Source organism: Sphingomonas sp. AX6, from assembly GCF_902506605.1.
Taxonomy (GTDB): Bacteria; Pseudomonadota; Alphaproteobacteria; order Sphingomonadales; family Sphingomonadaceae; genus Sphingomonas.
Map to the genome: position 1 here is coordinate 2945482 of NZ_LR733979.1, position 54060 is coordinate 2999541.

Consider the following 54060-nt stretch of genomic DNA (forward strand, 5'->3'; position numbering starts at 1 on the left):
ACACCGCGCCCAAGGCTCATCAATCCTGCCAGTGACGCGCGTGGCGGTGTCACGCCGCGCGTGCCTTGCGCCAACCGATGCTTCAACTCGCTCTCGATCGACGGCGGCAAATGGTGAAACAGCGTCAGATGCGCGTCGAGATGATTGCGCTCGAACGGAAAATGCGCGCGGCGAAGGCCGGTCAGGAACGCGGCATCCTCCGCCCCGAACAGCGCCGACACGATGATAGGCGCTCCCGCGAGGGGGATCGGCGCCTTCTCCATCAAATCTCGACCTGGCTGCCCAGCTCGACCACGCGGTTGGTGGGCAGGCGGAAAAACTCCATCGCGCTTTCCGCATTGCGCAGCATCCACGCGAACAGCTTTTCGCGCCACAGCGCCATTTGCGGGCGTTCGGCGGCGATCAGCGTCTGACGCGACAGAAAGAAGCTGGTCTCGATCATCTTGAAGTCCGCGCCGCACTCGTGAACCTGTTTGAGCGCGGTGGGCACGTCGGCATCCTGCATGAAACCAAAGCGCAGGATCATGCGGTGGAACCCCTGCCCCAGCGGTTCGAGTTCGACCCGCTCGCCGTCGGGCACATAGGGCACGTCGCTGATCTTGACCGTCAGCAGAATAATCCGCTCGTGCAGCACCTTGTTATGCTTGAGGTTATGGAGCAGCGCGTGCGGTACGCCCTCCGGGGTCGACGTCATGAACACCGCCGTTCCCGGCACCCGCGTCGCCGATGTCGCGGCGGACTGGATGAATACCTTGATCGGCATCGCGGCCTCTCGCATCCGCTCGATCATCAGTGCCCGGCCACGCGACCAGGTGGTCAGCAGCGTGAAGATCACCAGACCGACCACCAGGGGGAACCAGCCACCATCGGGCACCTTGGTCATGTTCGCAGCGAAATAGGCAATGTCGACGATAAAGAAGACGGTCAGCAGCGGCACCGCATAATACCATTTCCAGCGCCACAGATAGAAGAGCGCGACCGTCAACAGACAGGTGTCGATCAACATCGCCCCCGTCACGGCAATCCCATAGGCCGCGGTCAGGTTGGACGAGGACTGGAAGGTCAGCACCAGCAGGATGACCATGATCATCAGCGCCCAGTTGACGAACGGAATATAGATCTGGCCTGCGGTCGATGCGCTGGTATGTTCAATGCGAAGCCGCGGCATGAAGCCCAACTGGATCGCCTGTTGGGTGACCGAAAACGCGCCGGAAATCACCGCCTGGCTGGCGATGATCGCCGCCGATGTCGCGATCACCAGCAGGATGATCTGGAACCAGTCGGGCGCGAGCAGGAAGAACGGGTTCTGAAGCGCCAGCACCCCGTCGCGCATCAACAGCGCGCCCTGCCCCATATAATTGCACATCAGCGCCGGGATCACGAACCACAGCCAGGACAGCTTGATCGGCTTGCGCCCGAAATGCCCCATATCTGCATAGAGCGCCTCAGCCCCCGTCACCGCCAGCACGACGGATCCCAGCGCCAGAAACGCAGGGAGAGGGTCGATGATGAAGAAGTTAATCGCGTACCAAGGATTGAGCGACCACAGGATCGACGGGGTCTGCAGGAAGCTGATGATGCCCAGCGTCGCGATCGTCGCGAAATAGAGCATCATGATGGGACCGAAGAACGCCCCGACCTTGCCCGTGCCGTTGCGCTGGATCGAAAACAGAAACACCATGATCGCCACCGCGATCGGCACGATCCACCCCGCAAAAGCGGGCGCCGCAACCGAAATCCCCTCAACCGCGCCCAGCACCGACACGGCAGGCGTAATCATCGAATCGCCGTAGAACAAAGCGGTCGCGAACACGCCCAGAAAGATGATCCCGCGCGTCCAGCGCTTGTTGCGGGTCTTGCCCGAAATCAGCGCGAGCAACGCCAGACTGCCGCCTTCGCCCTTATTGTCGAGCCTCATGATGATGGTCACGTATTTCAGCGTCACCACGATCATCATCGACCAGAACATCAGGCTGACGACACCCATGATATGTTCGGTGTCGAGCGCTAGCGGATGGTGCCCGGCAAAGGTTTCGCGAAACGCATAAAGCGGACTGGTGCCGATATCGCCGAACACCACGCCGATCGCACCGATCGCAAGTTTCCACATACCCTGAGCGCGGCCATGGGCGTCGAGATGCGGGGAATCGGCGTGCGTGCCCGCTGCGGGCGACGCGGCGTCCGGGGCTTGCTCGTTTGATGTCACAGGCGCGGGTTTGCAACCTGGAGGGAAATCGAGGACTTGGCCATGCGACCGACTGCCTGCCTTTTACGATAAGCGCGGGCCGTTAGCATGCACGCATATTGCCCGCAATGCATCCCCGTCGAACCGCCATATCGCTGGAAAACGCGCGACATGTTCGGCTATGGGGCAGTGAACGAATCTTGCTCGGAGAGGTAATAATGCGAGTCGGCGTCCCCAAGGAAATCAAGAACCACGAATATCGTGTGGGCCTGACCCCACCATCGGTCGAGGAACTGGTGCGGCACGGCCATGACGTGTTCGTCGAAACCAATGCCGGCATGGGCATCGATTTCACCGACAAGGACTATCAGGACGCGGGCGCGACCATCCTGAACACCGCTGCCGAAGTGTTCGCGCAGTCGGACATGATCGTGAAGGTCAAGGAACCCCAGCAAAGCGAAATCGCGATGCTGGAGCCGCGCCACACGCTGTTCACCTATCTCCACCTCGCTGCCGATCAGCCGCAGACCGACGGTCTGATGAAATCGGGCGCGACCTGCATCGCCTATGAAACCGTCACCAGCGATTCGCGTCAGTTGCCGCTGTTGAAGCCGATGAGCGAAGTCGCGGGCCGCATGTCGGTTCAGGTCGGCGCGCATTATCTGGAAAAGGAACAGGGCGGACGCGGCGTCTTGTTGGGCGGCGTCCCCGGCGTGGCCCCTGCCCGCGTCGCGATTCTCGGCGGCGGCGTCTCGGGCGTCAACGCAGCGCAGATGGCGACCGGCCTACGCGCCGACGTCACCATCTATGATATCTCGAACGAACGTCTGGCCGAACTCGACATGCATTTCGGCAGCCAGATCAAGACCGCCTATGCCAGCCGCGCGGCCATCGCCGCTGCGGTTGCAAAGGCGCATCTGGTGATCGGCGCGGTGCTGGTCCCCGGCGCCGCCGCGCCCAAACTGGTCACGCGCGAGATGCTCAAGACGATGAAGCGCGGTTCGGTGCTGGTCGATATCGCGATCGACCAGGGTGGTTGTTTCGAAACCTCACGCGCGACGACGCATGACGACCCCGTTTATGAGGAAGAAGGCGTCATCCATTATTGCGTCGCCAACATGCCCGGCGCGGTCGCGCGCACATCGGCGTTCGCGCTCAACAATGCGACTTTACCGTTCGTGCTGAAACTGGCGAACCAGGGTGCGGAAGCCGCGATGCGCGCGGACAAGCATCTGGCGAACGGGCTGAATGTTTCGGACGGCAAGATTAGGCATGAGGCAGTGGCCGAAGCGTTCGGTTATACGTTCGAAGCCTGGCAGTAAGGCCAAGCGCCGCCTATCCCCGTTCGTGCTGAGCTTGTCGAAGCACTGTCTTTTTCTTCGGGCCGCAGGGTGGAAAAGGAAGAAGGACAATGCTTCGACAGGCTCAGCACAAACGGCTTTGGTGATTACCCCGCCCGGTCCCGCAGCGCGATGATCTGGTCGAGCAACGCAAGCCGCATCGCGACAGCGTCCTTCAACCGCCCTTCGGGCGTCAGCGCATAGGCCTTGGTCCAGCGCGCGCGCGCGCCGTCCAGATCGCCGGTGCGAACATGCGCCAGTCCGTCGAAGAACCACGGCCCCGGCTGGGTCGGATCGATCAGGATCGCGCGATCGAAGGCCAGTCGCGCAGCGGGCGAGAGTGTCTTTCCGCCGTCATGCGCGACGATCGCGTCGCCGAGGCCCGTCCACGCTCCCTGACTCGCCGGATTGGTGCGCACCGCCGCCAGCATCACCGATACCGAACTGCCCGTCGCGCCGCCGCGACGCAGACCGTCGCTGGCGACGAAACTGGCCGCCTCCGGCCCGAACCGCCCGAAAAACGCCTGGCGCAATTCCACGATCTGCGGATCGACGGGTTGCCCGGCGGCGCGGCGCTCGACCGGACTGCCCGGCATCTGCGGCTCGCCCTGCCACGCATAGCCCGCCGCCCCCAACATCAGCGCCGCCGCCCCGAACATCCACAGCGGGCGCGGGAAACGCAGCAACCACATCGCCGCCGCCGCCGCCAGTCCGGCAGCCACCAGCATCGCCCAACCGATCATGGCCTGCGCCTCCGAAAGCTTTTGCGCGCGATCAGGATGCCGAGTGCGAGTAGCGCCAGCGGTGCGAGCCATAACGGCGCAGACAGTGCCGACATGGGCGGATCATAGGTGATCTGGTCGCCATAGCGGTCGATCAGCCATTGCCGCACCTGACCCGCACTCTCGCCACCCTCGATCCGTTCGCGGATCAGCGCGCGCATGTCGCCCGCCATATCCGCGTCGCTGTCCGCAACCGACTGGCCTTCGCACGTCAGGCAGCGGATTTGCGCCATCAATCCCTTAGCCTCGGCCTCGCGCACGGGATCGGAGAGCTGGGTGTCGGCATAGCGTGCGGGCGCGGTGGTCTGGGCTGAGGCGGGGGACGTAACCGCCATGATGACCGAGGCGAAGGCCAGTCCCACCAAACGCGTCACCCCGGACTTGTTCCGGGGTCCACCAGGCGGCCGACGCAACCGCGAAAGGCTCCAACCGCGCGCAAGCGGCTTAGTGGACCCCGGAATAAATCCGGGGTGACGGGGAGTGTGTGGCCCGGTCACTCCGCCGCCTCCAGCGCCGCGAGAATCTCCGGCACATCCTCGGCTCGGATATCGCCGATATGCTGCATCACGATCCGTCCATGCCCGTCGATCACGAACGTCTCGGGCACGCCTGCCGACCCCAGATTGAGTTGCACGCGCCGTTCCGCATCGTCGCCGATCGCGCGATACGGATCGCCGTGCCGCGCCAGGAACGCGGCGACCGCATCGGGCTCGTCGCGGATCGCGATCGCATCGATCGTCGCACCCGCGTCCTTCAGCGCCATCAGATGCGGCGCCTCTGCAATGCAAGGTACGCACCAGCTAGCAAAGATGTTCAGCAGTCGTGGTCGCCCGGTCGCGAATGCCGGTGTCGCCAGACCCGGCTTGCCCTCGATCATCGGGTCGAGCGCAAATTCAGGGAGCGGCTGGCCGATCAGCTTCGATTTCACCGAGCGGTCGGCAGGCGCGACCAAGGCGCTGGCGACCAGGATCGCGACACCGACGAACACCGCGAACGGCACCCACAGGATCAGCGAGCGCTTCACTTGCGATACCCAGTGACTTCGGGCTTGGGCACGCGTTTGCCCCGTACGCGCCCGATCAGCGAGATCAGGCCGCCCAGCGCGATCAACAGCGCCCCGTACCAGATCAACGTCACGAACGGTTTCCACCACAGGCGAAGCTGCCAGCGTCCTTCATCGGCGCGCTGACCGATCACCGCGTAAAGCTGACCGTCCCAATGCGTCGACAGTGCCGCCTCGCTGGTTTCGGTCGGCGGCGACGCAAAGAAACGCTGTTGCGGATTGAGCGCGACGGCACGCCCGCCGTCGCCCTTGCGCGCGACCAGCACGGCCTCGACGCCCGTCCAGTTATTGCCGACAGTCGGGCGCACGCCTGCGAACGTCATGTCGAAAGGCCCGACAGCATAGCTCTGGCCGGGACGGGCGGCGACCAGCACTTCCTTGCTGAATGCCGTTTCGCTCGCCATCCCGGCAATCGAGACCGCGACCCCGAAATGGGCGATGACCATGCCGTACAGGTGGAGCGGCGTGCGGCGCAGGTTGCGCCCAGCCAGCGGCGCCAGGCTGGCGATGCCGAGCGCAGCGGCGAGCGCCAGCCCCAGCGTCGGAAATACCCCGGCATCGGGGGCCAGCACCAGCACCGCCCCACCGCCGATAACGAACGCCGCGATCGGCCATTTCAGCCGCCCGATCAAGGCGCGCGTCTCATCCCGGCGCCAGCGCAACAACGGCCCGGCGGCGGCCACCACGAACAACGCCAGCGCGATCGGCACCGTCGTCTTGTTGAACACCGGCGGGCCGACCGAAATCTGCTGCCCCATCCACTGCGCAAAGATGGGATAAAGCGTCCCGATCAGGACGATGCCCAGGATCACGCTGAGCAGCAGGTTGTTCACCACCAGCGCGCCTTCGCGGCTGACCGGCTCGAACAACTTGCCCTGTTTCACCGCGCCGATCCGCGCAGCGAACAGCGCCAGCGCGCCGCCGATGTAGAATGCAAGCAGCAAGAGAATGAAAGTGCCCCGCGTCGGATCGACGGCAAAGGCGTGGACGCTAGTCAGGATTCCCGACCGCACCAGGAACGTGCCCAGCATCGACATCGCGAACGCCACCAGCGCCAGCACGATCGTCCAAGCGCGAAGCCCGTCGCGGGTCGCCAGTACCGTCACCGAATGGAGCAACGCGGTCGCCGCCAGCCAGGGCATCAGCGACGCATTCTCGACCGGGTCCCAGAACCACCAGCCGCCCCAGCCCAGTTCGTAATAGGCCCAGTAGCTGCCCGCCGCGATGCCGATGGTCAGGAAAATCCAGGCGAGCAGCACCCAGGGCCGCATCGCGCGCGCAAATGTCGGACCGACATCGCGGGTGACGAGCGCGCCCACCGCAAACGAGAACGCTACCGACAGCCCGACATAGCCGACGTAAAGCGGCGGCGGGTGGAACGCCAAACCCGGATCCTGCAACAGCGGATTGAGCCCCAGCCCTTCCGGCGCCGCGGGAAGCACGCGCGCGAACGGGTTCGAGGAAAACAGCAGGAACGCATAGAAGCCAATGGCGATCAGCGCCTGCGCCGCTAGCGTCGCGATCAGTGTGTCCTGCCGCAAGCGCCGTTCGAACATCGCGATTGCCGCGCCTGACAGCGCCAGGATCGTGATCCACAAGAGCATCGAGCCCTCGTGATTGCCCCACGTCCCCGTGATCTTGTAAAGCATGGGCTTGAGCGAATGGCTGTGCTGCACGACCAGTGCGACCGACATGTCCGACCGCACGAACAGTGCGATCAGCGCGCCGAACGACGCGATGGCGAGCAGGCCCTGCACGATCGCCACGGGCCGGATCGCGGCGAAGAGTTGCTGTGCCGCTTCCCCTCGACTGTCCGACCCCGACGGCGCGCGGGACAGGCTCAACCCCAGCGCCGCCATCGCAAGCTGCAACACTGCCAACGCGGCAGCCAGCCACAGCGCCGCCAGACCGAATTCGGCGATCATTGCTCCAGCGACTCGGTCTTGTGCATTGCGCCTGCAATTTCGGGCGGCATGTAGCGCTCGTCATGCTTGGCCAGGATATTGTCGGCGACGAAGCTGCCATCGGGCTGAAAGCGCCCCTCCGCGACGACGCCCGATCCCTCGCGGAACAAGTCGGGGGTGATCCCTGCAAAGCGCACCGGCACCGTCGCGCCGCCATCGGTCACGTCGAATGCGATCGACACGCCATCGGCGGCGCGATCGATCGATCCCTCGACCACCATGCCGCCCAGCCGCACGCCACGATCGAGCGGTGGCGCGCTGCGTTGGACGTCGGAGGGCGCATAGAAGAACGCGGCCTGATCCTGCAGCGCCGACAGCGCGAGCACCGCCGCGCCGATCACTGCGGCCAGCGCGGCCAGGCCCAGCCATAATCGCTGATGCTTGGCCTTCATCGGCGCAGGCCTTCCGCCGCGCGCTCTGCCCGACGCATCGCCAGATAAGCGATCAGCGACATGCCGCCCGTCGCGCCGATGACGATCGCATAGGCCGCCGCGATGAAGTTCCAGTGGTTCATGCCGCCGCCATCCGCCGCATCCGCGCTTCCACGCGGTTATCGGCGATCATCGCCCGCATCCGCATTAATACCAGCGCGCCGAACAGCGCGGAAAACCCCGCGATGCTCCACCAGAGTGGCCACAGCATCGACGCATCGATGCTCGACCCGGTCAGCCCGATGCTCTGCCCTTGGTGCAGCGTGTTCCACCACACCACCGAATAGCGCACGATCGGCAGCAGCACGGTGCCCGCAATGCCGAACAGCGCGACCACCCGCCCGTCGCCGCCGCGCTCGCTGTCGGCGCGCGCGAGCGCGATCCAGGCGAGATAGACGAAGAACAGGATCAGCATCGACGTCAGCCGCCCGTCCCATTCCCACCACGTGCCCCAGGTCGGACGTCCCCAGATCGATCCGGTGATCAGACACAAGGCCGCGAACAACGCACCCACCGGCGCGATCGCGCGCGCTGCAACGAACGCCAGCGGATGTTTCCAGACCAGATAGGCAAAGCAGGCGATCGCCAGGCTCGACCAGCCGCCCAGCCCCAGCCACGCGGCGGGAACATGGACATAAAGGATACGGAAACTGTCGCCTTGGAGGTAATCAGGCGGCACCTGTGTCAGCCCGCCCCAAAACGCGACGGCCAGCGCCATCACCCCTCCCCAGAACAGGATGGGCGTCATCGGGCGCGCGATCTTCAGGAAGCGCGTGGGATTGGCAAGGGCGTGAATCACGGTATCTGGCGCACGCTTTAGGCTGAAATCTTGCGGGTTTCCACCTCCGACTTATAGCAATGCGGTTCGGCTATTTACCCCGATAGCATCCCGTCGCTCCCCGAACGCCGGAGCCGTCTCCTGCCGAAGCAGCAGGGGCGATCCCCATCAGGCCATGTAAATTCCAACGCACCGTTCGTTTCGAGCGAAGTCGAGAAACGCATTCGAAGCGCTTGCGGTACGTTTCTCGACTTCGCTCGAAACGAATGGATGTCCGAAGGATACAGCGGTGAATGCACCCAATTTCGTTGATCTGCGTTAGGGCCTTGACGACGAAACGTGCCGTTTCACCGCCGAAATGTGGCATGTTCCACCATAACAAAGGGTTAGCGCCATTTCGCCGCAGAACGCCGTCTTGGCCGTCTTCATCGCCGTCTATATCGGCATGGCGACGGGCGGCATTCCGCGGTTGAAGGTCGATCGCGCATGGATCGCGGTCGCGGGTGCGACATTGTTGATCCTGATCGGCGCGCTGTCGGTGGAAACCGCCGCGCCGCTCGTCGAAATCGACGCGATCGTGCTGCTGTTGGGGCTGATGATTCTGTCGGCTCAATTCGACCTGGCCGGATTTTACGGGCGCTGCGCAGAGTTCGTGGTCAGGACCGGCGACAAGCCCGCCCGCTTGCTCGCGTATATCGTCGCGCTTGGCGGGTTTCTCTCGGCGATCCTGGTGAACGATATCGTCGTCTTTGCGCTGACGCCGGTGCTGTGCGCGGGCGTGCGCGCCAAGGGCCTCGATCCCCGTCCTTTCCTGCTCGCACTTGCGGGTGCGGCCAATGCGGGATCGGCCGCGACGCTAATCGGCAACCCGCAGAACATCCTGATCGGGCAAGCGGGAAGCCTCGATTTCTTCCGCTTCATCCTGGTCTGCGGTCCGCCCGCGATCATGGCATGCGGCGTCGTCTGGTTGGTCATCTGGGCAATGTGGCGCAAGCGCTGGGTGCTGGCGGGCGGCTCGGGCGGCGCGCTTCCCCCTGTCGCGTTCGACCGGGGCGCGATGACGAAGGCGCTGGTCGCCACCGCCGCGCTTCTCATCCTTTTTGCCACCCCGATCCCGCGCGAAGCAGCAGCCCTCACCATCGCGGTCGCGTTGATGGTCAGCCGCCGCTTCGCCAGCCGCGATCTGGTCGCGCGCGTCGACTGGAACCTGCTGCTGCTGTTCGCCGGCCTGTTCGTCGTTACCGGCGCGTTCAGCGAAGCGGGATGGAGCACGAGCACCGGTGCCTGGATGCAATCGCTGGGCTTCGCACCCGACCGCGCGATGCCGTTGGCGGTCGCATCGCTGGTCGGGTCGAACCTGATCGGCAACGTGCCGTTCGTGGTCGTGCTGCTCCAGGTCGCGCCCAATATGTCCGCCGACACACTCCATGCGCTGGCGTTGCTCTCCACGCTGGCGGGCAATCTGCTGATCGTCGGCAGCGTCGTGAACCTGATCGTCGCCGAAAGCGCGCGCCAGCAGGGGGTGCGGCTTGGGTTCATGGACTTTGCGCGCGTCGGCATTCCGGTGGCGCTCATTTCGATGACGCTGGCGACCGCGTGGCTGGTCGCGGGCGGATGGCTGGTGTGGTGAGGATGAGGAGAGATTGATGGCGAGCGTGGCACCGGCCGATATCGACGACCGCAACCCCAGCCCCCAGTCGAAGCGCGGGCTCGACTGGATGAACTTCTTCCTGGCGGATGTGCGCGACGGAGTCGGGCCGTTCCTCGCCATCTATCTGCTCGCCAGTCACCAATGGAGCGCATCGGCGATCGGCGTCGTCATGGGCGCGATGGGCGTCGCCACCGGCCTGGCGCAGATCCCCGCGGGCCAATGGATGGACCGCGCCGAAAACAAGCGACTGCTGCTGATCCTCGCCTGTATCGCGGTCGCCATCGCGACGCCGATGATGACCATCGTCACGACGTTTCCGGTGGTTCTTACTTGCCAGATCATCGTGGGTGCCGCCGCCGCGTTCATCATCCCCGGCATCGCCTCGATCACCCTGGGCGTGGTCGGGCCGAAGCGCTTCGCACCGCGCACCGGGCGCAACGAGGCGTTCAACCATGCGGGCAACATCGTCGCCGCGTTGATCGCAGGGGGCGTCGGCCACTATCTCGCGCGCGAATATATCTTCTGGGTCGTGGCGCTGTGGAGCATCTTCTCCGCGCTATCGATCCTGATGGTCCGCCGATCCGAGATCGACCCGCGCATCGCGCGCGGTGCGGTGACCGACACCGGCGAACTCCATGTCAGCAGCTTTACCCAAGTGCTGTCGGACCGCCGCATCCTCGTCTTTTCTTCGTCGTCCTGCTGTTCCATTTCGGCAATGCCGCGATGCTGCCACTGGTCGGGCAGGAACTGACCGCCAATGCGGGCGGATCGGGTGCCGCGTTATGGATGAGCGCGTGCATCATCCTGGCCCAGGCAGTGATGATCCCGGTATCGACCTTTGCAGGGAAATATGCCGATCTGTGGGGACGAAAACCCGTGTTCCTGATCGGCCTGATCGCGCTCCCGATCCGCGGCATTCTCTACGGCTTTTCGGATGAGCCCTGGTATCTGCTCGCGGTGCAGGCACTGGACGGCGTCGGTGCGGGCATCTTCGGCGTCATCTGGATGCTGATCGTCGCCGATCTGACCAAGGGGACAGGGCGTTACGCGGTGACGCTGGGGGTCATCAATGTCGGTCACATGATCGGGTTATTCCTCAGCCAGACACTGGCCGGCATGATCGTCGACGCGACCGACAGCTATCGCTGGGGCTTCTGGTTCCTGGCGGGCATCGCGACGCTGGCGCTGCTGCTGTTCCAGTTCGGCATGAAGGAGACGAGGCATGCGTCTCCAGGCTGATCAACGTTCGATCAGATTGTCGAAATCATCCTCGGTAATCGGCTGTTCGAATTCCACCCCCGCCTCGAATTCGTCGACGCGCATCACGCGCGCGATTCGCGGGCCGACTTCGGGCAGGGTCAGCCAGATTTCCTGCCCGCGCTTCAGCGGCGAATAGGTGATCAGCCGCGCCCCGTGCAGCGACAGGTCCGTCACGCGGCACAATGCCCGGTCCAGCCCCCCGCGCCCGACCCGCGCGTCGAACGACACCGGCGCGCGGCGCGACTTGCGATGCGTCGATGGGTAAGCAGGTTCGAACTCCGCCGAAAAGGACGGGACCGAAAACGAACGAGGCTGCGCGTAACTCATACGCACAGCCTACGATTCGATGGCTAACAGCGCGTTAACGATGTCGGGTGTGTGAAGACCTCAGTCTTCTTTTTTACGGAGCGAAATGCCGCCGCCGAACCGCTTGTTGAAGCGGGCGACCTGACCACCCGCATCGAGCAGACGCTGGTTGCCGCCGGTCCATGCCGGATGCGCCAGCGGATCGATTTCCAACGTCATCGTGTCGCCTTCCTTGCCCCAGGTGGACTTGGTTTCGTACACGGTGCCGTCGGTCATCTGGACCTTGATCATGTGATAATCGGGGTGGGTATCTGCTTTCACGTCATATGCTCCTGGCGCGGCTGGTTCCGACCAGCCTGGAAATAGGAAGGCGCGCGCCTAGCAGAGCAGGCGCGGTGGTGCAAGATTTGCCCACAAACTCGTCATGCCAGCGCAGGCTGGCATATCAGGCGGCGCTTGCGATACGGCTTGATACCCCAGCTTGCGCTGGGGTGACGATCTAGGCCGCAGGCGGATCGGCGATCATCGCGGTGAATTCGCATTCCGCCGCCAGTTCGCCGTCGATTTTCGCCTTGCCCGCGAATTTGCAGACGCGCGATCGTTTCTGGACGAATTCGACCTCCAGGCTCATCAGCACGCCGGGCTCAACCGGCTTCCTGAACTTCACGCCGTCGATCGACATGAAATAAACGAGCTTGCCCGTGCCCGCTAGACCCAGGCTCTCAACCGCGAGCACGCCCGCGGCCTGCGCCAACGCCTCGACGATCAGGACGCCGGGCATGATCGGGCGACCGGGGAAATGACCCTGAAAGAACTGCTCGTTGATCGTCACCGCCTTGATGGCGCGGATCGACCGGTCGGGGATCAGTTCCTCGACCCGGTCGACCAGCAGCATCGGGTAACGATGCGGAAGCGCCGCCATGACCCGCCCAATGTCGAGCGGGCCGATGTTCGTCGCTTCCGTGTCGCTCATTTCCGTCATCCGGGCTTAGCGGCCGGTGGGTGCCGGAGCGGCAGGTGCCGCGGCGGCGGGCGCTGCGCCCTGCTGCTGCTGATTCGGCTGCCAGCCTGCCGGCGGCGTCGTCGTGACGCTGGGGACCAGGCGGTTGAGTTCGGTCGTAATCAGCGCAGTCACATCGGTCGCCTGATTGGCATAAAGCAGCGCTTCGGGACGCATCAACAACTGAAGCTTGCGCGCAGTGATGACCGCATTGACCGCCGGGCTGACCTGACGGTTGATCTGTTCGAATGCATAGGCACGAGCGAGCTGAGCGGGCTGGGTCAGGCGTGCGATTTCGGCCTGTGCCGCCTGTTCCTTCGCCTGGATCGCGGCGGCCTGGGTCTGCAACTGCTGCTGGTTTGCATTGGGCTGCTGGCTGGCGGTCTGAAGCTGCTGGACCAGCGGGCGCAGTTCGTTCTGCACGGCGGTGGTGCGCGCCTGCGCCTGATCGAGCGCTGCCTTGTGCGTCGTTTGGATCTGCGTGATTGCGGTCTTCCACGCATTGCTGTTCTGGATCGCGGCTTCGGGATCGGCAACGGCGACTCCGGCGATCTGGGCAGTGGCCGGAACGGCAGTCGCGGCAACGATCGGGGTTGCGGCAACGGCCGCCAGCATGAGCGATTTGAGGATGGTCATCAGAATGCAGTTCCTACGTTGAAAGTGAATAGCTTGGTATCGTCGCCCTCTTCCTTGAGCAGCGCGTGCGCGACGTCGATGCGCAGCGGGCCGAAGGGCGAGTTCCAGTTGACGCCGACGCCGACCGAAAGACGGGGCTTTGCCGAATCGCCGACATAGCGCTCGAAGAAGGGTGCCGTACTGTTGGTCGCGATCGTGTTGGTCGACGTGCCCGTGCACGCGCCGCCCAGCGTCGAAGAGAAGCCGATCGGGCATGTCGTCGCCAACCCGGCATTTTCGCCACCGGTGGGCACGAAGTAAAGTTGGCGACCCTCGGCATCGGTGATGTTCGTTACCAGCGGCAGCAACGAGGGCGAACCATCGGCGTTAAACAGCGGATTGCCGCTTCCATCGACCGCCTGCGGGAATTGCTGGCCGACCACCGGACGTTTCAGACCGAACAGAGCGCCGGCCTGTAGGAAGATCGACGGACGCAGCCCCAATTCGCGCGCGCCTTCACCCAGCGGAATTTCGAGCTCGAGCTTGCCGAGATAATAGGCTTTCCCACCCAGCGCGTCGTCGATGATCTGCTCGCGGTCGGTAACCAGCAACTGGTCGCCGGTCGCGACCGTGCCGTTGAAGCCGATCCGTTGCACGCGCGGGCCGACGCCGCGAATGTCGAAGCCGCGGAACTGCGGTTCGCCGAGGAAGAAGCGATCGGTGATCCGGACCGAATCGGTATTGGGACCGCGATCTTCCTCAAGCGAGTGGATGTACCCGCCCTCGCCGGTCGCCGACAGGATGAAGCCGCTGCCGATGCTCCAATATTTGCGGGCATCGGCGCGGGCACGGATAAAGCGCGTGTCGCCACCCAGTCCGGCGAATTCCAGGCCCAGTTGCAACCGCTCGCCACGCGTCGGGCGCAGGCTGGAATTTAGCGAGTTATAGCTGAGGTTCAGGCCCACTGCCGAAGTCAGGCGGTTGCCGATCGCATCGCACAAATACCGCCCGGCCTTCAGGGGGTCGCAGACCCCGTTGGTAAAGAACTGCGCTTCGTCCAGCGAAACATCGTCCTGCGTCAGGCGGTAATTGCCCGACAGCGACCAATATTCGGTCAGCGGCACCGCTGCAACGAGCTGTGCGCCGGTCGACACATTTTCATAGGTCTGGTTGCGTTCCTGACCAATGAAGTTGAACGAGTTGAAATCGCGGCGGAACACCGTCGCGCCCAGGGCGACGTTCTGATTGAACAGATAGGGCTCGGTAAAGCCCAGCTCGACCGACTTGCTGTAGGTCGAATAATCGACCTGCGCGCGCAAGTCCTGGCCCTTGCCACGGAAGTTGCGCTGGCGGATCGCCGCCTGGACCAGGAAGCGCTCAAGGCTGGAGAAGCCTGCCGACAGCGACAATTCGCCGGTTGCGCGTTCTTCGACATTGGCGTTCAGGATGACGCGGTCGGGGGCCGATCCCTGAACCTGTTCGATCTCGAATTTTTCGCCGAAATAGCCGAGCGAATTGATGCGGTCCTGCGAACGACGCACCAGCACGGTGTTGAACGCGTCGCCCTCAGCCACGCGCATTTCGCGGCGGACGACCTTGTCCTGCGTCTGGGTGTTGCCGGTGATGTTGACGCGCTCGACATAGGTCCGCTGCGCTTCGTTGATCACGAAATTGATCGCCATGATCTTGTTTTCGCGGTCGGGGCGGAATTGGGGATTCACATCGGCAAAGGCGTAGCCGAACAATCCGGCGGTCTCGCTCAACGCCTCGATCGAATCCTCGACCTGCTTGGCGTTGTACCAGTCATTCTCCTTGAACGGCAGGTTGGCCGCGAGTTGTTCGTTGTCGAAATCGCGAATTGCCGAATCGACGGTGACGGGGCCGAATTTGTACCGCTCGCCTTCCTCGACCACATAGGTGATGATGAAATCTTCACGGTCGGGGGTCAGCTCGGCGACGGCGGACACCACCCGGAAATCGGCATAGCCCTGAGTCAGGTAGAATTGGCGCAGCAACTGCTGGTCGTATGCCAGGCGGTCCTGGTCATAGGTCGTGTTCGACGACAGGATGCGGAACCAGCGCGATTGCTTGGTCGCCATCTCGCCGCGCAGGTCGTCGTCGGAGAATTGCTCGTTACCGATGATGTTGATCTGGCGAACGCTCGATTTCGGGCCTTCGCTGATTTCGAACACCACATCGACGCGGTTCTGGTCGAGCGTGACCATCTGCGGATCGACCGAAGCGGCAAAGCGCCCTTGGCGGCGGTACAGCTCGACGATCCGCGCCACATCGGCGCGCACCGCGGTGCGGGTGAAGATCTGGCGCGGGGCGAGCTTTACCTCGGGCTGGATCTTGTCGGTCTTCAACCGGCGATTGCCCTCGAAGATCACGCGGTTGATGACCGGATTCTCGGTCACGCGGATGATGATGTCACCCGTCTCGACGCCCTCGATCTGCACATCGGCCAGGAAATCGCTGGCGAGCAGGTCGCGCAGCGCCTGATCGATGGTTTCGTTGGTGTAGGTGCCGCCAGCGCGAAGCTGGGTATAGGCGATGATCGTTTCCGCCTCGATCCGCTGGTTGCCCGCGACGCGAATCGATTTGATCGTGCGCTGGACCTGCGGGGCGGCGATCAACGGCGCAGGCGCCGCCGGATTTGCCCGCTGCGGGGCGGGTGCCTGTTGCTGCGCCGGGGCCTGCTGCGGCGCAGGCGCTGGCTGCGGTGTCGTCGTCGGCGTCTGTTGCTGCGGCGCGGGCGCGGCAGCCGGGGGCGGCGCGGTCTGCGCCTGGGCCACGCCGGACAGCACGGTGGTCGCCATCAGCGCCACGGCTGCCTTCGAGCCGATCTTGGAAAGCTTGTTCGCCGTCACATTCCACCCCAATCGAGGAAAAAATCAAATACTGGTGCCAGAAGGCCGTACGCCCCTGCCCCAACCACGTCAGCCGATCAACCCGGCCAGATTATCCCACAGCCCGAACGAGCCGAGATCGTTGACCGTGACCAGCAGCATCAGTGCGAGCAACGCGGCCAGTCCGCCGCGAAAGGCCCAGTCGAGCACCTTCGGATCGACCGGCTTCCGCCGAACCGCTTCGATCGCATAGAAGAACAAGTGGCCACCATCCAGCATCGGAACTGGCAACAGGTTGATGAACCCCAAATTAATCGAGACCAAAGCGATCAACGTGATGAACGCGGGCCAGCCCAATGTCATCGTCTCGCCAGACACCTTGGCAATCCTGAGCGGCCCGCCCAGTTCGTCGAGCGGACGCCGCCCCGTGATGATCTGACCGATGGTCGCGACCATCATCTGGACGATGTCCACGGTACGCTCGACACCGACGACCGGTGCGCGAAGCAGGCTGACCGGTTCGAATACCGCCGACGCATTGCCGATGCCAACCAGCCCGGTGCGATATTCGTTGCCGAACCGGTCGACTTCGCGCTGGATGGCGATCGTCAAATCGGCGGTCTGCGTCGCCCCTGCGCGGTCATAAGTGACGCGCACCCGTTCGTCCGGGCGAATCTGGGCATAGTTGCGGATATCGTCGAACGTTTCGATCCGGGTGCCGCCCATCGCGACGATCCGGTCGCCGGGCTGCAACCCCGCACCCGCCGCGGCACCGCCTGCAACTACGGTTTCCACCATCGGCGGCGTCCGGCTTTCGCCGTAGACAAGCGCGAAGCCACCAAGGATCAGGATGGCGAGCAGGAAATTGGTGATCGGCCCGGCTGCAACGATGATCGCGCGTTGCCATAGCTTCTTGGCCTGGAAGGTTTGCGCGCGCTCTTCGGGCGGAAGCGACAGCCATTGTGCATCTGGCTGGCTGGCGGGATTCATGTCGCCTGCGAAGCGGACATAGCCGCCCAGCGGCATCCAACCGAATTTCCACCGCGTGCCGCGCTTGTCGGTGAAGCCGGCGATTTCGCGGCCGAAGCCGATCGAAAACGCTTCCGCCTTCACGCCGAACCAGCGTCCGGCGAGATAATGTCCCATTTCGTGAATGAACACGAGCGGACCGATCACCAGCGCAAACGCCAGGATCGTCAGCAGAAACCCAGGGCTTTCGATCAATCCAAGCCGTCCTCAAACCGGGCCTTCAAACGCAGGCCTGTACACGTTCGCCCGCGATTCGTCGCGCTTCGGCATCGATCGCCAATACGGCATCGAGGCTGTCGGGCGCCAGCGGGTCGTAACGCCCAAGCGTATCGGCGACGATTGCGGCAATTTCGAGGAAGCCGACACGACCCTTCAGAAAGGCTTCGACCGCAACTTCATTGGCCGCATTCAAGATCGCCGGTCGCGCGCCGCCTGCGCGCAAAGCTTCCTTCGCCAGGCCGATTGCGGGAAACCGCACCGCGTCCGCCGCTTCGAAATCAAGCCGCGCGACTTTCGCCAGGTCCAGTCGCTCGCATGGCGTCTCCATTCGCTCTGGCCATGCCAGTGCATAGGCAATGGGCGTACGCATATCGGGCGACCCCATCTGCGCGAGCACCGATCCATCGATATATTCGACCATCGAATGTACCACCGACTGGCGGTGGACGATGATGTCGAATTGATCGGCGGCGACCGGAAAGAGATGAAAGGCTTCGATCAGTTCGAGCCCCTTGTTCATCATCGTCGCCGAATCGACGGAGATCTTGGCGCCCATCGACCAGTTGGGGTGCGCCACCGCCTGCTCCGGTGTAATCCCGCGCATCTCGTCCAGGGTTCGCTCGCGAAACGGACCACCACTCGCGGTCAGGATGATCCGCGCGACGCCTTTCGGCGCGGTGCGGTCAAGGCACTGGAACACCGCATTATGTTCGGAATCGACGGGCAACAGCGTGACCCCATGCGCTTCGACCGCGCGCGTCATCACCTCGCCCGCAGAAACCAGCGCTTCCTTGTTCGCAAGCGCCAGCGTGCCACCACTCTCGATCGCGGCCATCACGGGCTTCAACCCCGCACAGCCGACGATCGCCGCCATCGTCCAGTCCGCCCCCATCCGCGCGGCGTCGCACACCGCATCGGCACCCGCTGCGGCCTCGATGCCCGTGTCGGCAAGCGCGGCTTTCAGCGCTTCGTAACGGGTCGCATCGGCGACGACGGCGCGTTTGGCACCGACACGCTTTGCCGCAGCCGCCAGACCGTCCACGTCGCTGTTGGCGGTGAGCGCCAGCACCTCGAATCCGTCGCGATTGCGTTCGATTAGGTCGAGCGTCGAGGTGCCGATCGACCCCGTCGCACCAAGGATGGTGATCCGCTTCATGCGATGTTCGGCAATTCGATCAGGAACGCGATCACCGGGGCTACCGGCACCAGCCCGTCGAGCCGGTCGAGCACGCCGCCATGCCCCGGCAGGATCGACCCGGAGTCCTTGACCCCCGCCCGGCGTTTCAGCCCGCTTTCGTACAGGTCGCCCAGTTGTGCGAGCACCGCCAGCGCGGGCGTTGCGATGACGAAACTCATTGGAATGCCCCAGCGCATCATCACGGAGCTATAGACGGTCGCGAGCAGCACACCGCCGATCAGCCCGGCCCAGGTCTTGTTGGGGCTGAGTGCGGGGGCAAGCTTGGGTCCACCGATCGTCCGCCCGGCAAAGAACGCGCCGATATCGGTCGCCCACACCAGTCCCATTGCCCATAATGTGATGACGAACCCGTTCGGCTGGTCGCGCAACAGGATCAGCGCCAGCGCAGGAAGTCCGACATAGAGGATACCGCGCAGCAGCGACGTGCGCCGGGTGATGATGACGATGAAGAACGCCGCGCCCGCGATCAGCCCCAATGCGAAGAAGCCCGGCCCCGCCGCCAGCGGCGACAGGATCGCCAGTGGCACCGAAATCGCGAACATCGACAGGCGTTTCTGCTGGGCATCGACCTTATGCAGATCGGCCCATTCCGCCATCATGAACAACGAGATTACCGAGACGAGTACCCAGAATGCCAGCTCGCCGAACCACAGCGCGGCGGTCGCGATCGCGATCATGCCGATGCTGGCAAAGATGCGCAGCCGAACGTCGGACGCCGATTTCGGTCCGTCACGGGGGGGCAATGGCGGCGTATCGGTCATAGCCCGCCGAACCGGCGCTGGCGGCGTCCGTAATCGGCAATCGCGTCACGGATCACCGCTTCATCGACATCGGGCCATAACGTGTCGATGAACATCAGTTCGGCATAGGCCGATTGCCACAGGAGGAAATTCGACAGCCGCACTTCGCCCGAAGTGCGGATCATCAGGTCGAGCGGCGGCAGGTCGCGGGTCGTCAAATGCGCTTCGATCGCGGCCTCGTCGATCGCATCGGCAGCCAACTCCCCCCCGGCAACCTTCACCGCCAGTGCCCGCGTCGCCGCAACCAATTCCGCCTGCGCCCCATAGTTGAGCGCGATCACCAGTATCGGCCCGGTATTGGTCGCCGTCCTCTCAATCGCGTCGTCGATCATCGCGACGATGTCGGATTTGAGCACGCGGTAATCGCCGATCACCCGCAGCCGCACATTTTCGGCGATCAGGTCGTTGACCTCCGACGACAGGAAATGCCGCAGCAATCCCATCAGGTCGGTGACTTCATCCTCGGGTCGCCGCCAATTCTCCGACGAAAAGGCATAGAGCGTCAGCACCTCGATCCCCAGGTCGCGCGCGGCGCGCGTCGCCTTGCGAACCGCCTCGACGCCCTTTTTATGCCCGGCAATGCGCGGCAACCGCCGAGCTTTTGCCCAGCGTCCGTTGCCGTCCATGATGATGGCGACGTGGCGAGGGATGGTGGCGGTTTCCGTCACGGCCAAAGGTTCGCTCGCCACGCTCAACCTACTCCGTTCGCACTGAGCCTATCGACCCCAAGGGCAGCGCGCTCAGCACGAAGGGGAAAATGGGATTGCCCCGAAATCACTGACCCAGGATTTCCTTTTCCTTCGACGTCGCGGTCGCGTCGATATCGGCGATGGTCGCGTCGGTCAGCTTCTGGACTTCGGTTTCGAGTTTCTTGCGCTCGTCCTCCGAAATCTCGCCCTTCTTCTCGTCGGTCTTCAGGCTGTCCATACCGTCGCGGCGCACGTTACGCGCGGCGATGCGCGCTTTCTCGGCATATTGGCCGGCAAGCTTGGCCAGTTCCTTGCGGCGCTCCTCGGTCAGGTCGGGGATCGGCAGGCGGATATTCTGCCCGTCGACGATCGGGTTCAGACCCAATCCTGCCGAACGGATCGCCTTGTCTACCGGGCCGACATTGGATTTGTCCCACACCTGCACCGACAGCATCCGCGGCTCGGGCGCCGACACGGTCGCGACCTGATTCAGCGGCATGTTCGCACCGTAGACTTCGACCGTGACAGGATCGAGCAGGCTGACAGACGCGCGTCCGGTGCGCAGCCCGCCCAGATCGCCCTTAAGCGATTCGACCGAACCCGCCATGCGGCGTTCCAGATCGGCCTTGTTATAAGCGGCCATGATGCAATCCTCTCTTCATTCCAGAAACTTACGCGTCGTTCTTGACGATCGTCGATGTGCCTTCGCCGCGCAAAACCGCGGTCAGATTGCCTTCGTCGCGGATGTTGAACACCACGATCGGGATGTCGTTGTCGCGGCACAGCGCCACCGCGCTCGCATCCATCACCTTCAAATCGTCGGCGAGCACGCGGTTGAAGCTCAGGGCGTCATAACGCGTTGCCGTCGACACCTTTTTCGGATCGGCGTTATAAACGCCGTCGACGCTGGTGCCCTTGAATAGCGCGTCGCAATTCATTTCCGCCGCGCGCAACGCAGCGGTGGTATCGGTGGTGAAGAACGGCAGGCCGGTGCCCGCTGCGAACAGCACGACGCGGCCCTTCTGCATATGCCGCTCGGCCTTGCGCCGGATATAGGGTTCGCAGACGCTGGCCATCGGGATCGCCGACTGGACGCGGGTTTCGACGCCCGCTTTCTCCAGCGCGTTCTGCATCGCGAGCGCGTTCATCACGGTCGCGAGCATGCCCATGTAATCGGCGCTCGCCCGATCGAAGCCCTGCGCGGCGCCAGCCAGCCCGCGGAAGATATTGCCGCCGCCGACGACCATGCAGATCTCAAGCCCCGCTTCCTTCGCCGCCTTCACTTCGCGCGCCACGCGCTCACAGGTCGCCGGGTCGATGCCGAACTGGCCCGACCCCATCAGGACTTCGCCCGAGAGTTTCAGAAGGATGCGTTTGAATTTCGTAGCGGGCATGGATTCACTTGTGTTGCGGGCGGGGGATAAGGCGCGCGGACCTTAGAAGCGGTGCGCTGCGATGCCAAGCGGGGATGCGCGTAGCCATCCGCGACAAAGCCACGGCAGCACGCCCCACCCCCAAACCGTTGGTGTCGAGTAGGGGTCGAGCGAAGTCGAGAACCCGTATCGAGACAGGCTCTCCTGTGACCCTCCTCCCTCGATACGCCTTCTCGACAAGCTCGAAGGCTACTCGGGACAAACGGTTTTGGGCGAGAGCGTACATAGAAAGGGCGGCCCCTCGGAGCCGCCCTTCCCTGTTCTCACGAACCAATCCGATCCCGGATCAGTTCTTGATCCCCGCGGTCGCCGCCACTTCGGCTGCGAAATCGCTTTCTTCCTTCTCGATGCCTTCGCCGAGCTGGAAGCGGACATAGTCCTTGAGCACGATGGTCGTGCCTGCGTCCTTCGCCGCCTTGGCGACGACGTCCGCGACCGGCGTCTTGCCATCCATCACGATCGGCTGGCTGAGCAGCGCGTTTTCCTTGGCGAACTTCTTCACCGATCCCTCGACCATCTTGGCGATGATGTCGGCGGGCTTGCCGCTTTCTGCTGCCTTTTCGGTCGCGATCTGGCGCTCGCGCTCCAGCACGTCCTGGTCGAGGCCCGATTCGTCGAGTGCCAGCGGGAAAGCGGCCGCGATGTGCATCGCGATCTGCTTGCCGAGCGGTTCGAGCACATCGACACCCGCATCGGATTCGAGCGCGACGAGCACGCCGATCTTGCCGAGGCCCGGTGCCGCTGCGTTATGGACGTACGGGATCACCGCGCCCTTCGTCACTGCCAGGCGCTTCGCACGGCGCAGCGACTGGTTCTCGCCGATCGTCGCGATGTTGTTGGTCAGCGTCTCATCCACCGACTTGCCCGACGGCATCGCTGCGGTCTTGAGCGTGTCGATATCGTCGCCCGATTCCAGCGCGATCGCGGTGACGTCGCGAACGAACGCCTGGAACTGGTCGTTCTTGGCGACGAAATCGGTTTCGGAGTTCACTTCGACTGCCGCACCCTTGGTGCCTGCAACCGCGACGCCGACCAGACCTTCGGCCGCGGTGCGGCTCGACTTCTTCTGCGCAGCCGCCAGACCCTTGGTCCGCAGCCAGTCCATCGCCGCTTCCATGTCGCCGCCATTTTCGGTCAGCGCCTTTTTGCAGTCCATCATGCCGGCGCCTGAACGCTCGCGCAGTTCCTTCACCGCTGCTGCCGTGATCTCGGCCATGTTCGTTTCCTTCGTTTGTGGAGCCCGTGGGGCTCGAAAGCTTGAATATATAAAACCGCTCGCCCTGAGCCTGTCGAAGGGCTGTCCTTCCTGTTTGTGACAAGAGAAGGACAGTGCTTCGGCAAGCTCAGCACGAACGGTTGATAGGCTTGTCGAAGCCCAGAGCTATGCCGACGCCTTACGCGTCGATCTGGCGCTCGCCCTCGGCTGCCGTTTCCGGCTCGGTCGAAGCCGCAGGCGCTTCCGGCTCGGCGGCAGTGGGTGCTGCTTCCGCTGCGGCAGGCGTTGCTTCGGCGGCAGCGGGTGCTGCCTCGGCTTCAACGGCAGCAGGCGCTTCCGGCTCGCTCAGCGCTTCTTCCTTGGGCGGCTCGACCATGGCGCCGATGTCCTTGCCGGACTTCTGCATGGCTTCCTGGCCACCGCGAGTCGCGGCGATCGCCACGGCTTCGCAGTAGAGGCGGATCGCGCGCGCCGCGTCGTCATTCGCCGGAACCGGGAATGCGATGCCATCGGGCGAAACGTTCGAATCGAGGATCGCGACGACGGGGATACCCAGCGTGTTGGCTTCCTTGATCGCCAGCTCTTCCTTGTTCGCATCGATCACGAACATGATGTCGGGAATGCCGTTCAGGTCGCGGATACCGCCCAGCGACAGCTCCAGCTTGTCGCGCTCGCGGGTCAGGTTCAGCACTTCCTTCTTGGTCAGGCCTTGCGTGTCGCCCGACAGCTGCTCTTCGAGCGTCTTTAAGCGCTTGATCGAACCCGAGATCGTCTTCCAGTTGGTGAGCATCCCGCCCAGCCAACGATGGTTGACGAAATGCTGGCCCGACCGGCGCGCTGCCTCGGCGACGGGGTCCTGCGCCTGGCGCTTGGTGCCAACGAACAGGACCTTGCCACCGCCTGCGACTGACGCACTGATGAATTCGAGTGCGCGCGCGAACAGCGGAACGGTCTGCGACAGGTCCATGATGTGGACGCCGTTGCGATCGCCAAAGATGTAGGGCTTCATCTTCGGGTTCCAGCGATGCTTCTGGTGGCCGAAGTGGGCGCCAGCTTCAATGAGCTGGTGCATAGAGACGACAGGTGCCGCCATAGGATCAGTTCCTTTTCCGGTTAAACCTCTGGGAAGCGGGAACCGAGGTCGGACTTCGAAAGCCCATATCGGCACCGGGTTATGTTGCTTCCCATGCGGGATTGAGGATGCGCCATTAGCCGAGTGTCCTCGACGAATCAACCGTTGACATGGGGAACAGAGATGGAACATACCATGTTCAACAGCGGTTCGCGGAACCAGATGGTTACCCGACTGTTACCGGCCCGACTCTCCGGGGCGGGAATCGATGGAGCCGAACATGGCAATCACGGTCGCAATTCTGGTTTTCGCAGGCGCGCTGGCGTTCACACTGTGGACGATCCACGCCACCTTGGCCGATAAAAGCGACGTCATCCTCGCCCTGCTGCGCGGGCAGCCCGACCCACGTTTCGTGACCCAGCCCGCCGTTCGTATCAGCCTTCGTCCTGCTCCGGTGCGGGTGCGTTACGCGGCACAGCAGTCTGCGGATTGGCGCGCTGCCGCTTGATCCGGCCATAAGAGCGGACCGAAAACGGGATCGATAGCAAATACAGGATTGCGATCACCGATAGTGCAGGCCAGGGCGCAGAAATCACCGCCGCCGCGACCGCCGCGACGATTACGATCGCCTCGAACCGTATGTTCTGCCGCAGCTTCACAGACGATGGCGAATAAGTAGCGATGCTGGACACCAACAGGACGGCGCACAGCAACAGCCACGGGCCGACCAGATAGGGTGACTGGAACACGGGTTCGCCGGTCCAGATCCACAGATAAAGCGGCAGGAACGCCAGGATCGCGCCTGCGGGTGCCGGAACCCCGGTCAGGAATCCCGCCGATTTATGCGGCTGTTCCGCCAGATCGATCCGCGCATTGAACCGCGCCAGGCGAAGCGCTGCAAACACTGCATAGACGAGCGCGATCGCCCAGCCCCAGCGCGGCACCGTCACCAGCGACCAGAGATAGACGATCAGCGCAGGTGCAACCCCGAACGCCAGACTGTCCGAAAGCGAATCGAGTTCCGCGCCGAATTTGCTTTCCCCGCGCAATGCCCGCGCGACGCGCCCGTCGAGTCCATCGAGCAACCCTGCGATCATGATCATCACGATCGCGCGTTCCCATTCGCCCGAAATCGCAAAGCGAATGCCCGACAGGCCAAAACACATCGCCGCCGCGGTGATCGCATTGGGCGCGAGCGCGCGCAGCGGGATTCCGCGAGCTTGCCGGGGTGCACGCATTATTGGGCGACACCGGTGGCGGGCGTTGCGCCGCGACGCCCGATCACGGTCTCACCCGCAATCGCGCGCTGTCCCAGCGCGACTTGCGGCGCGACATCGTCGGGCAGCCATACATCGACGCGGCTGCCGAAACGGATCAGGCCGAACCGCTGCCCTGCGACCACCATGTCACCGGGCTTCACGAAGGTCAGGATGCGACGTGCAAGCAGCCCTGCGATCTGGGTAACACCGATGCGCTCGCCGCGAACCCCCTCGATCACCATGTGCTGGCGCTCATTTTCCTCGCTCGCCTTGTCGAGTTCGGCGTTCAGGAACTTGCCCGAAATATAGACGACATCGCGCACGGTGCCGGGGATCGGCGCGCGATTGATGTGAACGTCGAACACCGACATGAAGATCGAAACCCGCACTAGCGACTTGTCGCCCAGCGCATTGTCGCCTGCCAACTCCGGCGGCAACGGCACGCGCTCGATCATCGAAACCAGCCCGTCGGCGGGCGATACGATCAAATCATCGCCCTGAGGCGTGGTCCGCACCGGATCGCGAAAGAATGCCGCGACCCAGAGCGTAAACCCAGCCAGCGGCCAGAACAGGAACCATCCGCCGAGCCAAAGCCCGAGCAGCGTCACCGCGCCGGAAATGGCCAGATATTTGCGCCCTTCGGGATGAACGCTTGGAAATCGCCACTTCGCGGTCACGGTGCCGACCGGCGGCTTTTCGAGTGATGTCATGGTCGCGGTCTAACTACGGGGTTCACGCAATACAATGCCGCTTTGGTCGAAGCGTTCCGCCATGGCTCGCCCTGCCCCGGTTGATCCCGGCCCCGCCTGCCCCTAGGACGCCTGCCAACCCCTCCTCACAGACAAGCGAGAGATAGATGGCGAAGATCAAGGTAAAGAATCCGGTCGTCGAGATCGACGGCGACGAAATGACCCGGATCATCTGGGAATGGATCCGCGAACGGCTGATCCTCCCCTATCTCGACATCGACCTCAAATATTACGACCTCGGCGTCGAAAAGCGCGACGAAACCAACGACCAGATCACGATCGACAGCGCCAACGCGATCCGCGAACATGGCGTCGGGGTGAAGTGCGCGACGATCACCCCCGACGAACAGCGGGTCGAGGAATTCGGCCTGAAAAAGATGTGGCGCTCGCCCAACGGCACGATCCGCAACATTCTGGGCGGCGTCGTCTTCCGCGAACCGATCGTCATCAACAATGTGCCACGCCTGATCCCCGGCTGGACCAAGCCGATCGTCGTCGGCCGTCACGCGTTCGGCGACCAGTATAAGGCGACCGATTTCAAGGTTCCTGGTGCCGGCAAGCTGACCATGAAATGGGAAGGCACCGACGGCCAGACGATCGAACATGAAGTGTTCGATTTCCCCGCATCGGGCGTCGCGATGGGCATGTACAATCTCGACGAATCGATCCGCGACTTTGCCCGCGCATCGCTGAACTATGGTCTCGGCCGCAACTGGCCGGTGTACCTGTCGACCAAGAACACGATCCTCAAGGCCTATGACGGTCGCTTCAAGGATATTTTCCAGGAAGTGTTCGAAGCGGAATTTGCGCCGCAGTTCAAGGATGCGGGCATCGTCTACGAACATCGCCTGATCGACGACATGGTCGCCAGCGCGCTGAAATGGCACGGCGAATTCGTCTGGGCCTGCAAGAACTACGACGGTGACGTGCAGTCGGATCAGGTCGCACAGGGCTTCGGCTCGCTGGGCCTAATGACTTCGGTCCTGATGACTCCCGATGGGAAGACGATCGAAGCGGAAGCGGCGCACGGCACTGTCACGCGCCACTATCGCCAGCATCAGCAGGGCAAAGCCACCTCGACCAACCCGATCGCATCGATCTTCGCATGGACCGGCGGCCTAAAATATCGCGGCAAGTTCGACGAAACGCCCGACGTCGTGCGCTTCGCCGAAACGCTGGAAGCGGTCTGCATCAAGACCGTCGAAAGCGGTGCAATGACCAAGGATCTCGCGATCCTGATCGGCCCGGACCAGCCCTGGATGACGACCGAGCAGTTCTTCGAAGCAATCCGCGCCAACCTCGAAACCGAAATGGGTAGCTGGCAGTAAGCTATTCGTTCAGGTTACTAGAAAGCCGCCGGAAGCATTCGCTTTCGGCGGCTTTTTGTTTGACCCCGAATACCTGCAAGCCCGTCATTCCCGCGGAGGCGGGAATCCATAAGCCATGTCGGATATTATGGGTTCCCGCCTTCGCGGGAATGACGTTGATAAATTTGGCTACTGACGTGGCGGCGCGTTACCGCGCCGAATAAATCGGGTGACCGCGCCCCGCGCGGTCACTTCGTCCGATTTATTCCCATTCGATCGTCCCCGGCGGCTTCGACGTGTAGTCATAGGTTACGCGGTTCACGCCGCGCACCTCGTTGACGATCCGCGTCGCCACCCGCGGCAGGAAATCGCCCGGGAAACCGAATACTTCCGCGGTCATTCCGTCGGTCGACGTCACCGCCCGCAATGCCAGCACATTGTCATAGGTTCGCCCGTCGCCCATCACCCCGACACTGCGAACCGGCAGCAGCACGGCAAACGCCTGCCAGATCGCGTCGTACAGTCCGGCGTTGCGGATTTCCTCGAGATAGATTGCGTCCGCCTTTCGAAGGATATCGCAGCGTTCCTTGGTGACTTCCCCGGGAATGCGGATCGCCAGCCCCGGCCCCGGAAACGGATGCCGCCCGACGAAAATCTCCGGCAGGCCAAGTTCACGACCCAGCGCGCGAACCTCGTCCTTGAACAATTCGCGTAGCGGTTCGACGAGTTGCATGTTCATGCGCTCGGGCAGGCCGCCGACATTGTGGTGGCTCTTGATCGTCACCGACGGCCCGCCGGTGAAGCTGACGCTTTCGATCACGTCGGGGTATAGCGTGCCTTGCGCGAGGAAACCCGCACCGCCGATCTTTTTGGCTTCGTCTTCAAACACATCGATGAAGGTCTTGCCAATGAACTTCCGCTTTGCCTCCGGGTCGGTCAGCCCGGCCAGGCCATTCAGGAAAAGCGCCTCGGCGTTCACATGGACGAGCGGGATGTTGTAAGCGCCGCGGAACAGGCTGACGACCTGATCGGCTTCCCCTGCCCGCATCAATCCGTGATCGACGAACACGCAGGTCAGCTGGTCGCCGATCGCTTCATGGATCAGCACCGCCGCCACCGCTGAATCGACCCCGCCGGACAAGCCGCAGATGACCTTGCCATCGCCCACCTGCGCCCGGATTTCGGCGATCTTGGCGTCACGGAACTCGGCCATCGTCCAATCACCCGCCAAACCGCAGACATGGCGCGCGAAATTGGCGATCAGCCGCCCGCCATCGGGGGTGTGCACGACCTCGGGGTGGAACTGCATCGCATAATAGCGCTTCGCGTCGTTCGCGATCACCGCAAAGGGCGCCCCGGGACTGGACGCGACCGGGCGGAACCCGTCAGCCAGCGCCGTCACCTTGTCGCCGTGGCTCATCCACACCTGATGCGTTTCACCCTCAGCCCACATGCCGTCGAACAGCTCGCAGCGATCGGCGATCTCGATAAACGCACGCCCGAATTCACCCGAATCGCCCAGCGTCACTTCGCCGCCCAGCTGGTGCATCATCACCTGTTGCCCGTAACAGATGCCCAGCACCGGCAATCCGCTGTCGAAGATCACGTCCGGCACGCGCGGCGATTCCGCGTCCAGCACCGATGCGGGACTGCCCGACAGGATCACACCCGCCGGCTTCAAGCGCTCGAACGCCTCGGCGGCAGTCGTGAAGGGCGCAATCTCGGAATAGACCCCCGCCTCGCGCACGCGGCGCGCGATCAGCTGGGTTACCTGGCTGCCGAAATCGACGATGAGGATGTTCTGCGTGGGGCTGTCCATGCGCGACCGCTTAGCCAGAAGCGCGCGGCTGGGAAAGGGGCGATCCTGAGATCAGGGTCCGCAGGTCCACAGCCCCTGATAGCGCCGCTCAGCCCCGTCGGCGCGCTGCGCCAGCAAGGTTGCGGCATAGGCAGGCGATTCGCCACCCGACCTGCGCTCGCCGCGATCGATCGTCACGGTCATGCCGCGCCCGCCGAATGCGATGCCACGCTCCATCGCGCCGAAGCCCCCAGCAGAGCGCGCCATCAAGCGCTCGGCGTAACCGCCATTGCGGATCACCGCGACGCCGCGCGCGTCATCGCCGACATCGGCGCGCGCGATCATCAAAGATTGACGCGCGTCTGCAAGCCGGAAGCCACAGGCGAGTTCGCCAGGCAGGTCGGCTGCGTCGTCGGGCTGGAGTGGGGCGAGCGCAATCTCCGACCCGTCCCCGCCCTGGGTCTCGCCGATCGCGGGCTCTGGCGCATTGACGACCGGTTCTTCCGCTGGCGGCGGCGGCGATGGTTCCGTCGGCATCCCTTCAGGCTGACCTACATTCGTCGGCGCCGCCACGTCAACGTCGGCATCATTCGACACCGGCGCTTCCGAACAGGCGATCAGCGCCAGCGGCGCGGCGAACAGGAACATGGTTTTCATGCACCTGCCAACGACCGCGCGGCTGTGCGCGTTCCCGCTTACTCGACGTTCTTGACCGTCATTCCCGTCCACTTCGCCGCGAAAGCCCACAGGTCGGCGGTCTCCTCGATCACCTTGTCCGTCGGCTTGCCCGAACCGTGCCCAGCGCGGGTTTCGATGCGCACCAGATGCGGCTTCGGTCCGATATCCGCGGCCTGGATCGCTGCGGTGTATTTGAAGGTGTGACCCGGCACCACACGATCGTCGGTATCCGCCGTGGTCGCCAGAATCGCCGGATATTCCTTGCCCTCAGCAACATTGTGGTACGGCGAATAGGCATAGAGCGCCCTGAAATCGGTCTCCTTCGCCGGATAGCCGTAATCGTCGACCCAGTAGCGCCCGGCCGTGAACTTGTCGAAACGGGTCATGTCCATCACGCCGACCGCAGGCAGTGCCGCCGCGAACAATTCCGGGCGCTGATTGGTGACCGCACCGACCAGAAGGCCACCGTTCGACCCGCCCTGGATCGCCAACTTGTCCTCGGTCGTCACGCCTTGCGCGATCAGGTCTTCGGCCGCGCCGATAAAGTCGTCGAACACGTTTTGCTTATTGGCCAGACGCCCGCCATCGTGCCACGCCTTGCCATATTCGCCACCGCCACGAATGTTCGCGACCGCCAGCACCCCGCCCTGCTCCATCCACGCGACGCGCGACGAGGCGAAGCTCGGCAGCACGGGAATGTTGAAGCCACCATAGGCGTAGAGCAACGTCGGCGCGGGGCCTGTCATCCCCTTTTTGCGGACGATGAACATGGGGACGCGGGTGCCGTCCTTCGAATTATAGAAACGCTGGGTGACATCATATTGCGCGGGGTCGAAATCGACTTTCGGCTGCGCCCACGGCGTCATCGCACCTGATTTCACGTCGTAACGATAGATGGTGGTCGGCGTCGCAAAGCTCGTGAAGGCGAAGAACGCCTCGTCGCGCCCCTGATCGCCCGCGACCCCGCCAACCGTGCCGATGCCCGGCAGCGTGATCGCACCATCGGGCTTGCCGTCCATCGTGAAGCGCCGCACTTCGGTCTTCGCATCGACCAGATAGGCGAGCATCAAGCGGTCGCCGACGATCGATGCGCCCGACAGCACTGCATCGTCCTGCGGCACCAGATCGGTGATGACCGGCGTCGCGCCCGACACGTCCATCTTCACGACCTTGGTACGCTGTGCGTCCTTGTTGGTCGTGAAATAGAGCGTTTCGCCGCTGCTGCCGATCGCGGTCCAGTCGTTCTCCAGCCCCTGGATGACCGTGCGCGGCTTCGCGCCCGGCTTCGACAGGTCGAGCAAAGTCACTTCGTAGCGATTGTCGGTGCCTTCGCTGGTGGTAATGATCAGCCAGCGCCCGTCATCGGTGACGCTGGCAAAATGGCCCAGCTTGGGCCGGTCGGGCGTCGCATAGATCAGCGTGTCGGCGCTTTGCGGCGTGCCCAGACGGTGAAAATAAACCTTCTGATTCTCGTTCAGCGCCTGGAACTCCTGCCCCTCGGCAGGCTGTTCGAAGCGCGAATAATAGAAGCCCGATCCGTCCTTCGCCCAATCTAGGTTGGAGAACTTCACCCACTCGACCGTGTCGCTGGTTTCCTTACCCGTCGCGACGTCCAGCACCTTGACCGTGCGCCAGTCCGATCCGCCGTCCTGAATGGTATAAAGGATCTTGCTGCCATCCTCGCTGGCCACCCATTCGCCAAGCGCCGTCGCGCCATCGGCTGACCAGGTGTTGGGGTCGATCAGCACCCGCCCCTGTCCGTTCAGGCTATCACGGACATACAGCACAGCCTGATTCTGAAGCCCGGAATTATGGCTGTAGAAATAACGGTCGCCCTTGTGGACGGGAATACCGAAGCGCTCGTAATCGAACAGAGCGGTCAGCCGTTGCTTGAAGATGTCGCGGCCCGGCAACGTCGCCAGATAAGCGTCGGTCACCTGGTTCTGCGCCGCGACCCAGCTTGCGACCTCCTTGTACTCGCGGACGTCGTTTTCCAGCCAGCGATACGGGTCCGCCACTTTCACCCCGAACTGCTCGTCCACCACGTTCACACGGCGCGTATCGGGATAGTTCAGGGGTGCAGTCATGCTGGTCGTTGTCTCCGATATGGGTTGGGCAAATACGGGGGCTGCGAACAGCAGCGGCAGGGCGAGCAGCGACATACGGCGCATGAAACAATGTCTCCGAAACGAGAAAGAGGCCGCACCCTAGAAAGGGGCGACCTCTTGCTCAAGTATCGAATGATACGGACGAATTACGCCGCGTCTTCGAAATCCTCGTCGCCCATCACCGGACCCGAATCCTGGCCCTTGGCCGACACGTCGCGATCGACGAATTCGATGATCGCCATCGGCGACGCGTCCGACATGCGCGGACCCATCTTGATGACGCGGGTATAACCGCCATTACGATCCGCATAGCGTGTGGCCAGCGTGTCGAACAGCTTCTGAAGCTGCGCGTCGTCGAGCAGACGCGCATGCGCGAGACGACGGTTCGAAAGCCCGCCCTTCTTCGCCAGCGTGATCAGCTTTTCGATGTACGGGCGCAGTTCCTTTGCCTTGGCGACGGTGGTGGTGATCTGTTCGTGCTTGATCAGCGCTGCCGACATGTTGCGGAACAGGGCAATGCGGTGGGCCGAGGTCCGCTGAAGCTTACGGCCGCCTACGCGATGACGCATGGTATTTCCTTCTCGTTCGTATCGGGGCCGTTTTACGGAGATCCCCGAGCCAGGTGGGACGGTAAGCCACCCAATTAATATCCGTCACCCCAGCAAAAGCTGGGGCCTCATGCCTCAGACCGCTCGCTGGCAGCCTGATATCCCAGCCTGCGCTGGGATGACGAGGTTTGGGTTGAGCCTCAGGCTCAGCCCAAAATTTCCTGCTCCAGCTTCTTCGCCATCTCTTCGATATTCTCGGGTGGCCAGCCAGGGATTTCCATCCCCAGACGCAAGCCCATCGACGACAGCACTTCCTTGATTTCGTTCAGAGACTTGCGACCGAAATTAGGCGTACGCAGCATCTCGGCTTCGGTCTTCTGGACCAGATCGCCGATATAGATGATGTTGTCGTTCTTCAGGCAGTTCGCCGAACGCACCGACAGTTCCAGCTCGTCGACCTTCTTGAGCAGGTAACGATTGATCTGCGCGGTATCGCCTGCGGTCTCGCCACCGGTTGCCGCGGCAGGTGCGCCGCCGACCGGAGCCGAACGTGCAACTGCCGAATCGTCGAAGTGGACGAACAGCGCGAGCTGATCCTGAAGGATGCGCGCCGCATAGGCGATGGCATCTTCGGGCGCGATCGTGCCGTCGGTCTCTACCGAAAGCGTCAGCTTGTCATAGTCCAGATCCTGCCCGACGCGGGTCGGATCGACCTTGTAGCTGACCTGACGGACCGGCGAATACAGCGCGTCGACCGGGATCAGGCCGATCGGCGCATCCACCGGACGGTTCTGCACCGCAGGGACATAACCCTTGCCGGTATCGGCGGTCAGTTCCATGTTCAGCGTCGCGCCATCATCCAGATGACAGATCACGAGCTCGGGGTTCATCACCTCGATATCGCCCGACACCGCGATGTCGCCTGCCTTGACTTCGGCCGGACCGGTCACCGAAAGCTGAAGCCGCTTGGGGCCTTCGCCCTGCATGCGGATCGCGATCTGCTTTACGTTCAGGACAATGTCGGTAACGTCTTCACGCACACCGGCGAGCGACGAGAACTCATGAAGCACGTTCTCGATCTTGATCGAGGTAACGGCAGCACCCTGAAGCGACGACAGCAACACGCGACGCAGCGCATTGCCGAGCGTCAGGCCGAAACCGCGCTCCAGCGGCTCGGCGACGAACGTCGACTTGCGCTTGGGATCCCCGCCAGCCTTCTTTTCGAGACCGTTGGGCTTCTTGAGTTCCTGCCAGTTCTTAGCATTGACAGACACGGGCTTCCCCTAAGGTTGGGCGGGACAAAGGCGCTATCCCGCCGGAAATAGCCGCGCCGGCCGCGCAATACCCCGACAAATGGAGCATGCGCGCGCCGGCACAAATTCAAAAATCAGACGCGGCGACGCTTGGACGGACGAACGCCATTGTGCGGGATCGACGTCACGTCGCGGATCGAGGTGATCTGAAACCCAACCGCCTGAAGCGCGCGAAGCGCCGACTCGCGGCCCGAACCCGGGCCCTTCACTTCGACTTCCAACGTGCGGACGCCGTGCTCGGCGGCCTTCTTGCCGGCGTCTTCGGCGGCGACCTGGGCGGCATAGGGAGTCGACTTGCGCGAACCCTTGAAGCCCATCGTACCGGCCGACGACCACGAAATGGCGTTGCCCTGTGCGTCGGTGATGGTGATCATCGTGTTGTTGAAGCTGGCGTTCACATGCGCGACGCCAGAGGTGATGTTCTTGCGTTCGCGACGGCGAAGACGCTGCGGTGCTTGTGCCATTGGATCTTATCCTGACCTGAAATCTCGTGTCCGGAGAGCGGTGGGCGGTCAGCCTCAAACCTGTCCCCGACGGAGTAACTAGCGCCCTGCGCTAATTACTTCTTCTTACCAGCGATCGGCTTCGCCTTGCCCTTGCGGGTGCGCGCATTGGTGTGCGTGCGCTGGCCGCGAACCGGCAGGCCCTTGCGGTGACGCAGGCCGCGATAGCTGGCGAGATCCATCAGGCGTTTGATATTCATCGCGGTCTGGCGACGAAGGTCGCCTTCCACGGTGTGATCGGCGTCGATGGTTTCGCGGATCTGCAGGACTTCCTGATCGGTCAAATCCTGAACGCGGGCAGTGTCCGCAATCCCCAGCTTTACGATGATTTCCTTGGCTTTGGTCTGGCCGATGCCGTGGATATACTGAAGCGCGATCAATACGCGCTTGTTGGTCGGGATGTTAACACCCGCAATACGTGCCATGAGCTATATTTCTCCCAGCTCCACGGGGTCGCATGGCAGCGGACCCCATCTCTTCGCGTTGATATTCGGAAACGCACGATACCGGCGCGCGCGAAAACAGCGCCGCCGGCCAACCGGGTTTCGGAATAGGTCGCTGATACGCCCGCGTCCGGATTGAGTCAACCCGAGCGCGGCACGTTATGTCGCGCCGCGCTTGCGCTCAGCGATCAGGCGCTTCGGCGGCACGTTTCAGCCCCGCCGCCTGCTCGCCGATCACGCCATCGACCAGCGGCGCCAGCTTAGCAGCGTCCATGCCCGTATAGCCGCTGACAACATAGCGGACGACCAGCGCCGTTCCCTGCCCTTCGGCCGCCATCTCGAAGCTCAGCGTGCCGATCGCCGCCCCCTGTTGCAGCGGCCCGAGCGAACCCGACAGACGCAGCAGCTTGGTCGGCACGACATACACTACCCGCGCATGTTCGGCACCGCCGCCGCCCGGCAACGCCTCGCAGAAACAGCCACCGGGCCGCATTTGCATCGAAAAATTGGCCGCGTCCCCCGACCAGCTGTGCGCTTTCGACCACCAGCGCGCAGGCTCGCCCAGAGACCGCCATACGGCATCGGGCGCCGCGGCGACGGTCAGCTCGTGCTCGACGATGAAGGTCGAACCTTCGACCTTGACGACTTCTCCCGATATGGGCGCGGCTGCGAGCAGTGCCGGGATGATGAGTGCGAGGCGCATGGGTTCCGCCCTTTTCCGATAAGCGCGAAACCTATCACGATTTCCTCGATTTCTCATGCAATTAAAAGGACCAAACCCACCCCCGTTCGGGCTGAGCTTGTCGAAGCCCTGTCCTTATTCTTCGTGGTAAGAAGGACAGTGCTTCGACAAGCTCAGCACGAACGGTGGAGGGGTAAGGGCCGAAAATCCAGCCCCCGAAATCAAACCGGGCGCGGTTCGCGTGCCAGTATTGCTTCGATCGCGTCCGACACATGTGCGATGTCAGCCATGCCGTCGACATGCTGGACGATTCCGCGCGCTTCATAGATCGGCAGGATGGGTGCGGTCTTGGCGCGATATTCTGCCATCCGCGTGCGTACGGTTTCGGCATTGTCGTCGGGGCGGCGCTTGAATTCGCCGTGCCCGCATTTGTCGCACACGCCCTCGACCTTGGGCAGCTTATAACGATCGTGATAGCCCGCCCCGCAATTGGCGCAGGTGAAACGCCCGGTGACGCGGTCGACCAACGCTTCTTCATCGACGACCAACTCGATCACATGATGAAGCGTGCGTCCGCGCTCCGACAGCAGCCCGTCGAGCGAATGCGCCTGCGCCTCGGTCCGCGGATAGCCGTCGAAGATCACGCCCGTCTCCGGCCCCAGCGCGTCGAGCGCTTCGCCGATGATCCCGGACACGATCTCGTCGGAAACGAGCTGCCCCGCCTCCATCACTGCCTTTGCCTTTTGCCCGGTCGGCGTTCCTGCCTTCACCGCAGCGCGAAGCATGTCTCCGGTGGAGAGCTGGACCATGCCGCGCTCGCTGACCAGACGGCTGGCCTGGGTGCCCTTGCCCGCACCCGGCGGTCCCAGCAGGATGATGTTCAAAGCACAGCCCCTCTTCGCCCTGGCCGATCGACCGCCTAAATCAGCGGACGCGCCCGCCCTTCAGCTTCGCCTTCTTGATCAGGTCGCCATACTGGTGCGCCAGCAAATGCGACTGGATCTGCGTCACGGTGTCCATCGTTACGTTCACCACGATCAGAAGGCTAGTGCCGCCGAGGTAGAATGGGATCGACATCGCCGACACCAGATATTCGGGCAACAGGCAGATAATGGTCAGATAGGCCGCACCGACCACGGTGATGCGCGTCAGCACGTAATCGAGATAATTCTCGGTATTCTTGCCCGGACGGATGCCGGGGATGAACCCGCCATGCTTCTTCAGATTCTCCGCGGTTTCTTCCGGATTGAACACGACCGCGGTATAGAAGAAGCAGAAGAAGATGATGCCCGCGCCGTACAGCGCCATATACAGCGGCTGGCCGTGCGCCAGATACTGGTTCATCCCGATCAGGAAGCTGCCCCAAGCGGTATCCGCCTGGCTGGCGTCCTGTCCGGCGAACTGGCTGATCGTCAGCGGCATCAGCAGCAGAGAAGACGCGAAGATCGGCGGAATGACGCCCGCGGTGTTGATCTTCAGCGGCAAATGGCTGCGCTCGGCCTGTACGCCGCGCTGGGTCTGGCGCTTGGGATACTGGATCAGGATGCGGCGCTGGGCGCGCTCCATGAAGCAGATGAACAGGATCAGGCCGACGACCGCAACGCCGATCAGCGCCAGGCTGATCGCGCTGATGCCGCCCGAACGACCGCTTTCGAACAACTGAACCAACGTGGTGGGCAGATGCGCGACGATGCCCGCCATAATGATCAGAGAAATGCCGTTGCCGACACCGCGGCTGGTGATCTGTTCACCCAGCCACATCAGGAACATCGTACCGCCGACCAGCGAGATCACGCAGCCGATGCGGAACAGGAAGCCCGGCTCGATCACCGCCTGCGCGCCCGCGGTGGCGCCGAACGCCTCCAAGCCCACGGCGATGAAATAACCCTGGATCGCGGTCAGACCGACCGTGCCATAGCGGGTATATTGGTTGAGCTTCTTGCGCCCGGCTTCGCCTTCCTTTTTGATGGCGGCGAGCTGGGGGGAAAGACTGGTCGCGAGCTGCACGACGATCGACGCGGTGATGTAAGGCATCACGCCCAGCGCGATGACCGACATCCGCTCGAGCGCACCGCCCGAGAAGGTGTTGAAGAAATCGAGGACACCGCCCTGGGTCTGCTCGGCGAGTAGGTTCAACTGGGTCGGGTCGATACCGGGAAGCGGCACATAGCTGAGCAACCGAAAGATGACGAGCGCGCCCAGCGTAAACCAAAGGCGCTTTTTAAGCTCGGTCGCCTTGCCGAATTTCGACAGGTTGATGTTGGAGGCCATGTTGTCGGCTGCGGATGCCATATGAGAAATCGTCCCGGAAACAAAAGCGGCGGAGATGCGTTACACGCGCCCCCGCCGCCCATATAGGGGTCTTGCCCAGCTTGTCTAAGGGGGATTGTGAAATCCCCTTCCCATGCACCCCAATCCGGGGTCGCCCACCGAAATCCGTTCGTGTCGAGTAGGGTTCGAGCTTGTCGAGAACCCGTATCGAGACAGCGCCCACTTTGGACACCTCCCTCGATATGCCTTCTCGATACATGGCCGCGGCCGCTACTCGAAGGCTACTCGGGACAAACGGAATTGGTGGACGTAACGGGTTTAGCCCTTGGCGGTCTTGGCAGCCTTCTGCTTGGCTTCCTTGTCGGCGATGCGCTCAAGACGGGCCTTGCCCTTCTTGGCGGCAGCCTTTTCCGAAGCCGCAACGACGTTGATTACTTCGACCGAACCGCCAGCCTTTTCGACCGCTTCGATCGCGCCCTTCGACGCACCGGCAACGACGAACTTCAGCTTCGCGGAAATCTCGCCCTTGCCGAGCAGACGGACACCGTCCTTGCCGCCGCGTGCGACGCCAGCAGCCTTCAGCGCCGCGTGATCGATCGTCGCACCCTTATCGAGCGTACCCGCATCGACCAGCTTCTGGATCGCGCCGAGATTCACTTCGGCATAATCCTTGGCGAAGATGTTGTTGAAGCCGCGCTTTGGCAGCCGCATGTGGAGCGGCATCTGACCGCCTTCGAAGCCGTTGATGGCGACGCCGCCACGGCTCTTCTGACCCTTTTGGCCGCGCCCTGCGGTCTTGCCCAGGCCCGAGCCGATGCCGCGTCCGACGCGCACCCGGCCCTTGCGGGCGCCGTCATTGTCGCGGATTTCGTTGAGTTTCATGGTCTGCACTCGCTTTCGCTTTGTTCGCGCTGATAAAATGAGGAAGGGGGCCGCATAGCCCCCTCCCCCTTGTCTGTCACCTGGTAAGTCGAAGAGTTAGCCTTCGACCGATACCATGTGTGCAACCTTACGGATCATGCCGCGCACCTCGGGGGTGTCCTTCAGCTCGACCGTCTTATGCATCTTGTTGAGGCCCAGGCCGATCAGCGTTGCGCGCTGATCGTTGGTACGGCGGATCGGCGAACCCGTTTGGGTCACCTTTACCGTCGCGACTGCTTCTTTCTTCGCCATTATCGCTTACTCCGCGACCGCTGCTGCGTCCGCCTCGGCGGTTTGCGAACCACCGCGGCCGAGCAGGTCGGCGATCTTCTTGCCACGACGCTGTGCGACGGCCTTGGGCGAGGTCTGCTCACCCAGTGCTTCGAAGGTCGCACGGATCATGTTGTAGGGGTTGGACGTGCCGACCGACTTGGTCACCACGTCCGCCACGCCCAGCGATTCGAAGATGGCGCGCATCGGGCCACCCGCGATGATGCCGGTGCCTGCCGGTGCCGTACGGAGGGTAACGCGACCCGCACCGAAATGGCCGTTGCCATCGTGATGCAGCGTGCGGCCTTCCTTCAGCGGAATGCGAACCATCGCCTTCTTGGCAGCAGCCGTCGCCTTGGAAATGGCTTCCGGCACTTCGCGCGCCTTGCCATGTCCGAAGCCGACCCGGCCCTTGCCGTCGCCGACGACGACCAACGCTGCAAAGCCGAAGCGCTTGCCGCCCTTTACGGTCTTCGAGACGCGGTTGATGTGGACCAGCTTTTCGATCAGCTCTTCGCCGCCATCGTCGCTGCCGGGACCGCCACGGCCGCGATTGTCGCGTCCGCCACGATTGTCACGACCGCCGCGACCACGATTGTCGCCGCCGCCGGGGCCGCCACGACCACGGCCACCACGCGGGCCGCGGCCCTGCGGTGCGCCCGCATCGGGTGCGGGTGCCGAAGCTGCCGCGCCGGTGTTTTCCGCAGGCGCGGTCTGGTTGTTTTCGTCAGCCATGCCTTAAAACTCCAATCCGCCTTCGCGCGCGGCATCCGCCAGCGCCTTGACGCGTCCGTGGAACAGGAACCCGCCACGATCGAACACGACTTGCGTCACGCCCGCCTTCTTGGCGGCTTCCGCCACGCGCTTGCCGACTTCGGCGGCTGCTTCCTTGTTCGCGCCGGCCTTGCCGCGCACGTCCTTGTCCAGCGTCGATGCGGCGGCAAGCGTCTTGCCTTCCGCGTCGTCGATCACCTGGGCATAGATGTGCTGGCCCGAACGGTGGATCGAAAGCCGCGGACGGCCCGATCCACGCGCCTTGAGCGCAGTACGATTGCGGCGACGCCGCTTCTCGAAGAGTGAGAGACCCTTGGTCATTACTTCTTCTTCCCTTCCTTGCGGAAGATGAACTCGCCGTCATACTTGATGCCCTTACCCTTATAGGGTTCGGGCTTGCGCCAACGACGGATCTCCGCGGCCATCTGGCCGACCTTCTGCTTGTCCATGCCCGAGATTTCGACCGTGGTCTGATCGGGTGTCTTCACGTCGATGCCCTCGGGCACTTCCATATCGACATCATGGCTGTAGCCGAGCTGCAGCTTCAGCTTGCGACCGTTGACGCTGGCACGATAGCCGACGCCGGTGATCAACAGCTTCTTGCTGAACCCGTCGGTCACACCGGTGACCAGGTTCTGCACCATGGTGCGCTGCATCCCCCAAAACGCGCGGGCGCGTTTGGTATCATTTGCCGGCGCGACCAGAATGCCACCATCGACATTCTCGTACTTGATGTCGTCGAACACCGGCATGGTCAGCGTGCCCTTGGGGCCTTTCACGCTGACGATCCCGTTCTCGATCGTCGCCGTCACGCCCGCAGGGACGGTGATCGGCTTTTTACCGATGCGGCTCATCAGAACACCTCCGCGAGCACTTCGCCACCAACATTCTGTTCGCGCGCTTCGGCGTCGGACAGAACGCCACGCGGCGTCGATACGATGGTGATGCCCAAGCCGTTGCGGACGATCGGCAGCTCTTTCGAAGCCGAATAGACGCGACGACCAGGCTTCGAGACGCGAGCGACATGCTTGATCGCAGGCTGGCCCTCGAAATACTTAAGCTCGATGCGGATGCCAGCGGCAGGCCCCATCTGCTCTTCGGAATAACCGCGAATATAGCCTTCGCGCTGCAACACGTCGAGGACGCGGGCACGCAGCTTCGACGCAGGCGTCAGGACACTGTCCTTGCGCGCGCGCTGGCCGTTGCGGATGCGGGTGAGCATATCACCCAGGGGATCGGTCAAAGCCATCTTGTGATCCTTACCAGCTCGACTTCACGACGCCCGGGATCATGCCACGCGTGGCAAGATCGCGCAGCATCACGCGTGCGAGACGGAATTTGCGATAGTAACCGCGCGGACGCCCGGTCAGTTCGCAACGATTGCGGATGCGCGTCGGATTGCCGTTACGTGGCAGCTCCGCCATCTTGAGACGAGCGATAAGACGCTCGGTCTCATCCAGGCTTTCGTCGTTCGCGATCGCCTTGAGCTTCGCATATTTGGGCGCGTATTTCGCGACCATCTTGCGACGCTTCTCGTTCTTGTTGATCGAACTCAGTTTCGCCATGACTTAAGTTCTTCCTTCCTTACGCAGCTTGCTTCGCTTCACCGTCCACAGTTTCCTGCGGGAACGGGAAGCCGAAGAGACGCAGAAGCTCGCGAGCTTCGTCGTCGGTCTTAGCCGTGGTGGTGACGATCACGTCCATGCCGCGCACCACGTCGATGCGGTCATAGTTGATCTCGGGGAATACGAGCTGCTCCTTGATACCGCAGGCATAATTGCCACGGCCGTCGAACGATTTCGGGTTCAGGCCCCGGAAATCGCGGACGCGGGGAAGCGCGATCGTGATGAAACGGTCGAGAAATTCGTACATGCGTTCACGGCGCAGGGTGACCTTGCAACCGATTGCCATGCCTTCGCGCAGCTTGAACTGTGCGATCGACTTCTTCGCCTTGGTAACGACAGGCTTCTGGCCGGCGATCAGCTCCATTTCGGATGCTGCCTGGTCGACCTTCTTCTTGTCCTGCGTTGCTTCGCCGACGCCCATGTTCAGGACGATCTTGTCGATGCGCGGCACTTCCATGACGTTCTTGTAACCGAACTTCTCGGTCATCGCCTTGGCGATCTTGTCGTCATAGAGCGACTTCATCCGCGGCGTGTATTGATCAGCCATTGATGACCTCCCCCGACTTCACGGCCACACGGACCTTCTTGCCGTCGCGCTCTTCGAAGCGGACGCGGGTGGGCTTGCCATCCTTGGGATCCGCGAGCGCAACCTTCGAGATGTGCAACGGTGCTTCCGAACGCTCCAGGCCACCCTGCGGGTTGGTCTGGGTCGGCTTCTTGTGCCGCACGGCAACATTGACGCCGGACACGACGACCTTGCCGTCCTTTGGCATCGCTTTGGTGACTTCACCGGTGCGGCCCTTGTCCTTGCCGGACAGGACCACGACCTGGTCACCCTTCTTGATACGAGCAGACGCCATTACAGCACCTCCGGCGCAAGGCTGATGATTTTCATGTAGCCGCGCCCACGCAGTTCGCGGACCACTGGGCCAAAGATACGGGTGCCGATCGGCTCCTCGTTCTTGTTGACCAGAACGGCGGCGTTGCCGTCAAACCGGATCACCGAACCGTCTGCGCGACGAATGTCCTTGCGCGTACGGACGATGACGGCGCGGTGAACGTCGCCCTTCTTGACCTTACCACGGGGAGCAGCTTCCTTGATGCTGACGACGATGACGTCGCCCACACCGGCTACGCGACGCTTGGAGCCGCCCAGCACCTTGATGCACTGCACCCGCTTCGCGCCGCTGTTGTCAGCGACGTCGAGATTGGATTGCATCTGGATCATCGATCCAATTCCTTCTCATATGGGTCCGATTTCTGACCGGAACCCGCCTTCGACAAGCTTTCCGAGGAAAGCCCATTTTCCACCCCGTTTGTCCCGAGTAGCCTTCGAGCTTGTCGAGAAGGCGTATCGAGGGAGGATCGCCACAAAAGCGCCTGTCTCGATACGGGTTTTCGATAAACTCGAACCCTACTCGACACGAACGGTGAAGTTCGTGTCGCTGCGACGCTTACGCGTCAGCCGCGGCCGCAACCTCTTCGGGCGTCGCATGGGTGTTGACCCGCGCGATGACCTTCCAGGTCTTCAGCTTGGAGATTGGTGCGGTCTCTTCGATCCGCACGGTTTCGCCATGCTTGTACTCATTGCTCTCATCATGAGCATGATACTTCTTCGAACGACGGATGATCTTGCCATAGAGCGGGTGCTTGACCTTACGCTCTACCAGAACCACCACCGTCTTGTCGGTCTTGTCGGAGACGATCTGCCCCGTCAGCACGCGCTTCGGCATGATTGTTTCCTTACTTCGCAGCCGAGCGCACGCGCTCGGACTGAAGCGTTTTGATACGGGCGATGTCGCGGCGGACTTCCTTGACCCGGCTCGGCTTTTCCATCTGGCTCGTCGCGGCCTGAAAGCGCAGGTTGAATGCCTCGCGCTTCAGGTTGCCCAGGTCTTCCGACAGCTGGTCGTCGCTCTTCACCCGAAGATCGGTTGCTTTGGTCATCGATTAACCCTCCAGGTGCGTCGTATCGCCGAGGCGAGCGACGACCTTGACCTTGATCGGCAGCTTCATCGCTGCACGCTCGAACGCTTCCGCAGCAAGCGGACCGGCAACGCCGTCCAGCTCGAACAGGATGCGGCCGGGCTTGACGCGGGCTGCCCAATATTCAGGCGCGCCCTTGCCCTTGCCCATGCGGACTTCGGCAGGCTTCGACGACACCGGAACGTCCGGGAATACGCGGATCCACAAACGTCCCTGACGCTTGATGTGACGCGTGATCGCGCGGCGAGCCGCCTCGATCTGGCGTGCGGTGATCCGCTCCGGCTCCATCGCCTTCAGGCCATACGACCCGAAGTTCAGGCTGGTGCCACCCTTGGCGTCGCCATGGATGCGGCCCTTGAAGGCCTTGCGGAATTTTGTGCGCTTTGGTTGCAGCATTTTCTATTCCTTAGCGACGGTGGTCGTCGCGGGCCGGACGGACACCGGAGGTTTGAGCCTCCATCATCAACCGGTCCTGCGCCATCGGGTCATGGCCGAGAATCTCGCCCTTGAAGATCCACACCTTCACGCCGCACACGCCATAGGCGGTATGCGCGGTGGCTTCGGCATAATCGACGTTCGCGCGCAGCGTGTGCAGCGGAACGCGACCTTCGCGATACCATTCGGTACGCGCGATTTCGGCGCCACCCAGGCGACCGCCACAGGTGATACGAATGCCCTCTGCACCCAGGCGAAGTGCCGACTGGACCGCGCGCTTCATGGCACGACGGAACGCGATGCGACGCTCGAGCTGATCGGCCACGCCCTGGGCGACGAGCTTGGCGTCGACTTCGGGCTTGCGGATTTCGACGATGTTCAGCGACACGTCCGACGAGGTCATCGACGCCAGCTTCTTGCGAAGCTTCTCGATGTCAGCGCCCTTCTTGCCGATGATCACGCCGGGGCGTGCTGCATAGATCGAGATGCGGCACAGCTTTGCCGGACGCTCGATCACGACCTTTGAGATCGCGGCCTGCTTCAGCGTTTCGGTGATGTACTTGCGGATCTTCAGATCCTCAAGCAGCAGACGGCCATACTCGGCGCCTTCTGCATACCAGCGGCTGTCCCAGGTGCGGTTGATCTGGAGACGCAGACCGATCGGATTGCTCTTCTGACCCATGACTTACGCCTCTTCCTGCTCGCGAACGACAATCCGAAGGCGCGAGAACGGCTTCAGGATGCGGGTCGACTTGCCACGACCGCGCGTTGCGAAACGCTTCATCGTGATCGCCTTGCCGACCGACGCCTCGGCGACGACGAGGGCGTCGACGTCGAGATTGTGGTTGTTTTCCGCATTGGCGATGGCCGATGCCAGAACCTTGCGTGCGTCGACCGCCATCGCCTTCGTCGAGAACGAAAGGATGTTCATCGCATCGCCGACCTTGCGGCCGCGGATCAGGCCCGCGACAAGGTTCAGCTTCTGCGCCGAACCCCGGATCTGGGTGCCGACCGACAGCGCCTCGTTATCAGCGACGCGGCGCGGAGCTTTCTGCTTGCTCATCAGCGCTTGCCCTTCTTGTCGGCGGCGTGGCCTGGGAAGTAGCGCGTGGGCGCGAATTCACCGAGCTTCATGCCGACCATTTCCTCGTTCACCGACACCGGCACGAACTTGCGGCCGTTATAGACGTTGAACGTCAGACCAACGAACTGCGGCAGGATCGTTGAGCGACGCGACCAGGTCTTGATCGGACCCGAACGGCTGCCTGCATCCTGTGCGACTTCTGCTTTCTTGAGCAGGTGAAGGTCCACGAACGGACCCTTCCATACCGAGCGAGCCATTACTTCTTCCTCGCGTGACGGCTACGGATGATCATCTTGTCCGTCGCCTTGTTGTGGCGGGTGCGCGCACCCTTGGTCGGCTTGCCCCAGGGGGTGACCGGATGACGGCCGCCCGAGGTCCGGCCTTCACCACCGCCGTGCGGATGGTCGACCGGGTTCTTTGCGACGCCGCGGGTCAGCGGGCGAATGCCCTTCCAACGGTTGCGGCCTGCCTTGCCCTGATTCTGGTTCTGGTTGTCCGGGTTGGACACCGCACCGACCGTACCCATGCAATTTGCATGGATGTAGCGCTGCTCGCCCGAATTCAGGCGAACGATGACCATGCCGCGGTCGCGACCGACGACCTGCACATAGGTGCCTGCCGAACGTGCGATCTGACCACCCTTGCCCGGCTTCATCTCCACATTGTGGACGATGGTGCCGACAGGCACCTGACCCAGCTCCATGGCGTTGCCCGGCTTCACGTCGGTCTTCTTGCCCGCGACGACCTTGTCGCCAACGGCCAGACGCTGCGGCGCCAGGATATAGGCGATGCGATCCTTGCCCGCTTCGTCTGCACCATAGTTGACCAGCGCGATGAACGCGGTGCGGTTGGGATCATATTCGATCCGCTCGACCGTGCCGTCGACATCCCACAGGCGGCGCTTGAAATCGACGATGCGATAACGCTGCTTGTGGCCACCCGCGATACCGCGGCTGGTGACGTGACCCTTGTTGTTGCGGCCACCGGTCTTGCGCTTGCCTTCGGTCAGCGCCTTGACGGGGCCTCCCTTGTGCAGGCCCGAGCGGTCGATCAGGACGAGCGCGCGGCGTGCCGGCGACGTCGGATTAAAATGCTTGAGTGCCATTGCCTCAGATCCCCGTCGTGACGTCGATCGAATCGCCGTCCTTCAGCGTCACGATCGCTTTCTTCATGTCCGAACGCTTGTAGGGAGCACCCTTCCAGCGCTTGGTCTTGCCCTTCTGGACGATCGTATTCACGCGCGTCACGGAGACGTTGAACAGCGCTTCTACGGCTGCCTTGATCTCGGGCTTGGTTGCGTCGTTCGCGACCTTGAACACCACCGCGTTCTGCTCGCTGACGAGCGTCGACTTCTCGGTGATGTGGGGCGCGAGCACCACGTCGTAATGGCGGATATCGACCGCCTTGGTCGGCTTTTTAGCCATTGAAACGCGCCTCCAGCTTTTCGACAGCGGCGCGGGTCAGCACCAGCGTGTCATGCTTCAGGATATCATAGACGTTGGCGCCCACGGCCGGCATCACGCTGATTTCCGACAGGTTGCCGGCGGCCAGTGCGAAGCTGTTTTCGACCATGTCGCCATCGATGACGAGTGCGGTCTTGCCGAAGCCCAGCTTGGCCAGGTCGCCCTTCAGCGCCTTGGTCTTCGCGTCCTTCAGCGTCAGGCTGTCCATGACGATCAGCGAACCCGCCTTGGCATGGCTCGAAAGCGCCATCTTCAGGCCAAGTGCACGAATCTTCTTGTTCAGCGACGGATTGAAGTCACGGACGCGCGCACCGTGAGCCTTACCACCGCCGACGAAGATCGGCGCACGGCGATCGCCGTGACGTGCCGTACCGCCGCCCTTCTGGCGACCGAACTTCTTGCCGGTGCGGGCAACGTCGGAACGCTCGCGCGTACCGCGTGCGGTCGCACGACGCTTTTCGAGCTGCCAGGTCACGACGCGGTGCAGAATGTCTGCGCGCGGGTCGAGACCGAAGACGTCGTCGTTCAGCTCGATATCGGCCTTGCCGCCATCGACCTTCTTACCGTCGAGGGTTTGAACCTTGATCTTCACGCTCAGCCCTCCTTGCCGGTTTCGGTGGCGCCATCGGCTTCACCCGCATCGGGGTTCACCGTGCCTGCACCGGCATCATCGGCAGCAACGACGCCTGCTGCGACTTCTTCGTCGCTCGGCAGTGCCGGAATTTCATGAACTGCACCGTCTTCGACCGAAGCGACGACATGCTCTTCGCCATTGTGCTTGGGATCGCGGATCGCGGCGGGGAACGGCGCATCGGCGTGACGCGCGACCTTCACCGAATCCTTGACGATCAACCAGCCACCCTTCGAGCCGGGGACCGACCCCTTGACGAAGATCAGGCCGCGCTCGACGTCGGTGAAGACGACTTCTAGATTTTGTTGGGTGCGATTGCGCGCGCCCATATGGCCTGCCATCTTCTTGTTCTTGAAGACGCGACCCGGATCCTGACGCTGACCGGTCGAACCATGCGCACGGTGCGAAACCGAAACGCCGTGGGTTGCGCGCATCCCGCCGAAGTTCCAGCGCTTCATGGCGCCGGCAAAGCCCTTGCCCTGCGTGACGCCTTGAATGTCGACCATCTGACCGGCGACGTAGTGGTCAGCCGAGATTTCGGCGCCCACTTCGAGGACGGCGTCGTCGGACACGCGGAATTCAACGAGCTTCGCCTTAGGCTCCACTTCGGCCTTGCCGAAATGGCCACGCTGCGGCTTGGCGACGTTCTTCGACTTGGCGGTGCCTGCACCCACCTGAACTGCGACATAACCGTCGCGGTCTTGTTCGCGAACGGAGACAACCTGTGCGCCTTCGAGTGACAGAACGGTTACCGGCACGTGCCGACCATCGTCCTGGAACAGGCGGGTCATCCCCATTTTCTTCGCGATCACGCCAGTACGCATGATCCATATACTCCTATAACAGAGGCCCACGAGAACCCCATGTTCCCGCGGGCGTGACAACCCTGGTAGTGTGCGAGCCCCGTCCGGGCCGAAGTTCCAGCCAAGGCCGGAACAAGACGGGGGACGCGGGCCCGGGGCGAACCCCGGCGGTATCCCTAACTTGTCTGAGGTTTTACCCTCGTGGCTCACCCGGATCGGGGAGCCTGTTTCCGGCCAGACGGCGCGAAAACGAATCTCGTCTCTATCGAGAAGCGGCGTCCTTACGCCAGCTTGATCTCAACATCAACACCCGCTGCAAGATCGAGCTTCATCAGCGCATCGACCGTCTGCGGAGTCGGCTGAACGATGTCGAGCATCCGCTTGTAGGTGCGGGTCTCGAACTGCTCGCGCGACTTCTTATCGATGTGCGGGCCACGGTTGACCGTGAACTTGTCGATATGGGTGGGCAGCGGAATGGGGCCACGGATCAGTGCGCCGGTGCGACGCGCGGTGTCGGCGATGTCGCCGGCAGCCTGGTCGAGCACGCGATGGTCGAACGCCTTCAGGCGAATGCGGATATTGTTGTCCATGTCCCTACCGATGCGAAAGAGCGGGGCTGCTCATCCTGTCGTCATCCCGGCGAATACCGGGGTGACGGCCGAAGGCCGCCTCTTGCTGGTTCAAACGAAAACTGAAGGCGGGCCACTACAGCGGACGGGCGTTGCAATCAACCCCGGATTTCAGATTTTTCGCAGCGACCGGCAGAAATCCGGGCGAAACCCATCCCTGCCACTTGGGCAAGTCCCTACCAGCAACGCCCCGTGGGCTGCCCCCGCTCAGGCAGAATACGCAAACGGCGCTTTCCCCAATAGGTGATGTCGATCGAAACCCGAACCGGCGAGCCCGCCTTTGTCAGGATCCGCTGGTCGCCGCGATCCTCCTGACCGGTTCGGCATTGATCCCAGCCCTGCTCAGCCAGTTCGTTGCCGATCCGCGACATCGCCGATTGGTCGGTTTCGCTCCACAGGCTCACTTCGTGGAAGCCGCTCGCCCCCTCATTTCCAAGCGCATCGACGGCGGCGTGATAAGATCCCCCTCCCCCAAACTCGACGCCCTCCCGCCGACAGCGCAGATAACGGCCAAGCTCCATGCAGCGCGCAAATCCCGCGCTACGGGCAAAGTCCAGATCGCCGGTCACCGGAAGACCCTCGAAGGACAGATTGGCGGGCGGAGGCGCGTCTGGCGCGCGTTCGCAAGCGGTGGCCAGCGCCAGCGATAGAATAAGCGCGATCTGCCGCATCCAACCTCGTCCACCCAACATCAATGCCGTTGTTGCCGATCAAGTCCGCTCACAGGGAGATTTTCTCGGATTGGTGCCACACTAGCCGTTCGTTTCGAGCGAAGTCGAGAAAAGTGAAGCAATCGCAGAGAATGCGTTTCTCGACTTCGCTCGAAACGAACGGACGGGAGCATGTCATTCTTCTGCTAGCGGGGTCCGCCAGTTGGCACTCCTTGCTCACACATCGGAAACAAGAAAAGCCCGGCCTCCCTCTCGGGAAGCCGGGCCTTCTCATTTCCAACCCTTTGGAGGGTCGAATACTTACTTGTCGATGGCGCTCACGACACCCGCGCCGACGGTACGACCGCCTTCACGGATGGTGAAACGCTGGCCGACGTCCATGGCGATCGGTGCGATCAGCTTGATGCCAAGTGCGACGTTGTCGCCGGGCATCACCATTTCGGTGCCCTCGGGCAGCTCGACGGTGCCGGTCACGTCGGTCGTGCGGAAGTAGAACTGCGGACGATAGTTCGCAAAGAACGGCGTGTGACGACCGCCTTCTTCCTTCGACAGCACGTACACTTCCGACTTGAACTCGGTGTGCGGCTTGATCGAGCCGGGCTTGCAGAGAACCTGGCCACGCTCGACTTCGTCGCGAGCGACGCCGCGGATCAGCGCGCCGACGTTATCGCCAGCCTGGCCCTGGTCGAGCAGCTTGCGGAACATTTCGACGCCCGTGACGGTGGTCTTGCGGACTTCCGGATGGATGCCGACGATTTCGACTTCTTCGCCGACCTTGACGATGCCGGTTTCGACGCGACCAGTGACGACCGTGCCGCGACCCGAGATCGAGAACACGTCTTCGATCGGCATCATGAACGGCTTGTCGAGCGGACGCTCGGGCTGCGGGATGTACTCGTCAACGGCCTTCATCAGTTCGAGCACGGCTTCCTTGCCGAACTTGTCGTTCGAACCCGAAAGCGCGCAGGTTGCCGAACCCTTGATGACGGGAATGTCGTCGCCGGGGAATTCATACGCGCTGAGAAGCTCGCGGATTTCCATTTCGACCAGCTCGAGGATTTCCTCGTCGTCGACCAGATCGACCTTGTTCATGAACACGACCATTGCAGGCACGCCAACCTGACGGGCGAGCAGGATGTGCTCGCGGGTCTGCGGCATCGGGCCGTCGGTTGCCGACACGACCAGGATCGCGCCGTCCATCTGCGCCGCACCGGTGATCATGTTCTTCACATAATCGGCGTGGCCCGGGCAATCGACGTGCGCATAGTGGCGGTTTTCGGTTTCATATTCGACGTGTGCGGTCGAAATGGTGATGCCGCGCTCGCGCTCTTCGGGAGCCTTGTCGATGTTGGCGAAATCAACGGCGGTGCCGCCCGAGGTTTCTGCCAGCACCTTGGTGATCGCCGCGGTCAGCGACGTCTTGCCATGGTCGACGTGACCGATGGTGCCGATGTTGAGGTGCGGCTTGTTCCGCTCGAATTTTGCCTTGGCCATTGTTTCCTACCTTCTGAGTCTTAGTCCGCGCCACGCAGGGAATCGCTGGAACGCGGCCCCATAGCGGCTGTGTTTGGTTTACGCCAGTCCCGAGCGATTACGCTCAGGCCAATTTCGCCTTCAATTCCTCGGCGACGTTCGACGGCACTTCGTCATAATGCGAGAACTGCATCGAATATTGCGCGCGGCCCTGCGTGAACGAACGCAGCGAGTTTACGTAGCCGAACATGTTCGCCAGCGGAACCATCGCCTCGACAACCTGTGCGTTGCCGCGGCTGTCGGTGCCCTGGATCTGACCGCGACGGCTGTTCATGTCGCCGATGACGTCACCCAGATAATCTTCCGGGGTCACGACTTCGACCTTCATGACCGGCTCGAGCAAAGTGATGCCCGCCTTCTGTGCCGCTTCGCGCATCGCACCGCGAGCACAGATTTCGAACGCCAGCGCCGATGAATCGACGTCATGGTACGCGCCGTCATACAGCACGATCTCGAAATCGATAATCGGGAACCCGATCAACGAACCCGTGGCCGCCGTCTCACGAAAACCCTTCTCGATCGCGGGGATATATTCCTTGGGAATATTGCCGCCCTTGATCTCGTCCTTGAACAGGATGCCCGCACCGCGTTCACCCGGAGTCATCTTTACCTTGACCCGACCGAACTGGCCCGTGCCGCCCGACTGCTTCTTGTGGGTATAGTCGATATCGACCGGCTTCTTCAGATATTCGCGATACGCCACCTGCGGCGCGCCGACATTCGCCTCGACCTTGAACTCGCGCTTCATGCGATCGACCAGGATTTCGAGGTGAAGTTCGCCCATGCCCTTGATGATGGTCTGGCCGCTTTCATTGTCGGACGACACGCGGAACGACGGATCTTCGCGCGCCAGACGATTGAGCGCGACGCCCATCTTTTCCTGGTCGGCCTTGGTCTTCGGTTCCACCGACAGCTCGATCACGGGCTCGGGGAATTCCATCCGCTCAAGGATAATCGGCGCGTTCATCGCGCACAGCGTGTCACCGGTCGTCGTGTCCTTCAGACCCGCCAGCGCAACGATGTCGCCTGCATAGGCCACCTGAATGTCCTCGCGCTCGTTCGCATGCATCAACAGCATACGGCCGACCTTTTCCTTCTTGTCCTTGACCGAATTGGTGACCTGCGATGCGGTCTCCAGCTTGCCCGAATAGATGCGGGCGAAGGTCAGCGTACCCACGAACGGATCGTTCATGATCTTGAACGCCAGTGCCGAGAACGGTGCGTTGTCGTCCGACGGACGCTCGTCCGGGGTCTCGCCGTCGAGTTTCAGACCCTTGATGGCGGGAACGTCGAGCGGCGACGGCAGATAATCGACCACGGCGTCGAGCAGGGGCTGGACGCCCTTGTTCTTGAATGCCGAGCCGCAGACCACCGGCACGAATGCCATGCTCAGCGTGCCTTTACGGATCAGCTTCTTCAGGTCGGCGACCGAGGGCTCATTGCCTTCGAGATACGCTTCCATCAGGTCGTCGTCCTGCTCGACGGCCATTTCGATCAGGTCGCTGCGATACTTCGCGGCCTTTTCCTTAAGGTCGTCGGGGATTTCCTGATATTCGAACTTCGCGCCCAAACTTTCTTCAAGCCAGATGATCGCGCGGTTGTGAACCAGGTCGACCAGGCCCTTGAACCCACCTTCGATGCCGATCGGCAGATACAGGACGGCCGGACGCGCACCGAGGCGTTCGATGATCGAATCGACGCAGAAATAGAAATCGGCGCCCGTGCGGTCGAGCTTGTTGACGAAGCACATGCGCGGCACGCCGTACTTGTCGGCCTGACGCCACACGGTTTCGGACTGCGGCTCGACACCGGCAACGCCGTCGAAGCACGCAACCGCGCCGTCGAGCACGCGCAGCGAACGCTCGACTTCGATCGTGAAGTCGACGTGGCCCGGGGTATCGATGATGTTGATCAGATGCTCTTCGCCCTGACCATCTTCGGCCTTCCACTTGCAGGTGGTCGCAGCCGACGTGATCGTGATCCCGCGCTCCTGCTCCTGCTCCATCCAGTCCATCGTCGCCGTGCCTTCATGCACTTCGCCGATCTTGTACGACTTGCCGGTGTAATAAAGGATACGCTCGGTGGTCGTGGTCTTGCCGGCGTCGATATGCGCCATGATACCGATATTGCGATAGCGCTCGAGCGGATGGCTGCGGGCCATGGTCGTAACTCCTGTGCCGCATGGGCGCGGCGGTTTGAAAATTTTCCGTTCGTCCCGAGCGAAGTCGAGGGACTTGGCCGACGAAAGCCGAGGATTACAGCGCCTCACCTTCTCGCTTCGCCAGAAATGTCCCTCGACTACGCTTGGGACGAACGGTGGTGGGAGTGAGCCGTGCGGCCCACCCCCATATAGGTCTTACCAGCGGTAATGCGAGAAGGCGCGGTTCGCTTCCGCCATGCGGTGCGTGTCTTCGCGCTTCTTCACGGCGTTGCCGCGGTTGTTGGCAGCATCCATCAGTTCACCCGACAGGCGTGCCGCCATCGTGTTTTCGCTGCGCGCGCGCGCCGCACCGATCAGCCAGCGGATCGCTAGCGCCTGGGCGCGTTCGGGACGCACTTCGACCGGAACCTGGTACGTCGCACCGCCAACGCGGCGCGAACGGACTTCGATGCCCGGCGCGATGTTGTTCAGCGCTTCGTGGAAGACGCCGATCGGCTCCTTCTTCGCACGCTGTTCGACGGTTTCGAGCGCACCGTAAACGATGTTTTCGGCAACCGACTTCTTGCCGTCCAGCATGACCGAATTCATGAACTTGGACAGAACCTCATCCCCATATTTGGGATCGGGCAGGATGATACGCTTTTCTGGGCGACGACGACGTGCCATTTCAAATTCCTTCTAAACTTCAGCCGTGATGATCGAACAGGTCGATCGGCTTACTTCGGACGCTTTGCGCCGTACTTGGAACGCGACTGCTTGCGGTCCTTGACACCCTGGGTATCGAGAACGCCGCGCAGGACGTGATAACGCACGCCGGGAAGATCGCGCACACGACCGCCGCGGATCAGCACGACGCTGTGTTCCTGGAGATTGTGGCCTTCGCCCGGAATGTAGCTGATGACTTCGCGCTGGTTCGTCAGGCGAACCTTGGCGACCTTGCGAAGCGCCGAGTTCGGCTTTTTCGGGGTCGTCGTGTAAACGCGAGTGCAGACGCCGCGCTTTTGCGGGTTCTGTTCCATCGCAGGGACCTTGGACTTGGCCTTCTGCGGGTCGCGGCCCTTGCGGACCAACTGGTTGATCGTTGGCATGAAGCCCTTCACCTTTTTGTTGCCGGAAAACCCGGCGGTTACTCTGCTGGAGCCCCTGGTCGTGCAATACAAGAAGGCCTGGCAGGCAACGCCCCCCGGCCCTCGTCTCCAACAACGTTCAGCTCTTGCGCCCCAAACGCACGACCGGAAGGTCGCGGGAATCGGCATCGCCGACCGCTTGGGAACGGCGGGCCTATACGCGCGAGGGGTGAGAGCGTCAACAGCGTCGGAGGCCAATAGGGATGGCGGCAGGGACAAGCGCCACGTCCCCAACCAGCACCCGCCCTGTCAGGCGGCTCCGTTCAACCCGAACAGTGCGGCGAGCGCATCTGACACGGCGTCGGCATCGTGTTCTCCAAGCCACCCTGCACGCTTCAGAATAAGGTTCGCATCCAGCGTGAACAGCTTCATGCGGACGCGGCACTCGACTGCAAGTCCCGCGGTCGC

66 protein-coding genes (2 of these 66 cut by a window edge) are annotated in these 54060 nt (G+C 62.7%); 5 read left to right on the forward strand and 61 right to left on the reverse strand.

Going from position 1 to position 54060, the window contains the following annotated elements; genetic code table 11:
• Together ENHY17A_RS14245 and ENHY17A_RS14250 are read right to left on the reverse strand one after the other, a co-directional pair.
• Nucleotides 1-263: the 5' end (the start) of a 2'-5' RNA ligase family protein gene (locus ENHY17A_RS14245; protein ID WP_159713778.1), read on the reverse strand. The gene continues 265 nt to the left of window position 1, outside the view; 263 of the gene's 528 nt are visible here — the first part of the coding sequence; it begins with the start codon at nt 261-263; the stop codon falls past the left edge of the window.
• The gene (locus ENHY17A_RS14250) at nt 263-2206 is read right to left on the reverse strand and encodes a potassium transporter Kup (protein WP_236547985.1); all 1944 of its coding nucleotides are present in this window, start codon (nt 2204-2206) and stop codon (nt 263-265) included. The genes ENHY17A_RS14245 and ENHY17A_RS14250 overlap by 1 nt, the downstream gene beginning before the upstream one ends.
• Before the next feature lie 197 nt (nt 2207-2403).
• Here ENHY17A_RS14250 and ald point away from each other — a divergent pair, with 197 nt between their 5' ends.
• Nucleotides 2404-3507 carry an alanine dehydrogenase gene (gene ald / locus ENHY17A_RS14255; RefSeq protein ID WP_159713780.1) on the forward strand — a complete coding sequence of 368 codons (1104 nt, stop codon included), beginning with the start codon at nt 2404-2406 and terminating at the stop codon, nt 3505-3507.
• A 125-nt stretch (nt 3508-3632) separates the two neighbouring features.
• On the opposite strand, the gene ENHY17A_RS14260 is transcribed toward ald, so the two are convergent.
• The 7 genes from ENHY17A_RS14260 to ccmC form a co-directional block, all read right to left on the reverse strand.
• Nucleotides 3633-4268 (reverse strand): tetratricopeptide repeat protein, encoded by a 636-nt coding sequence (locus ENHY17A_RS14260; RefSeq protein WP_159713782.1) that lies wholly within the window; start codon nt 4266-4268, stop codon nt 3633-3635.
• Nucleotides 4265-4672, reverse strand: coding sequence for a cytochrome c-type biogenesis protein (locus ENHY17A_RS14265; protein ID WP_443018315.1), 408 nt, complete (start codon nt 4670-4672; stop codon nt 4265-4267). Before ENHY17A_RS14265 ends, ENHY17A_RS14260 begins: the two co-directional genes overlap by 4 nt.
• Nucleotides 4673-4800: 128 nt before the next feature.
• Nucleotides 4801-5331 (reverse strand): redoxin family protein, encoded by a 531-nt coding sequence (locus tag ENHY17A_RS14270; protein WP_159713784.1) that lies wholly within the window; start codon nt 5329-5331, stop codon nt 4801-4803.
• Complete coding sequence (locus ENHY17A_RS14275; protein ID WP_159713786.1) at nt 5328-7295, reverse strand: heme lyase CcmF/NrfE family subunit; 1968 nt, start codon at nt 7293-7295, stop codon at nt 5328-5330. The genes ENHY17A_RS14270 and ENHY17A_RS14275 overlap by 4 nt, the downstream gene beginning before the upstream one ends.
• Nucleotides 7292-7726 carry a cytochrome c maturation protein CcmE gene (ccmE, locus tag ENHY17A_RS14280; RefSeq protein WP_159713788.1) on the reverse strand — a complete coding sequence of 145 codons (435 nt, stop codon included), beginning with the start codon at nt 7724-7726 and terminating at the stop codon, nt 7292-7294. The genes ENHY17A_RS14275 and ccmE overlap by 4 nt, the downstream gene beginning before the upstream one ends.
• Nucleotides 7723-7848 (reverse strand): hypothetical protein, encoded by a 126-nt coding sequence (locus tag ENHY17A_RS14860; RefSeq protein WP_268894002.1) that lies wholly within the window; start codon nt 7846-7848, stop codon nt 7723-7725. The genes ccmE and ENHY17A_RS14860 overlap by 4 nt, the downstream gene beginning before the upstream one ends.
• The gene (ccmC, locus tag ENHY17A_RS14285; RefSeq protein ID WP_159714702.1) at nt 7845-8513 is read right to left on the reverse strand and encodes a heme ABC transporter permease CcmC; all 669 of its coding nucleotides are present in this window, start codon (nt 8511-8513) and stop codon (nt 7845-7847) included. The genes ENHY17A_RS14860 and ccmC overlap by 4 nt, the downstream gene beginning before the upstream one ends.
• Before the next feature lie 445 nt (nt 8514-8958).
• Here ccmC and ENHY17A_RS14290 point away from each other — a divergent pair, with 445 nt between their 5' ends.
• From ENHY17A_RS14290 to ENHY17A_RS14295, 3 genes are read left to right on the forward strand one after another with little or no spacing between them, the layout of a single operon-like run.
• The gene (locus tag ENHY17A_RS14290; RefSeq protein WP_201296410.1) at nt 8959-10173 is read left to right on the forward strand and encodes an SLC13 family permease; all 1215 of its coding nucleotides are present in this window, start codon (nt 8959-8961) and stop codon (nt 10171-10173) included.
• Nucleotides 10174-10189: 16 nt separating this feature from the next.
• Complete coding sequence (locus ENHY17A_RS14790) at nt 10190-10945, forward strand: MFS transporter (RefSeq protein WP_236547986.1); 756 nt, start codon at nt 10190-10192, stop codon at nt 10943-10945.
• Complete coding sequence (locus ENHY17A_RS14295; RefSeq protein WP_236547987.1) at nt 10918-11433, forward strand: MFS transporter; 516 nt, start codon at nt 10918-10920, stop codon at nt 11431-11433. Before ENHY17A_RS14790 ends, ENHY17A_RS14295 begins: the two co-directional genes overlap by 28 nt.
• On the opposite strand, the gene ENHY17A_RS14300 is transcribed toward ENHY17A_RS14295, so the two are convergent.
• The 15 genes from ENHY17A_RS14300 to ENHY17A_RS14370 all read right to left on the reverse strand — a co-directional run bounded on the left by ENHY17A_RS14300 (nt 11434) and on the right by ENHY17A_RS14370 (nt 25849).
• Nucleotides 11434-11781: a PilZ domain-containing protein gene (locus tag ENHY17A_RS14300; protein ID WP_159713792.1), complete on the reverse strand. Its 348-nt coding sequence runs from the start codon at nt 11779-11781 to the stop codon at nt 11434-11436.
• 60 nt (nt 11782-11841) lie between these two features.
• Entirely contained in the window at nt 11842-12081 is a 240-nt protein-coding gene (gene rpmE / locus ENHY17A_RS14305) for a 50S ribosomal protein L31 (RefSeq protein WP_159713794.1), read from the reverse strand.
• 178 nt (nt 12082-12259) lie between these two features.
• Nucleotides 12260-12733, reverse strand: coding sequence for a 3-hydroxyacyl-ACP dehydratase FabZ (gene fabZ / locus ENHY17A_RS14310; protein ID WP_159713796.1), 474 nt, complete (start codon nt 12731-12733; stop codon nt 12260-12262).
• A gap of 15 nt (nt 12734-12748) precedes the next feature.
• Complete coding sequence (locus ENHY17A_RS14315; protein ID WP_159713799.1) at nt 12749-13396, reverse strand: OmpH family outer membrane protein; 648 nt, start codon at nt 13394-13396, stop codon at nt 12749-12751.
• The gene (gene bamA, locus ENHY17A_RS14320; RefSeq protein WP_159714708.1) at nt 13396-16194 is read right to left on the reverse strand and encodes an outer membrane protein assembly factor BamA; all 2799 of its coding nucleotides are present in this window, start codon (nt 16192-16194) and stop codon (nt 13396-13398) included. Before bamA ends, ENHY17A_RS14315 begins: the two co-directional genes overlap by 1 nt.
• Nucleotides 16195-16314: 120 nt before the next feature.
• Nucleotides 16315-17448: a M50 family metallopeptidase gene (locus tag ENHY17A_RS14325; RefSeq protein WP_159713801.1), complete on the reverse strand. Its 1134-nt coding sequence runs from the start codon at nt 17446-17448 to the stop codon at nt 16315-16317.
• Nucleotides 17449-17473: 25 nt separating this feature from the next.
• Complete coding sequence (locus ENHY17A_RS14330) at nt 17474-18628, reverse strand: 1-deoxy-D-xylulose-5-phosphate reductoisomerase (RefSeq protein WP_159713803.1); 1155 nt, start codon at nt 18626-18628, stop codon at nt 17474-17476.
• Nucleotides 18625-19431: a phosphatidate cytidylyltransferase gene (locus ENHY17A_RS14335; RefSeq protein WP_159713805.1), complete on the reverse strand. Its 807-nt coding sequence runs from the start codon at nt 19429-19431 to the stop codon at nt 18625-18627. The genes ENHY17A_RS14330 and ENHY17A_RS14335 overlap by 4 nt, the downstream gene beginning before the upstream one ends.
• Nucleotides 19428-20159, reverse strand: a complete 732-nt coding sequence (locus ENHY17A_RS14340; protein WP_268894003.1) for an isoprenyl transferase — start codon at nt 20157-20159, stop codon at nt 19428-19430. The genes ENHY17A_RS14335 and ENHY17A_RS14340 overlap by 4 nt, the downstream gene beginning before the upstream one ends.
• An 85-nt stretch (nt 20160-20244) precedes the next feature.
• Entirely contained in the window at nt 20245-20802 is a 558-nt protein-coding gene (frr, locus tag ENHY17A_RS14345; RefSeq protein ID WP_159713807.1) for a ribosome recycling factor, read from the reverse strand.
• Nucleotides 20803-20830: 28 nt separating this feature from the next.
• Nucleotides 20831-21553, reverse strand: a complete 723-nt coding sequence (pyrH, locus tag ENHY17A_RS14350) for a UMP kinase (protein WP_159713809.1) — start codon at nt 21551-21553, stop codon at nt 20831-20833.
• A gap of 325 nt (nt 21554-21878) precedes the next feature.
• On the reverse strand, nt 21879-22808 hold the full coding sequence (gene tsf, locus ENHY17A_RS14355) for a translation elongation factor Ts (protein ID WP_159713811.1): 930 nt from the start codon (nt 22806-22808) through the stop codon (nt 21879-21881).
• Nucleotides 22809-22986: 178 nt separating this feature from the next.
• Nucleotides 22987-23901 carry a 30S ribosomal protein S2 gene (rpsB, locus tag ENHY17A_RS14360; RefSeq protein ID WP_159713813.1) on the reverse strand — a complete coding sequence of 305 codons (915 nt, stop codon included), beginning with the start codon at nt 23899-23901 and terminating at the stop codon, nt 22987-22989.
• 413 nt (nt 23902-24314) lie between these two features.
• Entirely contained in the window at nt 24315-25118 is an 804-nt protein-coding gene (locus ENHY17A_RS14365) for a CDP-alcohol phosphatidyltransferase family protein (protein WP_159713815.1), read from the reverse strand.
• Entirely contained in the window at nt 25118-25849 is a 732-nt protein-coding gene (locus tag ENHY17A_RS14370) for a phosphatidylserine decarboxylase (RefSeq protein WP_159713817.1), read from the reverse strand. The genes ENHY17A_RS14365 and ENHY17A_RS14370 overlap by 1 nt, the downstream gene beginning before the upstream one ends.
• A gap of 146 nt (nt 25850-25995) precedes the next feature.
• On the opposite strand from ENHY17A_RS14370, the gene ENHY17A_RS14375 reads away from it, so the two are divergent.
• Nucleotides 25996-27216 (forward strand): NADP-dependent isocitrate dehydrogenase, encoded by a 1221-nt coding sequence (locus ENHY17A_RS14375; protein WP_159713819.1) that lies wholly within the window; start codon nt 25996-25998, stop codon nt 27214-27216.
• Nucleotides 27217-27457: 241 nt separating this feature from the next.
• Here ENHY17A_RS14375 and guaA read toward each other — a convergent pair whose 3' ends face one another.
• The 37 genes from guaA to ENHY17A_RS14560 form a co-directional block, all read right to left on the reverse strand.
• Entirely contained in the window at nt 27458-29014 is a 1557-nt protein-coding gene (gene guaA, locus ENHY17A_RS14380; RefSeq protein WP_159713821.1) for a glutamine-hydrolyzing GMP synthase, read from the reverse strand.
• Between the two features lie 51 nt (nt 29015-29065).
• Nucleotides 29066-29650: a hypothetical protein gene (locus ENHY17A_RS14385; protein WP_159713823.1), complete on the reverse strand. Its 585-nt coding sequence runs from the start codon at nt 29648-29650 to the stop codon at nt 29066-29068.
• A gap of 38 nt (nt 29651-29688) precedes the next feature.
• On the reverse strand, nt 29689-31842 hold the full coding sequence (locus ENHY17A_RS14390; RefSeq protein WP_159713825.1) for a prolyl oligopeptidase family serine peptidase: 2154 nt from the start codon (nt 31840-31842) through the stop codon (nt 29689-29691).
• A gap of 83 nt (nt 31843-31925) precedes the next feature.
• Nucleotides 31926-32348: a 50S ribosomal protein L17 gene (gene rplQ, locus ENHY17A_RS14395; protein WP_159713827.1), complete on the reverse strand. Its 423-nt coding sequence runs from the start codon at nt 32346-32348 to the stop codon at nt 31926-31928.
• 185 nt (nt 32349-32533) lie between these two features.
• Nucleotides 32534-33601 carry a DNA-directed RNA polymerase subunit alpha gene (locus ENHY17A_RS14400; protein WP_159713829.1) on the reverse strand — a complete coding sequence of 356 codons (1068 nt, stop codon included), beginning with the start codon at nt 33599-33601 and terminating at the stop codon, nt 32534-32536.
• Nucleotides 33602-33714: 113 nt separating this feature from the next.
• On the reverse strand, nt 33715-34104 hold the full coding sequence (gene rpsK, locus ENHY17A_RS14405) for a 30S ribosomal protein S11 (protein WP_159713831.1): 390 nt from the start codon (nt 34102-34104) through the stop codon (nt 33715-33717).
• A gap of 95 nt (nt 34105-34199) precedes the next feature.
• Nucleotides 34200-34568: a 30S ribosomal protein S13 gene (rpsM, locus tag ENHY17A_RS14410; RefSeq protein ID WP_159713833.1), complete on the reverse strand. Its 369-nt coding sequence runs from the start codon at nt 34566-34568 to the stop codon at nt 34200-34202.
• 199 nt (nt 34569-34767) lie between these two features.
• Complete coding sequence (locus ENHY17A_RS14415; protein WP_159713835.1) at nt 34768-35289, reverse strand: SRPBCC family protein; 522 nt, start codon at nt 35287-35289, stop codon at nt 34768-34770.
• A 200-nt stretch (nt 35290-35489) separates the two neighbouring features.
• On the reverse strand, nt 35490-36152 hold the full coding sequence (locus ENHY17A_RS14420; protein WP_159713837.1) for an adenylate kinase: 663 nt from the start codon (nt 36150-36152) through the stop codon (nt 35490-35492).
• Nucleotides 36153-36192: 40 nt separating this feature from the next.
• Nucleotides 36193-37560 carry a preprotein translocase subunit SecY gene (gene secY / locus ENHY17A_RS14425; RefSeq protein ID WP_159713839.1) on the reverse strand — a complete coding sequence of 456 codons (1368 nt, stop codon included), beginning with the start codon at nt 37558-37560 and terminating at the stop codon, nt 36193-36195.
• Between the two features lie 297 nt (nt 37561-37857).
• Nucleotides 37858-38421, reverse strand: coding sequence for a 50S ribosomal protein L15 (gene rplO / locus ENHY17A_RS14430; protein ID WP_159713841.1), 564 nt, complete (start codon nt 38419-38421; stop codon nt 37858-37860).
• Between the two features lie 96 nt (nt 38422-38517).
• Nucleotides 38518-38712, reverse strand: a complete 195-nt coding sequence (gene rpmD, locus ENHY17A_RS14435; protein WP_159713843.1) for a 50S ribosomal protein L30 — start codon at nt 38710-38712, stop codon at nt 38518-38520.
• Between the two features lie 6 nt (nt 38713-38718).
• Nucleotides 38719-39465: a 30S ribosomal protein S5 gene (gene rpsE / locus ENHY17A_RS14440; protein ID WP_159713845.1), complete on the reverse strand. Its 747-nt coding sequence runs from the start codon at nt 39463-39465 to the stop codon at nt 38719-38721.
• A 3-nt stretch (nt 39466-39468) separates the two neighbouring features.
• Nucleotides 39469-39825 (reverse strand): 50S ribosomal protein L18, encoded by a 357-nt coding sequence (gene rplR, locus ENHY17A_RS14445; protein WP_159713847.1) that lies wholly within the window; start codon nt 39823-39825, stop codon nt 39469-39471.
• Nucleotides 39825-40358, reverse strand: coding sequence for a 50S ribosomal protein L6 (gene rplF / locus ENHY17A_RS14450; protein ID WP_159713849.1), 534 nt, complete (start codon nt 40356-40358; stop codon nt 39825-39827). Before rplF ends, rplR begins: the two co-directional genes overlap by 1 nt.
• Nucleotides 40358-40753, reverse strand: coding sequence for a 30S ribosomal protein S8 (gene rpsH, locus ENHY17A_RS14455; RefSeq protein ID WP_159713851.1), 396 nt, complete (start codon nt 40751-40753; stop codon nt 40358-40360). Before rpsH ends, rplF begins: the two co-directional genes overlap by 1 nt.
• Nucleotides 40754-40763: 10 nt before the next feature.
• Complete coding sequence (gene rpsN / locus ENHY17A_RS14460) at nt 40764-41069, reverse strand: 30S ribosomal protein S14 (RefSeq protein ID WP_159713853.1); 306 nt, start codon at nt 41067-41069, stop codon at nt 40764-40766.
• 19 nt (nt 41070-41088) lie between these two features.
• Entirely contained in the window at nt 41089-41676 is a 588-nt protein-coding gene (gene rplE, locus ENHY17A_RS14465) for a 50S ribosomal protein L5 (protein WP_159713855.1), read from the reverse strand.
• A complete protein-coding gene (gene rplX, locus ENHY17A_RS14470) occupies nt 41669-41989 on the reverse strand; it encodes a 50S ribosomal protein L24 (protein WP_159713857.1) in 321 nt (106 codons plus the stop codon). The genes rplE and rplX overlap by 8 nt, the downstream gene beginning before the upstream one ends.
• Nucleotides 41989-42357 (reverse strand): 50S ribosomal protein L14, encoded by a 369-nt coding sequence (gene rplN, locus ENHY17A_RS14475; RefSeq protein WP_159713859.1) that lies wholly within the window; start codon nt 42355-42357, stop codon nt 41989-41991. The genes rplX and rplN overlap by 1 nt, the downstream gene beginning before the upstream one ends.
• A 226-nt stretch (nt 42358-42583) precedes the next feature.
• The gene (gene rpsQ / locus ENHY17A_RS14480) at nt 42584-42862 is read right to left on the reverse strand and encodes a 30S ribosomal protein S17 (protein WP_159713861.1); all 279 of its coding nucleotides are present in this window, start codon (nt 42860-42862) and stop codon (nt 42584-42586) included.
• 10 nt (nt 42863-42872) lie between these two features.
• Complete coding sequence (rpmC, locus tag ENHY17A_RS14485; RefSeq protein ID WP_159713863.1) at nt 42873-43076, reverse strand: 50S ribosomal protein L29; 204 nt, start codon at nt 43074-43076, stop codon at nt 42873-42875.
• A 3-nt stretch (nt 43077-43079) separates the two neighbouring features.
• On the reverse strand, nt 43080-43511 hold the full coding sequence (gene rplP, locus ENHY17A_RS14490) for a 50S ribosomal protein L16 (protein ID WP_159713865.1): 432 nt from the start codon (nt 43509-43511) through the stop codon (nt 43080-43082).
• Between the two features lie 10 nt (nt 43512-43521).
• Complete coding sequence (gene rpsC / locus ENHY17A_RS14495; protein WP_159713867.1) at nt 43522-44232, reverse strand: 30S ribosomal protein S3; 711 nt, start codon at nt 44230-44232, stop codon at nt 43522-43524.
• Nucleotides 44233-44235: 3 nt separating this feature from the next.
• Nucleotides 44236-44613 carry a 50S ribosomal protein L22 gene (rplV, locus tag ENHY17A_RS14500; RefSeq protein WP_159713869.1) on the reverse strand — a complete coding sequence of 126 codons (378 nt, stop codon included), beginning with the start codon at nt 44611-44613 and terminating at the stop codon, nt 44236-44238.
• A complete protein-coding gene (rpsS, locus tag ENHY17A_RS14505) occupies nt 44613-44891 on the reverse strand; it encodes a 30S ribosomal protein S19 (protein ID WP_159713871.1) in 279 nt (92 codons plus the stop codon). The genes rplV and rpsS overlap by 1 nt, the downstream gene beginning before the upstream one ends.
• Nucleotides 44891-45739 carry a 50S ribosomal protein L2 gene (gene rplB / locus ENHY17A_RS14510; protein ID WP_159713873.1) on the reverse strand — a complete coding sequence of 283 codons (849 nt, stop codon included), beginning with the start codon at nt 45737-45739 and terminating at the stop codon, nt 44891-44893. Before rplB ends, rpsS begins: the two co-directional genes overlap by 1 nt.
• Before the next feature lie 4 nt (nt 45740-45743).
• Nucleotides 45744-46058, reverse strand: a complete 315-nt coding sequence (locus tag ENHY17A_RS14515; protein ID WP_159713874.1) for a 50S ribosomal protein L23 — start codon at nt 46056-46058, stop codon at nt 45744-45746.
• Nucleotides 46051-46689: a 50S ribosomal protein L4 gene (rplD, locus tag ENHY17A_RS14520; protein WP_159713875.1), complete on the reverse strand. Its 639-nt coding sequence runs from the start codon at nt 46687-46689 to the stop codon at nt 46051-46053. Before rplD ends, ENHY17A_RS14515 begins: the two co-directional genes overlap by 8 nt.
• A 2-nt stretch (nt 46690-46691) precedes the next feature.
• Complete coding sequence (rplC, locus tag ENHY17A_RS14525; RefSeq protein ID WP_159713876.1) at nt 46692-47552, reverse strand: 50S ribosomal protein L3; 861 nt, start codon at nt 47550-47552, stop codon at nt 46692-46694.
• A gap of 260 nt (nt 47553-47812) precedes the next feature.
• Nucleotides 47813-48121, reverse strand: a complete 309-nt coding sequence (rpsJ, locus tag ENHY17A_RS14530) for a 30S ribosomal protein S10 (RefSeq protein ID WP_159713877.1) — start codon at nt 48119-48121, stop codon at nt 47813-47815.
• 215 nt (nt 48122-48336) lie between these two features.
• Nucleotides 48337-48831, reverse strand: coding sequence for a hypothetical protein (locus tag ENHY17A_RS14535; protein ID WP_236547990.1), 495 nt, complete (start codon nt 48829-48831; stop codon nt 48337-48339).
• Between the two features lie 300 nt (nt 48832-49131).
• Nucleotides 49132-50325, reverse strand: coding sequence for an elongation factor Tu (gene tuf, locus ENHY17A_RS14540; protein ID WP_159713878.1), 1194 nt, complete (start codon nt 50323-50325; stop codon nt 49132-49134).
• A gap of 103 nt (nt 50326-50428) precedes the next feature.
• Nucleotides 50429-52525 carry an elongation factor G gene (gene fusA, locus ENHY17A_RS14545; protein WP_159713879.1) on the reverse strand — a complete coding sequence of 699 codons (2097 nt, stop codon included), beginning with the start codon at nt 52523-52525 and terminating at the stop codon, nt 50429-50431.
• A gap of 195 nt (nt 52526-52720) precedes the next feature.
• Nucleotides 52721-53191, reverse strand: coding sequence for a 30S ribosomal protein S7 (rpsG, locus tag ENHY17A_RS14550; protein ID WP_159713880.1), 471 nt, complete (start codon nt 53189-53191; stop codon nt 52721-52723).
• A gap of 50 nt (nt 53192-53241) precedes the next feature.
• A complete protein-coding gene (gene rpsL, locus ENHY17A_RS14555; protein ID WP_022691828.1) occupies nt 53242-53613 on the reverse strand; it encodes a 30S ribosomal protein S12 in 372 nt (123 codons plus the stop codon).
• A 288-nt stretch (nt 53614-53901) separates the two neighbouring features.
• Nucleotides 53902-54060, reverse strand: partial view of a type II toxin-antitoxin system PemK/MazF family toxin gene (locus ENHY17A_RS14560; protein ID WP_159713882.1) — the end only. 189 nt of this gene lie beyond the right edge of the window; the window shows 159 of its 348 coding nt (coding positions 190-348); the start codon falls outside the window, past its right edge; it ends in the stop codon at nt 53902-53904.

Excerpts from the sequence above, each read along its gene's own strand:
- ENHY17A_RS14415 (WP_159713835.1), bottom strand. The coding sequence starts at position 35,289 with ATGCGCCTCGCACTCATCATCCCGGCACTGCTCGCAGCCGCGCCCATA.
- ENHY17A_RS14315 (WP_159713799.1), bottom strand. The coding sequence starts at position 13,396 with ATGACCATCCTCAAATCGCTCATGCTGGCGGCCGTTGCCGCAACCCCG.
- rpsM (WP_159713833.1), bottom strand. The coding sequence starts at position 34,568 with ATGGCACGTATTGCGGGTGTTAACATCCCGACCAACAAGCGCGTATTG.
- ENHY17A_RS14335 (WP_159713805.1), bottom strand. The coding sequence starts at position 19,431 with ATGACCGATACGCCGCCATTGCCCCCCCGTGACGGACCGAAATCGGCG.
- rpmD (WP_159713843.1), bottom strand. The coding sequence starts at position 38,712 with ATGGCGAAGAAAGAAGCAGTCGCGACGGTAAAGGTGACCCAAACGGGT.
- ENHY17A_RS14515 (WP_159713874.1), bottom strand. The coding sequence starts at position 46,058 with ATGGCTAAAAAGCCGACCAAGGCGGTCGATATCCGCCATTACGACGTG.
- ENHY17A_RS14365 (WP_159713815.1), bottom strand. The coding sequence starts at position 25,118 with ATGCGTGCACCCCGGCAAGCTCGCGGAATCCCGCTGCGCGCGCTCGCG.
- rpsG (WP_159713880.1), bottom strand. The coding sequence starts at position 53,191 with ATGGCACGTCGTCGTCGCCCAGAAAAGCGTATCATCCTGCCCGATCCC.
- rpsE (WP_159713845.1), bottom strand. The coding sequence starts at position 39,465 with ATGGCTGACGAAAACAACCAGACCGCGCCTGCGGAAAACACCGGCGCG.
- ENHY17A_RS14370 (WP_159713817.1), bottom strand. The coding sequence starts at position 25,849 with ATGACATCACTCGAAAAGCCGCCGGTCGGCACCGTGACCGCGAAGTGG.
- ENHY17A_RS14790 (WP_236547986.1), top strand. The coding sequence starts at position 10,190 with ATGGCGAGCGTGGCACCGGCCGATATCGACGACCGCAACCCCAGCCCC.
- rpsJ (WP_159713877.1), bottom strand. The coding sequence starts at position 48,121 with ATGGACAACAATATCCGCATTCGCCTGAAGGCGTTCGACCATCGCGTG.
- rplX (WP_159713857.1), bottom strand. The coding sequence starts at position 41,989 with ATGGCGTCTGCTCGTATCAAGAAGGGTGACCAGGTCGTGGTCCTGTCC.
- rplB (WP_159713873.1), bottom strand. The coding sequence starts at position 45,739 with ATGGCACTCAAGCATTTTAATCCGACGTCGCCGGCACGCCGCGCGCTC.
- rpsH (WP_159713851.1), bottom strand. The coding sequence starts at position 40,753 with ATGGCTTTGACCGATCCCCTGGGTGATATGCTCACCCGCATCCGCAAC.
- rplP (WP_159713865.1), bottom strand. The coding sequence starts at position 43,511 with ATGCTGCAACCAAAGCGCACAAAATTCCGCAAGGCCTTCAAGGGCCGC.
- ccmC (WP_159714702.1), bottom strand. The coding sequence starts at position 8,513 with ATGACGCCCATCCTGTTCTGGGGAGGGGTGATGGCGCTGGCCGTCGCG.
- tsf (WP_159713811.1), bottom strand. The coding sequence starts at position 22,808 with ATGGCCGAGATCACGGCAGCAGCGGTGAAGGAACTGCGCGAGCGTTCA.
- rplQ (WP_159713827.1), bottom strand. The coding sequence starts at position 32,348 with ATGCGTCATCGCGTAGGCGGCCGTAAGCTTCAGCGGACCTCGGCCCAC.
- rpsQ (WP_159713861.1), bottom strand. The coding sequence starts at position 42,862 with ATGCCGAAGCGCGTGCTGACGGGGCAGATCGTCTCCGACAAGACCGAC.
- rplV (WP_159713869.1), bottom strand. The coding sequence starts at position 44,613 with ATGAGCAAGCAGAAAGCTCCGCGCCGCGTCGCTGATAACGAGGCGCTG.
- rpmC (WP_159713863.1), bottom strand. The coding sequence starts at position 43,076 with ATGACCAAAGCAACCGATCTTCGGGTGAAGAGCGACGACCAGCTGTCG.
- ENHY17A_RS14860 (WP_268894002.1), bottom strand. The coding sequence starts at position 7,848 with ATGAACCACTGGAACTTCATCGCGGCGGCCTATGCGATCGTCATCGGC.
- frr (WP_159713807.1), bottom strand. The coding sequence starts at position 20,802 with ATGGCCGCTTATAACAAGGCCGATCTGGAACGCCGCATGGCGGGTTCG.
- ENHY17A_RS14330 (WP_159713803.1), bottom strand. The coding sequence starts at position 18,628 with ATGAAGCGGATCACCATCCTTGGTGCGACGGGGTCGATCGGCACCTCG.
- pyrH (WP_159713809.1), bottom strand. The coding sequence starts at position 21,553 with ATGCCCGCTACGAAATTCAAACGCATCCTTCTGAAACTCTCGGGCGAA.
- rplR (WP_159713847.1), bottom strand. The coding sequence starts at position 39,825 with ATGACCAAGGGTCTCTCACTCTTCGAGAAGCGGCGTCGCCGCAATCGT.
- rpsB (WP_159713813.1), bottom strand. The coding sequence starts at position 23,901 with ATGGCGGCACCTGTCGTCTCTATGCACCAGCTCATTGAAGCTGGCGCC.
- fabZ (WP_159713796.1), bottom strand. The coding sequence starts at position 12,733 with ATGAGCGACACGGAAGCGACGAACATCGGCCCGCTCGACATTGGGCGG.
- rplF (WP_159713849.1), bottom strand. The coding sequence starts at position 40,358 with ATGAGCCGCATCGGTAAAAAGCCGATCACCGTCCCTGCGGGCGTGACG.
- tuf (WP_159713878.1), bottom strand. The coding sequence starts at position 50,325 with ATGGCCAAGGCAAAATTCGAGCGGAACAAGCCGCACCTCAACATCGGC.
- rplE (WP_159713855.1), bottom strand. The coding sequence starts at position 41,676 with ATGGCTGATCAATACACGCCGCGGATGAAGTCGCTCTATGACGACAAG.
- rpsK (WP_159713831.1), bottom strand. The coding sequence starts at position 34,104 with ATGGCACAAGCACCGCAGCGTCTTCGCCGTCGCGAACGCAAGAACATC.
- rplO (WP_159713841.1), bottom strand. The coding sequence starts at position 38,421 with ATGAAACTCAACGAAATCCGCGACAATGACGGCGCCCGCAAGGGCCGG.
- ENHY17A_RS14385 (WP_159713823.1), bottom strand. The coding sequence starts at position 29,650 with ATGAAAACCATGTTCCTGTTCGCCGCGCCGCTGGCGCTGATCGCCTGT.
- rplN (WP_159713859.1), bottom strand. The coding sequence starts at position 42,357 with ATGATCCAGATGCAATCCAATCTCGACGTCGCTGACAACAGCGGCGCG.
- fusA (WP_159713879.1), bottom strand. The coding sequence starts at position 52,525 with ATGGCCCGCAGCCATCCGCTCGAGCGCTATCGCAATATCGGTATCATG.
- ENHY17A_RS14260 (WP_159713782.1), bottom strand. The coding sequence starts at position 4,268 with ATGATCGGTTGGGCGATGCTGGTGGCTGCCGGACTGGCGGCGGCGGCG.
- rpsC (WP_159713867.1), bottom strand. The coding sequence starts at position 44,232 with ATGGGTCAGAAGAGCAATCCGATCGGTCTGCGTCTCCAGATCAACCGC.
- ENHY17A_RS14295 (WP_236547987.1), top strand. The coding sequence starts at position 10,918 with ATGCTGCCACTGGTCGGGCAGGAACTGACCGCCAATGCGGGCGGATCG.
- secY (WP_159713839.1), bottom strand. The coding sequence starts at position 37,560 with ATGGCATCCGCAGCCGACAACATGGCCTCCAACATCAACCTGTCGAAA.
- ald (WP_159713780.1), top strand. The coding sequence starts at position 2,404 with ATGCGAGTCGGCGTCCCCAAGGAAATCAAGAACCACGAATATCGTGTG.
- bamA (WP_159714708.1), bottom strand. The coding sequence starts at position 16,194 with ATGGCGACCACCGTGCTGTCCGGCGTGGCCCAGGCGCAGACCGCGCCG.
- rplC (WP_159713876.1), bottom strand. The coding sequence starts at position 47,552 with ATGCGTACTGGCGTGATCGCGAAGAAAATGGGGATGACCCGCCTGTTC.
- ccmE (WP_159713788.1), bottom strand. The coding sequence starts at position 7,726 with ATGAAGGCCAAGCATCAGCGATTATGGCTGGGCCTGGCCGCGCTGGCC.
- ENHY17A_RS14275 (WP_159713786.1), bottom strand. The coding sequence starts at position 7,295 with ATGATCGCCGAATTCGGTCTGGCGGCGCTGTGGCTGGCTGCCGCGTTG.
- rpsS (WP_159713871.1), bottom strand. The coding sequence starts at position 44,891 with ATGGCTCGCTCGGTATGGAAGGGTCCGTTCGTGGACCTTCACCTGCTC.
- rpsN (WP_159713853.1), bottom strand. The coding sequence starts at position 41,069 with ATGGCGAAACTGAGTTCGATCAACAAGAACGAGAAGCGTCGCAAGATG.
- ENHY17A_RS14535 (WP_236547990.1), bottom strand. The coding sequence starts at position 48,831 with ATGCGGCAGATCGCGCTTATTCTATCGCTGGCGCTGGCCACCGCTTGC.
- guaA (WP_159713821.1), bottom strand. The coding sequence starts at position 29,014 with ATGGACAGCCCCACGCAGAACATCCTCATCGTCGATTTCGGCAGCCAG.
- ENHY17A_RS14375 (WP_159713819.1), top strand. The coding sequence starts at position 25,996 with ATGGCGAAGATCAAGGTAAAGAATCCGGTCGTCGAGATCGACGGCGAC.
- ENHY17A_RS14390 (WP_159713825.1), bottom strand. The coding sequence starts at position 31,842 with ATGCGCCGTATGTCGCTGCTCGCCCTGCCGCTGCTGTTCGCAGCCCCC.
- ENHY17A_RS14300 (WP_159713792.1), bottom strand. The coding sequence starts at position 11,781 with ATGAGTTACGCGCAGCCTCGTTCGTTTTCGGTCCCGTCCTTTTCGGCG.
- rpsL (WP_022691828.1), bottom strand. The coding sequence starts at position 53,613 with ATGCCAACGATCAACCAGTTGGTCCGCAAGGGCCGCGACCCGCAGAAG.